The organism is Aurantimonas sp. E1-2-R+4 (assembly GCF_036549515.1).
Classification (GTDB): domain Bacteria; phylum Pseudomonadota; class Alphaproteobacteria; order Rhizobiales; family Rhizobiaceae; genus Aurantimonas; species Aurantimonas coralicida_A.
In genome coordinates this window covers 57,672-115,342 of record NZ_JAZHLK010000002.1, presented here as the reverse complement: position 1 = coordinate 115,342, position 57,671 = coordinate 57,672, and the positions used below count along the sequence as shown (strand labels likewise).

Genomic DNA, 57,671 nt, shown 5'->3' with positions numbered 1-57,671 from the left:
CACCGCGGCATGCGCGGCCTTGACCAAGGACGACTTGCCCATGCCGCGCGCCCCCCACAAAAGCGCGTTGTTGGCCGGAAGTCCGCGGGCGAAGCGCTCGGTGTTTTCCAGGAGAATGTCGCGCGAGCGGTCGATGCCCCTGAGCAGTTCAATGGGAACGCGATTCACTATCCGCACCGGCGCGAGGGCGGCTGGCGGTTCGAAGACGAAGCAATCGGCGGCAGTGAAATCCGGCGTAGGAGCCGGCGGCGGCGCAAGCCGTTCGAGACCTTGCGCGATCCGATCCATGGTCTGCATCAAGCGGGTGAACTCAGCGGAATCCATCAGGAAAACTCGTCTCTTTCGTGGCTGTCGGCTCGGTCTGGTGCCGGCTTGTTGCATTCGAGGCGACCGATCGTATATTCCGCGCTGATCGTAAAGGCCCTGTGCCCCCCATTTCCTGAGAGGTTCCTGATGTTTGTGTCCGAGGCTTTCGCCCAGACGGCTTTGCCCACTGGTGGCGGAAGCGATATCCTGATCAGTGTGCTGCCGTTCGTCGCGGTTTTCGCGATCATGTATTTCCTGATCATTCGGCCGCAGCGCACGACGATGAAAAAGCGTCAGGAAATGCTCAGCAACATCCGCCGCGGCGATACGGTCGTGACCGGCGGCGGCATCGTCGCCAAGGTGACCAAGGTGCTGGATAACGGCGAACTCGAGGTACAGATTTCCGAGCAGGTGCGCGTGCGGGTGGTACAGGCGATGGTCGCCGAAGTGCGCGTCAAGGGCGAACCGGCTGCGGCGAACACCAAATAGCCGCTTTGCTTGAGCAAACGAGGCCACTGCCTTAAAATCGTCCGCGACACGAAACTCCCGTGTCGCCGGCTGCGTCGATCGAACGCTTAATACGGATTGCGCCCCCTTTGGAGCGACCGTCGACCCTTTCGGGACCCATATGCTCTATTTTTCGCGCTGGAAAACGATCCTAATCTGGCTGACGGTCGCTCTCGGGGTCGTCTACGCTGCCCCGAACCTGTTCTCGACCCAGACGCTCGACGAAATGCCATCCTTCGTGCCTGACAACAAGATCACGCTCGGGCTCGATCTGCAGGGCGGGTCCTACATTCTGCTCGAGATCGACGGTCCGTCGCTGACCGGGGAGCGCCTACAGACGTTGCGCGACGACGCGCGCCAGATATTGCGCACCGAGCGCGTCGGCTATTCGGGTCTCAGTGATTCCGGCACGACGGTGACGGTGCGGCTACGCGATCCAGCGCAGGCCGATGCCGCGCGCGAAGCTTTGCAGCCGCTGGTCCAGCCGCTTTCAAGCGGATTGCTGAGCGGCGGTGCGGTCACGGAAGTGGCGATCGCCGAACCCCAACCCGGCGTCCTGACGCTGTCGCTGACCGACGAGGGAATTGCCTACCGGATATCGACCGCCGTCGCTCAGTCGATCGAGGTCGTGCGCCGCCGGGTCGACGAACTCGGCACGACCGAACCGCTGATTCAACGCCAGGGCGATGACCGGATCATGGTGCAGGTTCCCGGCTTGCAGGATCCGCAGCGGCTGAAAGCGTTGCTCAACCAGACCGCCAAGCTCACCTTCCGTTTGGTCGACGAGACGGCCTCGGCTGACGAGGTCGCCAGGGGGGCCCGCCCGCCCGCCGGATCCGAACTGCGTTACACCAACGACCAGCCGCCCCAACCGATCCTGGTCCAGCGCCAGGTGATGGTCTCCGGCGAGAACCTCACCGACGCGCAAGCCGGCTTCGACAGCCAGACCAATGAAGCCGTGGTCAACATTCGCTTCGATACGCAGGGTGCGCAGCGCTTTGGCGCGGTGACCCAGCAGAATGTCGGGCGGCCCTTCGCTATCGTGCTCGACGACGAAGTGCTGTCGGCGCCGAATATCCGCGAGCCGATCCTTGGCGGTCAGGCGCAGATCAGCGGCAATTTCACCGTCGACAGCGCCAACGACCTCGCGGTTCTGCTGCGCGCCGGTGCGCTGCCGGCGACGCTCAATATCATCGAGGAGCGGACGGTCGGACCGGGCCTCGGAGCCGATTCGATCGCCGCGGGCGAGATCGCCGGTATCATCGGATCGATCCTCGTCGTCGTCTTCATGTTGGCGGCCTACGGGTTCCTGGGCATCATCGCCAACATCGCGCTCGTCGCCAACATCGTCATGATCGTCGCGCTTTTGTCGGTCTTCGGTTCGACCCTGACCCTGCCAGGCATTGCGGGCATCGTGCTCACCGTCGGCATGGCGGTCGATTCGAACGTGCTGATCTACGAACGCATCCGTGAGGAACGACGCGGCGGACGATCCGTGGTGCAGGCGATCGACGTCGGCTTCAAGAAGGCGCTGGCGACGATCATCGATGCCAACATCACCACGTTGATCGCCGCGGTCGTGCTGTTCTCGCTCGGCTCCGGCCCGGTCCGCGGCTTCGCCGTGACGCTTGCCTTCGGTATCGTTACGACCGTGTTCACGGCCTTTACCCTGACCCGCTGGCTGATGGCCGAATGGGTTCGCCGCAAGCGGCCGAAGGAGCTTCCGAAGGGCTTCCTCCATCTGGTTCCGGATGTGACGAAAATCCCGTTCATGGCGATCCGCAAATGGACCTTCGCGGCCAGCCTCGCGGCTTCGATCGCCGCGCTGGTCGGCTTTGCGACCCTCAGCATGAATTACGGCATCGATTTCACCGGCGGAACCCTGATCGAGGTGCAGGCAAAAGGCGAAGCGGCCGATATCGGCGGTATCCGCTCGGCCTTGACCGCCAGACCGATCGGCGACGTCTCGGTTCAGGAGTTCGGCTCGCCCAAAGAGGCGCTGATCCGGATCGGCTCGCTCAGTGTCGAGGGACAAAGCGGCGACGCCGCTCAGCAGACGACGGTCAACGAGGTGCGCGACGCGCTCTCGGCCGATTATGACTTCCGGCGAGTGGAGGTGGTCGGGCCGACGGTCTCGGGCGAGCTCGCCCTGGCCGGCACGATCGCGGTGCTTTTCGCGATGTTGGCTATCCTGGTTTATGTCTGGATTCGGTTCGAGTGGCAGTTCGCGATCGGCGCGATCGTCGCGACCCTGCACGACGTCATCATGACCATCGGCTTTTTGGTCGTCACCCAGATCGAGTTCAACCTGTCGAGTATCGCGGCGATCCTGACCATCGTCGGCTATTCGCTGAACGACACCGTGGTGGTCTACGATCGCGTGCGCGAGAATTTGCGTCGCTACAAGAAGCTGTCGCTGATCGAGCTTTTCGACAAATCGATCAACGATACATTGTCGCGCACCACTCTCACGGCATTGACCACCTTGCTGGCGCTCGCCGCGCTGGCGATCTTCGGTGGGGAGGTCATCCGCTCCTTCGTTCTGGCGATGCTGTTCGGCGTGATTATCGGCACCTATTCGTCGATCTTCGTGGCGGGTCCGATTCTCATCCTGTTCAAGCTGCGTCCTGCGGACTTCCAGGCCGATCGCGAAGAGAACGCAGCCGCGCGGACGGGTATCCCGGCACCGCGCGAAAGCTGACCGGGGGATGGCGAAGGGCATCGAAATCCGCGCAGCGCACTTTCCTGGGCGGGCGCCGATCGAGGCCTACGGCAACGGTGGGTTTCGGTTTGCCGACATGTCGCATCGCGGCTCGATCCTGTGCCTACCGTCCGGAATTTACGGTTGGGATGCGACGGTCGACGCGCCATTCGCCGGGGATCGGCTGGCCAAGGTCTTCGAAGAAGCGGACGATATCCGCTTTCTCCTATTCGGAACCGGCAGTGAGATCCGTCGGCTGCCGCCAGCGCTGGCCGACCGGATGAGGAAGGCCGGGATTTCCTGCGATCCGATGTCGACCGGCGCTGCAGTGCGGACCTTCAATGTCATGCTGGCCGAGAGCCGCCCGGTAGCCGCGGCGCTTGTCGCGGTCGACTGACGCCATGAACGAAAACGCAAAGGAATGCGTCCGTCTGGTCGAGGCGGAGGATCGCGACCGGGCGATCTCGCTGGCCTTTGCTCCGGCGGACAGGCGACCGGACCTCGCGGCGCTCTATGCTTTCGATGTCGAGACCGCAGGGATTCGCAATAAGGTCAGCCAGCCAATGCCGGGCGAGATTCGGCTGCAATGGTGGCGAGATGTTTTGTCGGGAGTCGGCGAGGGTGCAGCCGCACACCCGGTCGCGGCGGCCCTGTCGGAGACGATCGAACGCTACCAATTGCCCCGGTCCGCCTTCGATCGCCTGCTCGAGGCCCGGATTTTCGATCTCTATGACGATCCGATGCCATCGCGCGAGGCGTTCGAGGCCTATGCGGGGGAAACCGCGTCGACGCTGATCATGCTGGCGGCGATGATCCTGTCACGGGATCAGGCAGAGAATTTCACCGAGGCCGCTGGCCATGCCGGCGTCGCTCAGATGGTTGTGGGCGTCCTGCGGTCGCTGCCAATGCATCGTGCGCGGGGACAGGTTTATTTTCCGGCCGATCTGCTGGCGGCGGCCGGATGTACGGTCGACGATCTCGTCAGGGGCGAGGACGAGCCATCGTGCCGCGCCCTGGCCGCAATGGTCGCCTTCGGCCGTGAACACGATCGCGCCTGGCGGCGAGACCTGACGCACATCCCGCGGGCGCTTCGTCCCTCGTTCCTGCCGGCGGCACTGGCGGCCTCATACCTCGACCGGATCGAGCAGACAGGGATTGCGACGCTCGATAAACCCGTCGAGATCGGGCCGCTGAGAAAGACCTTCCTCTGCTGGCGGACCATGCGTATTTGATCGGGTGAGACGGCTGTCCGCTCCGTGAGAGTGGGGAAACGGCCGACCGGACGCAACGGGGATCGTCATGATCGGCAGATTGAAACGCGTCCCAAGCCGGTTCGGCCGATTGACACAATCGCTTGCGGAAGGGGCCGGCTCGGCAGCCATCCGCTTTCCTGTTGCAACGCTGCTGGTTGTCGCGATCGCAATCATCTCCAACCTCGCCGTTCGGAATGTCTATCTGCCGAACGAGGCCGATTTCGTCTGGCTCGTCGTCGCGCTTTACGGGGCTGCGGCGAGTTCTGTCGTCGCGGCGATCTTCGCCGAGGCACGGCGCTCACCCGTATCGATTCGGCTGGTCTCCCCGATCGCGACCGCATCGTTCGTCGGACTTGTGATCTGGTTTGGGCCGGAGCTTGGTGTCACCGCGCCGCCCTTGATCCTGGCGGCGACCCTTGCCGTTCCGCTGGCGCCTTATCTCGGACGCCACGACACGCGCCACTTCTGGGTCTTTACCCTGTGGACCGTCGCCGGAGTCACGCTGGCGTTTCTGTCGGTGCTGCTTTTTGTGCTCGGCCTGTCCGCAATTCTGGAAATGATCCGGTTCCTGCTCGATGTCGGACTGCCGGATGACGCCTACGAGCACATCTATGTCACTGCCTTTGCCCTGGTTGGACCGCTGTTTTCTCTTGGGCGCATCCCGCGGGATTTCGATGACGCAATGCCGGTCACGGGCGACGACCGGTTGATTTCTGGTGTGCGCATCCTGATCGACTGGGTGGCGGCGCCGCTGGTATTAGCCACGGCGATCGTGTTGCATCTCTATGCCGCCAAGATCCTCGTTACGATCGAGGTGCCGAAAAACGAGATCGGCTGGATCGTGAGCTTGTTTGCGTTCCTGCTGCTGTCGTTGCGGGTCGCCAGCGATCCCTTCATCGCAGGCGGGGCGTGGCCCACGCGGCTTCTGGCGCGAATCTGGGCGTTCGTCTTGCTCGTCCCACTCGCGCTCCTCTTTTACGCAGTCTCGCTGCGGGTCGCGGCCGAGGGCGTGACGCTGGAGCGCTACTATCTGGCCCTGGCCGCGGTCGCAGCAGTGATCGTGATCGTGCTGGAGGCCGTGCCACGCGCTCGCGGCGATATCCGTTGGATGGCCGCGGTTCCGATCGTGCTACTGGCACTGTCGTCGTTCGGGCCCTGGGGCGCGGCGAGCACGGTAGGGCGAAGCCAGACCAGCCTGATCGTGACCGAATTCGGCTGGAGCGACGAAATGGTCGGGTCCGGAATCCCCGCAGCCGATCGCCCGGCGAATGCACAGGCCCGGCTGCGCTCGCGTCTTTATGCTCTGGAAGAGGCCGGAGAACTCGACCGAATCCTGCCTTATCTCGATCCCGAGGCAGCGGCGCACTACGCCGAGGCAAAGCGCGGCAGCCCCGGCACGGAGATTGATATGGTCTTCGCGGAGTTGGGCTTGGCTGCTCCGTCGCAACTGAGCGAGTTTCGCAGCTTTACCGCCAACGCCGGGACCGCCGTCGATCTCGCCGGATTCGATCGTGCGTTGTCGGAAAGAGCTGTTGCCGCAGCCGAGGACGACGGCGGAGGAGGACGCGTGATACCGGCGCGACCTGGCGACATAGCGCTCGCAGTCTCGGGCACGGCTCTCACGATCCGGATCGGTGCCGTCGCGGATCGCGTCGATCTGGCGGATGCAATCGCCGCTCTGCCCGAAACCGTCTTTGCTACCGACCCCGATCGGTTGGCGCCGGTGGTCGTCGATGTCACGAGCGCAAGAGGGCGTCGGATCCGGATGGCGCTGCGCCAATTGTCGCTGTCCGGAGACACCGGGGCGATCCTCTCGGCGACCCTGGCGCTCTACTACCGCTCCGCCGACTGGCCGGCGGAAGCGGCAGAAGCGCCTGATGGCGCCGCGCCGGAAACCTCACTCGGCGGCGGTGGCGACCGCATCGAGCCCAAGCCACGCGGCATAGTCGGCGAGGGCGCGCGCTGACATCGCCTTCTTCTTGGCGATTGTCTTTTCCTTGCCGCGAAATCGCTTCTGCCCTTCCGGCTTCTGGATCGTGCCGGGGTCGAGCGGCGGGAACAGGCCGAAATTGACGTTCATCGGCTGGAACGAGCGCTTGCCGCCGTCTTCCTCATGGGCGAGATGTCCGCCGGTGATGTGAGCGATGAGCGCGCCCATCGCCGTGGTCTGAGGCGGTGGGCTCAATGTCTCGCCGAGACGTTCGGCGGCTGCGAAACGCCCGGTCATCAGGCCGACGGCCGCGGACTCGACGTAACCCTCGCAGCCGGTGATCTGGCCGGCAAAGCGCACATGCGGCAATGCCTTGAGGCGCAGCGTCGCGTCGAGCAGTACCGGCGAGTTGAGATAGGTATTGCGGTGCAGGCCCCCCAGTCGGGCAAACTCGGCGTTTTCGAGCCCCGGAATCATCCGGAAGATGTCGGCCTGGGCGCCGTATTTCAATTTCGTCTGGAAACCGACGATGTTGTAGAGCGTGCCGAGGGCGTTGTCCTGGCGCAATTGAACGACGGCGTACGCTTTGATGTCAGGCTGATGGGCGTTGGTCAGACCCATCGGCTTCATCGGTCCGTGCCGAAGTGTCTCGGGACCGCGCTCCGCCATCACCTCGATCGGCAGACAGCCGTCGAAATAGGGCGTGCCCTCCCACTCCTTGAACTCGGTGCGGTCGCCCTCGACCAGCGCCGCGACGAAGCGCTCGTAGGTTTCCTTGTCGAGCGGGCAGTTGATGTAATCCTTGCCGGTGCCGCCGGGGCCGACCTTGTCGTAGCGCGATTGAAACCACGCTTTGTCCATGTCGATCGAATCGAAATGGACGATCGGTGCGATCGCATCGAAGAAGGCCAGCGCATCGGATCCCGTGGCGGCACGAATGGACTCCGCCAGGGCGGGCGCCGTCAACGGACCGGTGGCGACGATGCTCGGACCCCATTCTTCGGGCGGCAAGCCTTCGACCTCGCCGCGTTCGATCCGGATCAGCGGATGATCGTCGATCGTTGCGGTGACGGCTTCCGCGAACCCTTCGCGGTCAACGGCGAGCGCGCTTCCGGCCGGCACCTGATGCGCGTCAGCCGCGCGCATGATCAGCGAGTTCGCCAGCCGCATTTCCGCGTGCAGGACGCCGACGGCGTTGGTCTCGCTATCGTCCGAGCGAAACGAGTTCGAGCACACCAGTTCCGCCAGCGAATCGGTCTGGTGCGCGTCGGTCCCGCGCAGGGGTCGCATTTCGTGCAGCACAACCGGGATACCGCGCTCGGCGATCTGCCACGCGGCCTCGGAGCCGGCGAGCCCGCCGCCGACGACATGAATAGGTTTGTTCGACATGGAGAAGATTTAGCAGCCGGTGCGCCGTCCCGAAAGGGCCGGATGAAGCGCCATGCGCAGAAACGACGAAACCCGCCGGGGGGAGGACCCGACGGGTTTCAAACGTACCTGCGCTGGGAGGAGGATGCGCAGGCTACAATCCGCATTCGGCCCGGGAGGAGGTGGGCCGTCAGCGAAACTCTTGCTTCTCTCATCGGCCGCCGGGGGGAGGACCCGACGGCCGACCGAGAGATGCCCGCGCTGGGAGGAGGATGCGCGGGCACTTTTCCGCCTTGGGGGTCTGGGAGGAACAACCCACGGCGAAGCTCTGATCTCTTGGGCGCCCGCCGGGGGGAGGACCCGGCGGGCGTCTTGGGAAGGTCCACCCCATTCTGGGAGGAAGATAGGTGAACCTTGATCCGCTCGGGCCCTGGGAGGAGGATGGGCCGTCGCGAAATCGAATGGGTTGGGTGGCCGTTCAGCCGACCGCGCGGCGGGCGATGCTGCTGATGTCGCCGCGGGCGATGCCGAGGTCGGACAGTTCGCGCTGCGACAGGCGGCTCAGCTCGTTGACCGTCTCGCGGTAGCGGCGCCAGTTGTTGTAAGAGCGGACGATGTTCATGGTCTTCACCTGATTGTCTAACTTTAATCGATTGAAGCGGCCCGGCTGATCCGTCAGCGTCGCCTCGTTGACCAGGAAGTTAGGGGGCCGGATCGAAGGTTGCCAGACGTCTAAACGCATGGCAGCTTTGCAATTTGTGCAATGCAGCAAAAAATTGGTGAAAAATAAGAAAAATCAACATGTTAGTGAATAGGTTTATGCGTTCTGGATCTGAGGGGCATGCTGCAGGCGCGTCGCGTTAAGCTGCGGTTAAGCATCGTGTGAGGCCTGAGGCGCGGTCGGCCCGCGATCGGCGTCGACCAGCCCCGCCTTCGTCCCGCAAGTGCAGCGCGGCGAATTCAGGCCAAATTTGCCCTTTCGTGGCCGGAATGCCGGTGATATAGAGGCGCGCGCCTCGCGTCGCCCATTGTTCGGCGCACCATGCGGGTGTGGCGGAATTGGCAGACGCACTTGGTTTAGGTCCAAGCGCCGAGAGGCATGGGGGTTCAAGTCCCTCCACCCGCACCATTCGGGCGCTTTCACGGAATTCATAACGGGCTCGGTCGGCACAGGTCGGCCCTGGCAAGATCAAGAAGGTATCGAGAATGCAGGTAACGGAGACCAAGGCCGAGGGACTGAAGCGCGAGATCGAGATCGTCGTGCCCGCCTCGGATCTTGAAGCGCGCCTCCAGACACGGCTCTATGAGGCCAAGGACCAGGTGCGGCTGAAGGGTTTCCGGCCGGGCAAGGTTCCCGTCGCACATCTTCGCAAGATGTACGGCAAGTCGATGATGGCCGAGATCGTCAACCAGATCCTCACGGACACGCCTCGCACGGTCATTGCCGAGCGTAACGAGCGCTCCGCCATGCAGCCCGAGATCGGGATGACCGAGGACGAGGGCGAGGCTGAGAAGGTTCTTCGCGGCGAGTCGGACTTCAAGTTCACGCTCGCCTACGAGACGCTCCCGGCAATCGAGCTCAAGGAGACCACGGGCATCAAGATCGAGCGACCGATCGTCGAGGTTTCCGACGAGGAGATCGACGAGCAGGTCAAGCGGATCGCGGAGAATGCCCGAACCTACGAGCCCAAAAAGGGCAAGGCCAAGGACGGCGATCGCGTCACCATGGACTTCGTCGGCAAGATCGACGGCGAAGCGTTTGATGGCGGCGCGGCCACCGATTCCAATCTGGTGCTCGGCTCCAACCAGTTCATTCCCGGTTTCGAGGAGCAGCTTGTCGGCCTCAAGGCGGGCGACGCGAAGACCGTCGAGCTGACCTTCCCCGAGGATTACGGCGCGGCTCATCTCGCGGGCAAGGCTGCCACCTTCGACGTGACCGTCAAGGAAGTCTCGGCGCCGGTCGAGACGGCGATCGACGACGATATGGCCAAGAAGTTGGGGGTCGAATCGCTCGAGCGCCTGCGGACGGTCGTGCGCGAGCAGATCGAAAGCCAGTACGGCCTGGCCACACGCCAGAAGGTCAAGCGCCAGCTGCTCGATGCTCTCGACGAAACCTATGATTTCGCCCTGCCGGAGAAGCTCGTCGAAGCCGAGTTCACCAATATCTGGACCCAGGTCGAAAACGAGCTGAAGCAGAACGGCAAGAGCTTCGAGGACGAGGACACGACCGAGGAGGACGCCAAGGCCGAGTATCGTCGCTTGGCCGAACGTCGCGTCCGGCTTGGCCTGGTTCTCTCGGAGATCGGCGAAAAGGCCGGCGTGCAGATTACCGACGAGGAGCTGCAACGCGCGATGTTCGAGCAAGTCCGTCGCTATCCCGGGCAGGAGAAGGAGGTCTACGAGTACTTCCAGAAAACTCCGGACGCGGTGGCGAGCCTCAGGGCGCCGCTCTATGAGGAGAAGGTCGTCGATCACCTCCTCGCCGAGGTCGACGTCACCGACAAGACGGTCAGCAAGGAAGAGCTGATGGCCGAGGACGAGGACGACAAGGAAGCGGCTCTCGCCTCCTGATGCGCACCCTCTGGTGAGGCGAAATGTCACGGGGGCCGGCGAAAGTCGGCCCCTTTTTGCGTCGCGTTGCCGGTTTTGGTGGCCCCAGTCTCGTCAAAGCCACGGGTGATAGACCGGCGCCGAGATTGGAAGGCGGCGGCTCGCGCCAAAGGACTTAGGCTATATCCGGCATGCAGCGATTTACGACGACCGGCATCATCGCATTGTTCATCGGCATTCTCGTTTGGGGGGGAACGAGCGCGGCCCAGATTCCCGGCCTTCCGAGCACCTCGTCAGCCGCCAACGATACTGGCGGGCAGGGCGGCGATACCGCCAATCTCGATGATCTGATCAAGATCCTGGAGAATGACGAGACCCGTGCCAAACTCGTCGAATCGCTGAAAGCCGCCGCCTACAAGGCGCCGGGAGGCGAGGGCGAGGACGGTGGGGATGCCGCCATCGTCCCAACGGGCGCGGAGGTTGTGCGGACGCTGCCCGGCGAGATCGCCGACTCCACGCGCGCACTGATCGGCGGCCTGTCGGAAACTTGGGAAACGCTGCGAACGAATACCGCCTCCGCGCTCGATATGCTGGCCGGCGTCGGCAGCATCGACCTGCCGAACGTCCTTGCGACGATACTGCCGGTCGCGCTCGTCGCCATCGTGGTGTTCCTGGTGCTGGCCGCAAGTCGGCTTGTAAAGGCACCAATTTTCCGCCGAATGGCCGAGCGCGCCGAGCATTCAGGCCCGCTGCGCAAGCTGATGCTGCTGGTCGTTTCGGCCCTCGTCGACGCTGCGTCGATCATTGTCAGCTGGGCGGGCGGCTATGTGGCCGCGACGATTTTCTTCGGCGGTCGGCCCGGCATCAATCAGGCTTTGTTCCTCAACGGCTTCTTGCTGATCGAGATGATCAAGGTCACCCTCGGGACCTTCGTCGCGCCGACCTATCCCAGGCTTCGCCTGACCCCGTTCTCGGACCGTCAGGCAAGTTATTGGTATTTCTGGATTTCGCGGCTGATCTCGATCCTGGGCTACACCTTCCTCTTCGTAGCCCCGATCATGCAGCGGTCTTCCGGGGCTGCGGCGGCCGACGCGACGCGCCTTATCGGCGTGGTGCTGTCGCTGATTCTGGCAGTCTGGCTCATTCTGAAGAACCGCGGCGTCGTACGCGAGCGTCTGAAGCGCGCCAGGCAACACGGCGACAAGAGCCTTGGCGCCCGCTTCAATGCGTTTGTCGGCCAGATCTGGTGGGCGCTCGCAATCGGGTTCGTGCTGACGCTGTTCGCGGTGTGGCTGCAGAGTCCCGAGATCGGCTTGACCTTCGTCGTCGTCTCGATACTCGAGTCAATCGCGGCGATGGCCTTGGGTGGTCTCGTCGTCTCGATTCTGTCCCGGTGGATCGCCAAAGGCGTTCCGATCCCCGATGACTGGAAAGAGCGGATTCCGCTTCTGGAAAGACGGGTGAACTCATTCATTCCGAAAATGCTCACCGTCTTTCGAGTCCTGGTGATGCTCGTCGTGCTCGGCGCGATCCTGCAAGCGTGGAATCTGTTCAGCTTCTCCGATGAATTTGGTCGACTGGCAGGCCAACGCTTCGTCGGCAGCCTCATCGGCGCTGGTGTGATCCTTGCCGTTGGCGTGGCGATCTATATCGGCATCTCGTCCTGGATCGAATATCGGATGAACCCGAATTTCGGCACCGTTCCGACGGCACGCGAACGCACCCTCCTGTCGCTGTTTCGCAACGCCTTCACCATCACCATGGTGGTGATCGTGTCGATGCTGGTCCTGTCGCAGGTCGGCATTGATATCGCGCCGCTTCTCGCCGGTGCCGGCGTCGTCGGTTTGGCGATCGGTTTCGGTGCCCAGAAGTTCGTTCAGGACATCATCACCGGCGCCTTCATCCAGATCCAGAATGCCATGAACGAGGGCGATATCGTCGAACTCAACGGCGTCTCAGGCGTCGTCGAACAACTGACCGTGCGCTCGGTCGGACTGCGCTCGGTCGACGGAACATGGTATCTGATCCCGTTCTCGTCGGTCGATCAGGTCGCCAACTACTCCAAGGACTTCGCTTACTATGTTGCCGATATCGGGGTGGCTTATCGAGAGAATGTCGAGGACGTGAAACAGATGATGCACGACGCCTTCGAGGAGCTGAAGCAAAGTTCGGTCGGTCCCAACCTGATCAGTGATCTCGATATGTGGGGCGTGCAGGAATTGGGCGATTCAGCTGTCGTCGTGCGTGCCCGTGTCATGACCAAGCCCAGCACCCAATGGGGCGTCGGCCGCGCCTATCGCGAGATCGTGAAGCGCCTTGCCGACGAACGCGGCATTGAAATTCCGTTCCCGCACATGACGGTCTGGTTCGGCGAGGACCGGGGTGGCAAGGCTCCGCCCGTTCGTATTGCGGAGGAGGATTCTACGGTGCCGCAGGGCCGCGTGATCGACGAGGCCGCCACGCCGAGCGAGGCGACGCGGGCGACGCGCGAAACAAGCGGCTCGGACTACGGCTCCACCGACGCGACCGGGCGGCCAATTCCCCCCAGCGGCGGCGACATTGATAGCGCCGGCGGAGACCGCGGCTGACGCCGGCAAGGGCGGTGGCGAGGCGGAATTCGGTCATATCCGCGGCATCGACGGACCGAACTGCGATAATGCCGTTGGCGGATGGCTTGCATAGGCCCTTTGCCAAGCCCTATCTACGGCGTCAGAAACGAGCATCGATTCTCACAGGCGGGGCCGTCCGGTACCGCTCCACCCGAGCAAGCAGCGAGACGACGACTGATGAAGCACCCCTTGGAAACCGCGATGAATCTCGTCCCGATGGTCGTCGAGCAGACCAATCGCGGCGAGCGCGCCTATGACATCTTCTCGCGTCTCCTTAAGGAGCGGGTGATCTTCATCACCGGTCCGATCGAGGATTCGATGGCGACGCTGGTTTGCGCCCAGCTGCTGTTCCTCGAGGCCGAGAACCCGAAAAAGGAGATCGCGCTCTACATTAACTCGCCGGGCGGCGTCGTCACCAGCGGCATGGCGATCTACGACACCATGCAGTTCATCCGGCCGGCGGTCTCGACGCTGTGCATCGGCCAGGCGGCCTCGATGGGCTCGTTGCTGCTTTGCGCCGGTCAGAAAGATATGCGGTTCGCGACGCCGAACGCGCGCATCATGGTGCATCAGCCCTCAGGCGGCTTCTCCGGGCAGGCCTCCGACATCGAGCGTCATGCGCAGGACATCATCAAGCTGAAGCGCCGTCTCAACGAGGTCTACGTCGAGCATACCGGCCAGGATTACGAGACCATTGACCGCACCCTCGACCGTGACCATTTCATGACGGCAGAAGAAGCCAAGGAATTCGGCCTGATCGACACGGTGTATTCGTCGCGGGCCTCGCTTGAAGCCGATGTAACTAAGTAGCGCATAGCATTTGCCACGTCGCGGCCACAGTCGGCGGCCGATAGTGGGAGGCGCCGCGTTAAGCGCTGCTCAAGCAATCGACGTTATGTCGGATGATGTGCATAGGTGCGTAGGACGCCTCTTCCGCGACCCGTGAGGGCCGAAGTCGCTTTGCCGACAGGCCTTATTGGGTTTACGCTCGGCGGAGATATCAAGAAACGGATCCCTGGAGGGGACCGGATCGGAAGGAAAGACGAATGAGCAAAACGAGCGGCGGCGATTCCAAGAACACGCTCTATTGCTCTTTCTGCGGAAAGAGCCAGCACGAAGTCCGTAAGCTGATCGCCGGGCCGACGGTATTCATTTGCGACGAATGCGTCGAATTGTGCATGGACATCATCCGGGAGGAAAACAAATCCTCCATGGTGAAGTCCCGCGAGGGCGTGCCGACTCCTCAGGAGATCATCGCGGTCCTGGACGACTACGTCATCGGTCAGGCTTTCGCCAAGAAGGTCCTGTCGGTCGCGGTACACAACCACTACAAGCGCCTGGCCCACGCGGCCAAGAACAACGACGTCGAGTTGGCCAAGTCGAACATCCTGCTGATCGGTCCGACCGGCTGCGGCAAGACGTTGCTGGCCCAGACTCTGGCCCGCATCATCGACGTGCCGTTCACGATGGCCGACGCAACGACGCTGACCGAAGCCGGTTATGTCGGCGAGGATGTCGAGAACATCATCCTGAAGCTGCTGCAGTCGGCCGACTATAATGTCGAGCGGGCGCAGCGCGGCATCGTCTATATCGACGAGATCGACAAGATCAGCCGCAAGTCCGACAACCCCTCGATCACCCGCGATGTGTCGGGCGAGGGCGTGCAGCAGGCGCTGTTGAAGATCATGGAGGGCACGGTGGCTTCCGTGCCGCCGCAGGGCGGACGCAAGCATCCTCAGCAGGAATTCCTGCAGGTCGATACGGCGAACATTCTGTTCATCTGCGGTGGCGCCTTTGCCGGCCTCGACAAGATCATCTCCGATCGCGGCCGCAAGACCTCCATCGGCTTTGCCGCGAATGTCGCCGCGCCGGACGAGCGGCGCACCGGCGACGTGTTCCGCCAGGTGGAGCCCGAGGATCTGCTGAAATTCGGTCTGATCCCGGAATTCGTCGGCCGTCTGCCGGTTCTGGCCACGCTGGAGGACCTCGATGAGGTTGCCCTCGTCCAGATTCTGGAACAGCCGAAGAACGCTCTGGTCAAGCAGTACCAACGCTTGTTCGAGATGGAGAACGTCGAGCTGTCGTTCCATGAGGACGCGCTGAAGGCGATTGCCCGCAAGGCGATCGAGCGCAAGACCGGCGCGCGCGGACTGCGCTCGATCATGGAGGCAATGCTGCTCGACACGATGTTCGATCTGCCGACGCTGGAAGGCGTGCAGGAGGTCGTGATCTCCGAGGACGTGATCGATGGCAACGCGCGTCCGCTCTATATCTACGCCGAGCGTAACGGCGAGAAGGAAAACGTCAGCGCGTAACAGTCTCGATTTTCGGGGAATTGACGGACGGCATCAGAGCCCGTCCCGGCTTCCCGCCGGGGCGGGCTTTTTGTTATCGGGCGGGAATGTCGGGCAACCGCATTGCGGCTCGGTTGCAGTCCGAATCGCTTGAATTGCCGGACATTGACGCCCACATTGACGATCGATGAAGGCGTCGGCACCGAGTGCTTGAACAAGGCTCGAAGCGGACGGCCGTAGACGGCATATGCCGTGGAAAGGAATCTCATGACCCAGACGCCAGAACGCCAAGGAGCCGGAGAGGCTTTGTATCCGGTCCTGCCGTTGCGCGATATCGTCGTGTTCCCGCACATGATCGTTCCGCTGTTCGTCGGTCGGGAAAAATCGATCAAGGCGCTTGAAGAGGTGATGGGCGCCGACAAGCAGATCCTGCTTGCGACGCAGAAGAATGCCAGCGACGAAGATCCGGCGCCCGACGCAATCTATGACGTCGGCACCGTCGCCAACGTCCTGCAACTGCTGAAGCTGCCGGACGGGACGGTCAAGGTTCTCGTCGAGGGCATCGGCCGCGCGCACATCGACACCTTTACTCCCCGCACCGAGTGGCACGAGGCCTCCGCGCGCATCATCGAGGAGGCTGAGGAGGACCCCGTCGAGATCGAGGCGCTGGCGCGTTCGGTCGTGTCGGAGTTCGAGAACTACGTCAAACTGAACAAGAAAATCTCGCCCGAGGTCGTCGGAGCGGCCGGCCAGATCGAGGATTACTCGAAGCTCGCCGATACGGTGGCGTCGCATCTGGCGATCAAGATTTCCGAAAAGCAGGACATGCTGACCCTGGTCAGCGTGCGCGAGCGGCTGGAAAAAGCGCTCGGCTTCATGGAATCGGAAATTTCGGTGCTGCAGGTCGAAAAACGCATCCGCTCGCGCGTCAAGCGTCAGATGGAGAAGACCCAGCGCGAATATTACCTCAACGAGCAGATGAAGGCGATCCAGAAGGAGCTCGGCGACGGCGAGGAAGGCCGCGACGAGATGGCCGAACTGGAGGAGCGGATCAAGAAGACCAAGCTCTCCAAGGAGGCGCGCGAAAAAGCCAACGCCGAGATGAAGAAGCTCAAGCAGATGTCGCCGATGTCTGCCGAGTCGACCGTGGTGCGCAATTATCTCGACTGGCTGCTCGGTCTTCCGTGGGGCATCAAGTCGCGGGCCAAGATCGACCTGAAGAAGGCCGAGGAAATCCTCGACGGCGATCATTATGGACTCGAAAAGGTCAAGGAGCGGATCGTCGAGTATCTCGCTGTGCAAAGCCGGCAGTCGAAGCTGAAGGGCCCGATCCTCTGCCTGGTCGGCCCTCCGGGCGTCGGCAAGACCTCGCTCGCGAAGTCCATCGCCAAGGCGACCGGGCGCGAATATGTGCGCATGGCGCTCGGCGGCGTACGCGACGAGGCCGAGATTCGCGGTCATCGGCGCACCTATATCGGCTCGATGCCCGGCAAGGTCATCCAGTCGATGAAGAAGGCCAAGAAGACCAATCCGCTGTTCCTCTTCGACGAAATCGACAAGATGGGCACCGATTTCCGCGGCGATCCGTCGTCGGCGCTTCTGGAGGTGCTCGATCCGGAGCAGAACTCGACCTTCATGGATCACTATCTCGAGGTGGAATATGACCTGTCCTCGACGATGTTCGTGACCACGGCGAACACGATGAATATTCCCGGTCCCCTGCTGGATCGTATGGAGGTCATCCGGATCGCCGGCTACACCGAGGACGAGAAGGTCGAGATTGCCCGGCGGCACCTGTTGCCGAAGGCGATTCGCGATCACGCGTTGAAGGAGGAGGAATTCTCCGTCAGCGCCGACGCTCTGCACGAGATCGCCAGGCGCTACACCCGTGAGGCCGGCGTTCGTAATTTCGAGCGCGAGCTGATGACGCTTGCCCGCAAGGCCGTGACGCAGATTCTCAAGGGCGAAGCCACCAAGGTGGAGGTCACCGCGGCCAATATCGGCGACTTCCTCGGCGTGCCGAGGTATCGCTACGGCGAAGCCGAACTCGAGGATCAGGTCGGTGTGGTCACGGGGCTTGCCTGGACGGAGGCCGGTGGCGAATTGCTGACGATCGAGGGCGTGATGATGCCCGGCAAGGGCAAGATGACCGTGACCGGCAACCTCAAGGAGGTGATGAAGGAGTCGATCTCCGCCGCCGCTTCCTATGTCCGTTCGCGGGCGCTGGATTACGGCATCAAGCCGCCCTTGTTCGAAAAGCGCGACATCCACGTCCACGTGCCGGAAGGCGCTACGCCGAAGGATGGCCCGTCGGCTGGCACGGCGATGGCGACCGCCATCGTCTCAGTGATGACCGGCATACCGGTTCGCAGGGATATCGCCATGACCGGCGAAATCACCCTGCGCGGCAGGGTGTTGCCGATCGGCGGCCTGAAGGAGAAGCTGTTGGCGGCGCTGCGCGGCGGCATCAAGAAGGTCTTGATACCGGAGGAGAACGCCAAAGACCTCGCGGAGATCCCGGACAACGTCAAGAATCAGCTCGAGATCGTGCCGGTGGCGCGTATGGGCGAGGTGCTGAAGCACGCGCTCGTCAGGGAGTTGACGCCGGTCGAATGGTCGGAGGTCGACGAGCCCATGACGGGCCGCGCCGACGTCGAGGACGGCGCCACGGCTGTTGCCCACTAGGCGCACCGTTAAGATTTGTTGAAAATGCCGCCAATTTTGGCGGCATTTTTTTTGCAAAGCCCGCGAAATCGGGCATCTTGCCGTTGCCGAAGGCGTTTCGATCCGCGAAGGTCGCGCACCGTGCTCACGGAGTCGTTATTGCCAAAGAATCAGGAGGGTATCCTAATGAACAAAAATGAGCTCGTTTCTGCTGTCGCGGAAAAGTCTGAACTGTCTAAACAGCAGGCTAGCTCCGCAGTGGACGCTGTCTTCGAAGCTATTCAGGGGACGATGGCCAAAGGCGATGATATTCGTCTGGTCGGCTTCGGGACGTTTTCCGTGTCCCACCGCGCCGCATCGAAGGGGCGCAACCCGTCGACTGGCGCCGAGGTCGACATCCCGGCGCGCAACGTGCCGAAATTCGCGGCCGGCAAGGGTCTCAAGGACGCCGTCAACAACCGCTAACGATTACATCTCGAGATGTCTCAAATGTCGGCCGGGCGTCAGCGCCCGGCCGAAATGCGTTCGGGCCGTCGTGTGCGGTTGACGGACCAGTCCGATATTCAGGAATCGCGGGATGTGACTAAAGCGCTGCCGGCCGTGCGGCGAGTCCGTGATCGCGTGGCGGTCGGGCTTCGCCTCAATCCTCGATCCCCCCGGGCGGAGCAGGCAGGGGGCTCGCGACGGCGAAGCGCTGAGGGTGCCCACGCCCGAATCGGACGGCTGCGTCTTGACGCGTCGGGAACCATGGTGGGCGATGAGAGACTCGAACTCCCGACATCCTCGGTGTAAACGAGGCGCTCTACCAACTGAGCTAATCGCCCGCCGATGCTTCGTCTAAGCGTTCGAGGTCTCGCTGGCAAGCAGGTCAGTGTGCGCGAACAGGCAAACAAGCCCGATAAAAGGGGCGATTTTATCTGTTCGTGGCCTACGGCCGCAACAGCGGCAATGACCGGTATCGCGAGCGTCCCGAACTTCCTGCGAACTGCCCGAGAAACTTTGCCCGGTTCTGCTTGACAGCATAGGGGGATGCCCGTAAACGACCGCCTCACAAGCCGCATCGAGCGGCCGAGCGCGGGTGTAGCTCAGTCGGTTAGAGTGCCGGCCTGTCACGCCGGAGGTCGCGGGTTCGAGTCCCGTCACTCGCGCCATTTTTATTCAGAACAATCGAGATCGATGCCGAATCCCCTGATGGGAAATCGGCATTATGCTCGCCGCAGCGGTTCGCGCCGCCTCGGCGCTCAAATCCCCGATCCGGCCTCCTCCTGAAAATCGCTTTCGAGGGCCGGCTCCGGCCAGTCGACAGCGGGATCGCTTGCGGTTTTTCCAGACGGCGGCGCCGGCATCGGCATCCAGGCCAAGAGTTCGTCGTCCTGATAGGTGACCGGGAACTGGGGATCGCAATCCGTAGCGATCCAGCATTTTTCCGAGGCGTTGCGGGGCGTCGTCCAGCGCACCGTGTCGACTTCCGCCGGGCCTTGTTCGCTCGCCCGAAGCGTCACGAGAATGCGGTTGCCATCGCGTTGCGCGCTTCGCATCGACTGCCATTGCGGCGTCTCACCGGGGGTCATCGCTCTCTCCGTCGTTGCTGCGCCAGAAGTTTGCCGACGCACCTCGCATTCGGCCAGCCGCGCACCGCGACCGCCGGCCCGATCGCCAATCTAGCTTCTGCCTGGGCGTGAACACCAGAGGCCACACGCCCGCGCTTTCCACGCCTCAAGCGTTGATCGCCGGTTGCATCGCGATCGGTCCTCGACCATCGGGTCCAGAAGCCTTGCCTCGACAGAAGGAAGGCGATAATCCTCGCCGCAATGCGAAGAAGCGCCCGGTCTCTTCGCCGCATTGAACAGCGATCGGGAGGCATGATGCCGTGTGCCGCGGTGGCATCATGCGGTGGCGGTCGTCGTCAGGACCGTCGCGATTTTCAAGCTGTCCGTCAGGGATTGGAATATCGAGATGCCGGAGTTGCTTGCATCCTACCTGCCGATCGTCATCTTCGTCGGTGTCGCCCTCGTCATCGGTCTGGCGCTTCTGGTGTCGCCGTTTTTGCTCGCCTTCAAGGCGCCTGACGACGAAAAGCTCTCCGCCTACGAGTGCGGCTTCGACGCTTTCGATGATTCGCGAATGAAATTCGACGTGCGATTCTACCTCGTGTCGATCCTTTTCATCATCTTCGACCTGGAAGTCGCGTTCCTGTTTCCCTGGGCCGCGAGCTTCGGAACCCTTGGCTGGTTCGGCTTCTGGTCGATGATGGTCTTCCTCGGGGTGCTGACGGTTGGCTTCATTTACGAGTGGAAGAAGGGGGCCCTGGAATGGGATTGAGTGACGGTTTCCGGCCGCTCGTGGCGCACGCGCCGTCGACCGGGGTTGCGAGCGCGGGCGCCGTCGCCCCCACGCATGACCCGTTCGTCACCGACATCAACAATGAGTTGGCCGACAAGGGCTTTCTGGTCACCTCGACCGATGATCTCATCCAGTGGGCCCGGACCGGCTCGCTGATGTGGATGACCTTCGGGCTCGCCTGCTGCGCCGTCGAGATGATGCAGATGTCGATGCCGCGCTACGACGCCGAACGATTCGGCTTCGCGCCGCGCGCCTCGCCGCGTCAGTCCGATGTGATGATCGTCGCCGGCACGTTGACCAACAAGATGGCGCCCGCGCTGCGCAAGGTCTACGACCAGATGCCGGAGCCGCGTTATGTCATCTCGATGGGCTCCTGCGCCAATGGCGGGGGCTACTACCACTACTCCTATTCCGTGGTCCGCGGCTGCGACCGGATCGTGCCGGTGGACATTTACGTTCCCGGTTGTCCGCCGACCGCCGAGGCGCTGCTTTACGGAGTGCTTCTGCTGCAAAAGAAAATCCGCCGCACCGGCACCATCGAGCGCTGAGGTTGACGATTGTGATGCGCGAATTCGCGACCGAGGATTTGGCCGACTACGTGGCCGAAACGCTGGGCGACAGTCTCGTCGAGCACCAGATGGCGTATGGCGAACTGACGCTGGTCGTCGCGCCCGGGGATATCTTGAGCGTGCTGACATTCCTGCGCGACGATCCGCAGACCCAGTTCGTCAATCTGACGGACATTTGCGGGGTGGATTATCCGGAGCGGGAAAAGCGTTTCGATGTCGTCTACCATCTGCTGTCGCCGCGGCAGAATCAGCGCATCCGGGTAAAGGTGCGGGTCGGGGAGGACGATCCCGTCCCGTCTATCTGCGACGTTTTCGCCGGGTCCGACTGGTTCGAGCGCGAGGCCTATGATTTCTACGGCATTCTGTTCACCGGTCATCCCGACCTTCGCCGCATTCTCACGGATTACGGCTTCGAGGGGCATCCGCTGCGCAAGGACTTCCCGCTGACGGGCTTCGTCGAGGTGCGTTACGACGAGGAGAAGAAGCAGGTAGTCTACGAGCCGGTCGAACTCAGGCAGGAGTTTCGCAATTTCGACTTCCTCTCTCCGTGGGAGGGAACGGAATACGTCTTGCCGGGCGACGAGAAGGCTAAACCGAGCTGAGGCCGAAGATATGAGTGAGGCATTACTCGGCGGATGTCTGTGCGGCGCGGCGCGATTCTCGGCGGTTCTGCAAAAAATGGAAATGGATGTCTGTCATTGCCGCATGTGCCAGAAGTGGAGCGGTGGTGTTTTTATGGCCGTTCCTTGCACGGATGTGGCGATCGAGGACGAGACGCAATTCGGCGTCTATGTTTCGTCGGACTGGGCCGAGCGTCTGTTCTGCAAGAGCTGCGGATCGAGTCTCCTCTGGCGACTGCGGGACGGCGGTCACGTGGCCGTTTCCATGCAGAGCTTCGACGATGCATCGCGCTTTGCGTTCACCGAGGAAATCTTTATCGACGAGAAGCCTGAGACTTACCGCTTCGCCGACGCGACGCGTAAGATGACCGGGGCGGAAGTCGTGGCAGCCTTCGCTGCCGGGCAGGATAGCTAGACATGGCCGAGATCGACGTCCGCAACTTCAACATCAATTTCGGGCCGCAGCACCCGGCCGCCCACGGCGTTCTCCGGCTGGTGCTGGAACTCGACGGCGAGGTGGTGAAGCGGGTCGATCCGCATATCGGGCTTTTGCATCGCGGCACCGAGAAGCTGATCGAACACAAGACCTATCTCCAGGCGATTCCCTATTTCGACCGGCTCGACTACGTCGCGCCGATGAACCAGGAGCATGCCTTCTGTCTCGCCATCGAGCGGCTGGCGGAGGTCAGTGTGCCCCGGCGCGGTCAGCTGATTCGGGTGCTCTATAGCGAAATCGGCCGCATTCTCTCGCATCTTCTCAACGTGACGACCCAGGCCATGGACGTCGGCGCACTGACGCCGCCGCTCTGGGGTTTCGAGGAGCGCGAGAAGCTGATGGTGTTCTATGAACGCGCGTCCGGCTCGCGCATGCATGCGGCCTATTTCCGGCCGGGCGGCGTGCACCAGGACCTGCCGCAGCAGCTCGTCGACGACATTGGTGCCTGGTGCGATCCTTTCCTGAAGGTCTGCGACGACATCGAAGGCCTGCTGACCGACAACCGCATCTTCAAGCAGCGCAATGTCGACATCGGCGTCATCGGCCTCGACGATGCTTGGGCGCTCGGCTTTTCCGGCGTGATGGTACGCGGCTCGGGCGCGGCCTGGGATTTGCGCAAGTCGCAGCCTTACGAGTGCTACGACGAGATGGATTTCGACATCCCCATCGGCAAGAACGGCGACTGCTACGACCGCTATCTCATCCGTATGGTCGAGATGCGCGAATCGGTGAAGATCATGAAGCAGTGCATCGAGCTGCTGTCGGGCCCCGAGCGCGTCGGTCCGGTCTCGTCGGCCGAAGGCAAAGTCGTTCCGCCGTCGCGTGGCCAGATGAAGCGCTCGATGGAAGCGCTGATCCATCACTTCAAGCTCTACACCGAGGGCTTTCACGTGCCGGCGGGTGAGGTCTATGCCGCGGTCGAGGCGCCGAAGGGCGAGTTCGGCGTCTATCTGGTCGCGGACGGGAGCAACAAGCCGCATCGCTGCAAGATCAAGGCGCCGGGCTTCGCCCACCTCCAGGCGATGGACGTGATGTGCAGGGGACACATGCTCGCCGATGTCTCGGCTATTCTCGGCTCGCTTGATATCGTCTTTGGCGAGGTCGACCGCTGATCACAAGGCACCGCCGATTGTCAGCGGCGAGCCACTTCTGGACATCTGAATCGTCGCCGCCCGGACAATCGGGCGACAGCGGAATCATACGGGTTAAAGTCACTGGCCTTTTGCCGATCGTGTGATAGAACGCACCGCAATATCGCATGTAGAACCGCTTCTAGAGTCGAGGTCCGATGTCTGTCAGACGTCTCGCGGAAGATGCCATCCAGCCCAAGAGCTTCGCCTTCACCGACGAAAACACGGCTTGGGCACAGGCGACGATCCGTAAATATCCGGAGGGTCGTCAGCAGTCGGCAGTGATTCCTCTTCTGATGCGCGCACAGGAACAAGAAGGCTGGGTCACCAAGTCCGCGATCGTCCATATCGCCGACATGCTGGCGATGCCCTTGATCCGCGTGCTCGAGGTCGCGACCTTCTACACGCAGTTTCAATTGAAACCGGTCGGCACAAGGGCGCATGTCCAAGTCTGCGGTACGACCCCCTGCATGTTGCGCGGCGCGGAAGATTTGAAGGCCGTCTGCCGGTCGAAGATCCATCCCGAACCCTTCCATGCCAACGAGTCGGGAACGCTTTCGTGGGAAGAGGTCGAGTGCCTCGGCGCCTGCGTCAACGCGCCGATGGTGATGGTCTCCGAGGATACTTTCGAGGATCTGACACCGGAGCGACTTGAGGAGATCATCGATCTTTTCGAGGCGGGGCGCGGCGGGGAAGTCGAGCCGGGACCGCAGAACGGACGCCATCTGTCGGCTCCGATCGGCGGTCTGACGAGCCTGACTGGCGATTACGACGATCTGATCAAGGATTTGCCGGCTGATAAGCCTCGGGCGTCCGAGGCATCCGCGCCGGCGCGCGGTAAGGCGGGTGGGCAGGCTATCTCCACCGCCGCTTCCAATGCCGGCAGGCCGAACACGGACGCTGCGGAAACCGATCCGACCATCGCGGCCCCGGGCAAAGCCAGCGGCGACAAGACGCCGCCATCGGCCGAGAAGCATGTCAGTGACGATCTGGTCGCCAACGGCCATCGACCGGGCTCGGGCCGTACCGGCGGAGCCGTCGACGGCGCGACCGGAGAAGCCCAGCGAGACGCCGCCGAAGCCGATCAGGTTTCGGCTGACACGCCGGCAGCCACGGCGCCGACCGGCGGGACGCTCCGCCAGAAGGAAGCCGCTGCCCGCGCGGCGACGGTCCCGGACGTCGCGCTGACTCCGAGCGATAAGTCCAAAGAGCCGGGCGCCACAGACGCGACGATCGATCTCTCCGGAAAAGACGGCGGCGCAAAGCTGGAGGGCCAGCGCCGGACGACCTCCGATACCAGTTCCGGGCCCATGGATGGGGCCGCCGCAGGAATTGCCGCGCAGGCGAGCCAACCCGGCGAGAAGCCCGCAGGTCTCCTGAGCGCGCCGGAGGGCACGCCGGACGATCTGAAGCAGATCAAGGGCATCGGTCCGGTGATCGAGGCCAAGTTGAACGAACTCGGTGTCTTTCATCTCCGGCAGATCGCAAAATGGCGGGAGTCCGAGCTTGTCTGGGTCGACGATTATCTGAATTTCCGTGGCCGCGCCGTTCGTGACGGCTGGACCGCTCAGGCCAAGGCCTTACAGGCCGCGGCTGCGCGCGCTCCGGGCCGGGAATGATGCGGACGAGGAGACACTAGATGCTTCAGGACAAGGACCGCATTTTCACCAACATTTACGGCCTCAGGGACAAAAACCTGAAGGCCGCGATGAAGCGCGGGCATTTCGACGGCACGGCCGACATCATCGGCAAGGGTCGCGACTGGATCATCAACGAGATGAAGGAATCGGGCCTGCGCGGGCGTGGCGGCGCCGGCTTCCCGACCGGTCTCAAATGGTCGTTCATGCCGAAGGAGCCCGGCGAGCGCCCGCATTATCTCGTCATCAACGCCGACGAATCCGAGCCCGGGACCTGCAAGGACCGGGAGATCATGCGGAACGACCCGTTCACGCTGATCGAGGGGTGCGTCATCGCCGGTTTCGCGATGGGCGCGCACGCCTGTTACATCTACGTTCGCGGCGAGTATATCCGCGAGCGTCAAGCGCTCCAGCGGGCCATCGATGAGTGCTACGAGGCCGGTCTGCTCGGCAAGAACAACAAATGCGACTGGGACTACGACATCATCGTCCATCACGGCGCCGGCGCCTACATCTGCGGTGAGGAAACCGCGCTGCTGGAAAGCCTGGAAGGCAAGAAGGGCCAGCCGCGCCTCAAGCCGCCTTTCCCGGCCAATGTCGGGCTCTATGGCTGCCCGACCACGGTGAACAACGTCGAGTCGATCGCGGTCGCGCCGACCATCCTCAGGCGCGGCGGTGGCTGGTTCGCCGGTATCGGCCGGCAGAACAACACCGGCACCAAGCTCTTCTGCATCTCCGGCCATGTCGAACGGCCTTGCACGGTGGAGGAGGCGATGGGCATCTCCTTCCGCGAACTGATCGAGAAGCATTGCGGCGGCGTTCGCGGCGGCTGGGACAATCTCTTGGCGGTTATCCCCGGCGGATCATCCGTGCCGCTGGTTCCGGGCGAGGACATCATCGACGCCCCGATGGATTTCGACGGGCTACGCGACATCAAGACCTCGCTCGGCACCGCCGCGGTGATCGTCATGGATCGCTCCACCGACATCGTGAAGGCGATCGCCCGCATCTCGTATTTCTACAAGCATGAGAGCTGCGGCCAGTGTACGCCCTGCCGCGAGGGCACCGGCTGGATGTGGCGGGTGATGGAGCGCATGGTCACCGGCAATGCCCAGAAGCGCGAAATCGACATGCTGCTCGATGTGACCAAGCAGGTCGAGGGCCATACGATCTGCGCGCTTGGCGACGCGGCGGCCTGGCCGATCCAGGGGCTGGTGCGCCATTTCCGCGCCGAGATCGAGCGGCGGATCGACGAGTTCTCGCGCAATGCCGACGCCGATCGCCGGCCCGTGCTCGAAGCGGCGGAATAAGCAGGATAGGTCCATGACCAAACTCAAAGTCGACGGCAAAGAGATCGAGGTCCCAGACCACTACACGCTGCTGCAGGCGGCGGAGGAGGCGGGGGCCGAGATTCCGCGCTTCTGCTTCCATGAACGGCTGTCGATCGCCGGCAATTGCCGCATGTGCCTCGTCGAGGTGAAGGGCGGACCGCCGAAGCCCGCCGCCTCCTGCGCCATGGGTGTCCGCGATATGCGGCCGGGACCAAACGGCGAATTGCCGGAGGTCTTCACCAACACGCCGATGGTCAAGAAGGCCCGCGAAGGCGTGATGGAGTTCTTGCTGATCAACCATCCGCTGGACTGCCCGATCTGCGATCAGGGCGGCGAATGCGACCTGCAGGACCAGGCCATGGCCTTTGGTGTCGATTCGTCGCGCTATCGGGAGAACAAGCGCGCGGTCGAGGACAAATATATCGGCCCGCTGGTCAAGACGATCATGACGCGCTGCATCCACTGCACACGCTGCGTCCGCTTCACCACCGAGGTCGCCGGCATTTCCGAGCTAGGCCTCATCGGCCGCGGCGAGGATGCCGAGATCACCACCTTCCTCGAGCAGGCGATGACGTCGGAGCTGCAGGGCAACGTCATCGATCTGTGCCCGGTCGGCGCGCTGACCTCGCGGCCCTACGCATTCCAGGCGCGGCCGTGGGAGCTGACCAAGACCGAGACGATCGACGTGATGGATGCCGTCGGATCGGCGATCCGCGTCGATACGCGCGGTCGCGAGGTCATGCGGATTCTTCCGCGCATCAACGAGGAGATCAACGAGGAGTGGATCTCCGACAAGACCCGCTTCGTCTGGGACGGCCTGCGGACCCAGCGTCTCGACAAGCCCTATGTGCGCGAGAACGGCCGCCTGCGTCCGGCGAGCTGGCAGGAGGCCTTCGCCGCGATCAAGGCCAAGGTCGATGGCGTCGAGGGTGCGCGACTCGGCGCGATCGCGGGCGATCTCGCCGCCGTCGAGGAGATGTGGGCGCTGAAGCGCCTGATCGGCGAGCTCGGCTCGACCAATCTCGACTGCCGCCAGGACGGCGCCAAGCTTAATCCGGCCGACGGCCGCGCCTCCTATCTCTTCAACACGACGATCGCCGGCATCGAGAATGCCGATGCATTGCTGATCGTCGGCGCCAATCCTCGCTTCGAGGCATCGGTGCTTAACGCGCGCATTCGCAAGCGTTGGCGCATGGGCGGCTTCGCCATCGGCGTGATCGGCGAGAATGTCGATCTGCGCTACGAAACCACCTATCTCGGCGCCGGAACCGAAACGTTGTCCGATCTGGGCGCTGCCAATCGCGGCTTCTTCGACACCCTGAAGAATTCCGAGCGCCCGATGATCATCGTCGGTCAGGGCGCGCTCGCCGGCGAGAACGGTGCGGATGTGCTGGCCTCGATCGCCGCGCTGGCGCGCGAAATCGGAGCCATCACCGAGGGCTGGAACGGCTTCAACGTCCTGCATTCTGCGGCATCGCGGGTCGGCGGCCTCGATATCGGCTTCGTGCCGGGTGAGAGCGGCAAGACCACAGCCCAGATGGGCGATGGCGAGGTCGACGTGCTGTTCAATCTCGGTGCCGACGAGATCGAGATCGCAGCCGGGCCCTTCGTCGTCTACATCGGCACCCATGGGGATCGGGGCGCGCACCGCGCCGACGTGATCCTGCCGGGCGCGGCCTACACCGAGAAATCGGGGACCTGGGTCAATGTCGAGGGCAGGGCGCAGACTGGCAGCCGGGCATCCTTCCCGCCCGGCGACGCGCGCGAGGACTGGGCGATCATCCGGGCGCTGTCCGCCGTTCTCGGCAAAACGCTGCCGTTCGATTCGCTTGCGGCGCTGCGGCGCGAACTGTATCAGTCGCACGCCTTCATGCGGTCGGATCGGATCGAGTCGGCCGACCCGGCGGTCATCACCGGACTGGCCGATCGCGCGAAATCGCTGGGCACTGGAATGTTCGCGTCGAATATCGGCGACTTCTACCTGACCAACCCGATCGCCCGCGCGTCGAAGGTGATGGCCGAGTGCTCGCAGCTCGCAATCGCCGAGCACCTCGAAGCGGCAGAATAAAGGACGGCTGGCAGTGGCTGAATTCTTCTCCCTCTATGTCTGGCCGGGCCTGATCATTCTGGCGCAGAGCCTTCTGTTCCTCGTCGTTCTGCTCGTCCTGGTCGCCTATATCCTTTTGGCGGACCGCAAGATCTGGGCTGCGGTCCAGATGCGCCGCGGACCCAATGTCGTCGGTCCTTGGGGGCTGTTCCAGTCCTTCGCCGACCTGTTGAAATTCGTGCTGAAGGAACCGGTGATCCCGGCCAGCGCGGACAAGGTCGTGTTCCTGCTCGCGCCGCTGGTCGCCGTGACGCTGGCGCTTGCCACCTTCGCCGTGGTGCCGGTCGCCGAAGGCTGGGTGATCGCCGACATCAATATCGGCATCCTCTACGTCTTCGCGATCTCCTCGCTGGAGGTTTATGGCGTCATCATGGGCGGTTGGGCGTCGAACTCGAAATACGCCTTCCTCGGCGCGCTGCGGTCCGCCGCGCAGATGGTCTCCTATGAGGTCTCGATCGGCTTCGTCATTGTCACCGTGCTTTTGGCCGTCGGCTCGCTCAATCTCACCGACATCGTGTTGGCCCAGCAGACCGGTCTCGGCACCATGGCCGGCCTGCCGAACACCTTCCTCGACTGGCACTGGCTCGGCCTGTTCCCGATGTTCGTGGTGTTCTTCATCTCTGCGTTGGCCGAGACCAACCGGCCGCCCTTCGACCTGCCGGAGGCCGAATCGGAACTCGTCGCCGGCTTCATGGTCGAATACGGCTCGACCCCGTACATGATGTTCATGCTCGGCGAGTACGCGGCGATTACGCTGATGTGCGCGCTGACGACGATCCTCTTTCTCGGCGGGTGGCTACCGCCCTTCAACTTCGCGCCGTTCACCTGGGTGCCGGGCGTCATCTGGTTCCTGTCCAAGGTCGCGCTGGTCTTTTTCATGTTCGCGATGGTCAAGGCCTTCGTGCCCCGCTACCGCTACGACCAACTGATGCGGCTTGGCTGGAAGGTGTTCCTGCCGATCTCGCTCGCAATGGTGGTGATCGTCGCCTTCGTCGTGCAGTTCATGGGTTGGGGCGCCGCGGCCGCATGACCGATCCGGCGCTCATCGGTGCTCTGGTCGGCCTCGCCATCGGCCTCGCGGACTTCTTCGTGCTTGGCTATGTCATCGACGCTATGGCTCGGCGCCGGCCTTCCGAGCGCGTCGGAGCCGGGGCGGCGCTGAACATTGCCCGCGTTTCGCAGCTCGTTCTCTTCCCGGTTGTCGGCTGGTTCGCCGGCCCGGTCATCGCCTCGAACTTGGGAGGCTAGAGTCTCTTGAACGCCATCGCCCAGACCGTCAAATCCCTGTTCCTTATCGAGTTCATCAAGGCGTTCGGCCTGTCGATGCGCTATTTCTTCGCAGCGAAATCGACGGTGAACTACCCGTTCGAGAAGGGGCCGCAGAGTCCGCGTTTTCGTGGTGAGCACGCCTTGCGGCGCTATCCCAACGGCCAGGAGCGCTGCATTGCCTGCAAGCTTTGCGAGGCGATCTGCCCAGCCCAGGCGATCACCATCGAGGCCGGACCGCGACGCAATGACGGCACCCGCCGGACGGTGCGCTACGACATCGACATGGTGAAGTGCATTTATTGCGGCTTCTGCCAGGAGGCCTGCCCGGTCGACGCCATCGTCGAGGGCCCAAATTTCGAATTCGCGACCGAGACCCGCGAGGAGCTTTACTACGACAAGGAGCGGTTGCTCGCCAACGGCGATCGCTGGGAGCGGGAGATCGCGCGCAACATTGCGCTCGACGCGCCTTACCGCTAAGCGGGCAGGGATTTTTTCGGCCGGAGGATCGCCAGACCGGGCGCGAATCTCCGCCTGATTTGACAAGATCGAGGTGGCAGGGCGACGACCGTCAGGCCGCATCCGATACCACTACAAGGAGCCCGAGGATGCTGGGCCTTCAGGCACTGTTTTTCTACATCTTCGCGCTGATCGCAGTCGGCGCGGCGCTGATGGTCGTTTTCTCCAAGAATCCGGTCCATTCGGTGCTGTTTCTGATTACGACCTTTGTGAGCGCCGCCGGGTTGTTCCTGCTGACCGGTGCCGAATTCCTGGCGTTGATTCTCGTCGTCGTCTATGTGGGTGCCGTTGCCGTGCTCTTCCTGTTCGTCGTCATGATGCTCGACGTCGACTTCGCCAAGTTGAAGCGTGGCGCGCTGCAGTACGCGCCGTTTGGCGCGATCGTCGGAATCGTGCTGCTCGCCGAGCTGATCATCGCGGTCACCGGCAATTATTACGAGCCGCAGCTGTCCGTCGCGACGGCCATGCCGACGCCGCCATTGACCGAAATGTCGAACATCGAGGCGCTCGGGGCGGTGCTCTACACCCGCTACATTCTGTTTTTCCAGCTTGCAGGGCTGATCCTGTTCGTCGCGATGATCGGTGCGATCGTTCTGACCCTTCGCCACAAGGAAGGCATCCGGCGTCAGTCGATTCCGGCGCAGGTCGCGCGGAACCCGGCGACGGCGATCGAAATCCGCAAGGTCGAGAGCGGCAAGGGCATCTGAGAACGAGGAAATGAGCGCAATGGAAGTCGGTCTCGGACACTACCTTACGGTCGCGGCGATCCTGTTCGTCACGGGCGTTTTCGGCATCTTCATGAACCGCAAGAACATCATCACGATCCTGATGTCGGTCGAGTTGATTCTCTTGGCGGTGAACCTGAATTTCGTGGCGTTCTCGGCGTTTCTGAACGATCTGGTCGGGCAGGTCTTCGCGCTCTTCGTGTTGACCGTCGCAGCCGCTGAAGCGGCGATCGGCCTCGCCATCCTCGTCGTCTTCTTCCGCAATCGCGGCTCCATCGCCGTCGATGACGTCAACACGATGAAAGGCTGATCGGGCGTGTATCAGACCATCGTTATCCTGCCGCTCGCCGGCTTCCTGATCGCCGGCCTCTTCGGCAACGCGATCGGCGCCAAGGCGTCCGAATATATCACCTCCGGCTTTTTGATCATCGCGGCGATCATGTCGTGGATCGCCTTCATTTCCTTCGGCTTCGGCGAAGGCGAGACGCTGCGGTTGACGCTGTTTCAATGGATGCAATCCGGCGGCCTCGAGGTCGCCTGGTCGTTGCGGATCGACCGCCTGACCCTGGTCATGCTGGTCGTCGTCAACACGGTCTCCTCGCTCGTGCATGTCTATTCGATCGGCTACATGCATCACGATCCGCATCGGCCGCGCTTCTTCGCCTATCTGTCTCTGTTCACCTTCGCCATGCTGATGCTGGTGACGTCGAACAATCTCGTGCAGATGTTCTTCGGCTGGGAGGGCGTCGGCCTGGCCTCGTATCTCCTGATCGGCTTCTGGTACAAAAAGCCGTCGGCCAACGCGGCCGCGATGAAGGCCTTCATCGTCAACCGGGTCGGCGATTTCGGCTTCGTGCTCGGCATCTTTGGCATCTTCGTGCTGTTCGGCTCGCTCAATCTCGACACCATCTTCGCCGGCGCGGCCGATATCGCCGGCCAGATGGGCGGCGAGGCGGGCGAGGCTGCTCCCGCGCTCGGCGACACTGTCCTCAGCTTCGCCGGCTACTCGCTGTCGATGGGCGGCGCGCTCACCGTCATCTGCCTGCTCTTGTTCATGGGCGCCATGGGCAAATCGGCCCAGATCGGGCTCCACACCTGGCTGCCGGACGCGATGGAAGGCCCGACGCCGGTCTCCGCGCTGATCCATGCCGCCACGATGGTCACGGCTGGCGTCTTTCTGGTCGCCCGCATGTCGCCACTGTTCGAGCTGAGCCAGACCGCATTGACCTTCGTCACTTTCATCGGCGCGACGACGGCGATCTTCGCCGCCACGGTCGGGCTGGTCCAGAACGACATCAAGCGGGTCATCGCCTATTCGACGTGTTCGCAGCTCGGCTACATGTTCGTCGCCCTCGGCGTCGGCGCCTACAGCGTGGCGATCTTTCACCTGTTTACCCACGCCTTCTTCAAGGCGCTCTTGTTCCTCGGCGCTGGCTCCGTGATCCACGCTGTCTCCGACGAGCAGGACATGCGGCGCATGGGTGGGCTCAAGAAGCATATCCCGGTCACTTACTGGTTGATGGTGATCGGCACGCTGGCGCTGACCGGCTTTCCGTTCACGGCGGGTTATTTCTCCAAGGACGCCGTCATCGAAGCGGCTTTCGTTGGCGATAATGCCTTCGCGACCTATGGCTGGGGTCTGACGGTTCTGGCGGCACTGTTGACCAGCTTCTATTCTTGGCGCCTGATTTTCATGACGTTTCACGGCAAGCCGCGTGCCTCCGCGGACGTCATGCATCATATCCACGAATCGCCGATGGTGATGCTGGTGCCGCTATTCGTGCTGGCCGCCGGCGCGCTGTTCGCCGGTCTCCTGTTCGAGGGCGCTTTCATCGGAGAGGGCTACGAGGAGTTCTGGCTTGCTTCGCTGTTTACCGGCGCCGGGAACGAAATTCTCCACGACATCCACGACGTGCCCTTTGCCATCGCATTCCTGCCGGCGGTCATGATGGCGATCGGCTTCGCCATCGCTTGGCTGTTCTACATCCGCTCGCCCGAACTGCCGCATCGACTGGCCGAGCGCCATCGCGGCCTCTACACGTTCCTCTTGAACAAATGGTATTTCGACGAGCTCTACGACTTCCTGTTCGTACGCCCGGCGAAGGCGCTCGGACGCTTCCTGTGGAAGACCGGCGACGGCAAGGTGATCGATGGGCTCGGGCCTGATGGTGTCTCGGCACGTGTTCTTGACGTCACCAATCGCGTGGTCCGTCTGCAGACCGGCTACCTCTATCACTACGCCTTCGCGATGCTCATCGGCGTCGCGGCGCTGGTCACCTGGACGATGCTCGGGGGGGCGAACTGATGAGCGACTGGCCGATCCTTTCGACCGTCACCTTCCTGCCGCTGGTCGGCGCGCTGCTGATCCTGTTCATCAAGGACAAGAGCGAACTGGCGGGCCGCAATATCCGCACCGTGGCGCTGCTGACCACGGTCTTCACCTTCGTCGTGTCGCTCTGGATCTGGATCGAATTCGACACGTCGAATCCCGACTTCCAGATGGTCGAGCGGCTGGACTGGCTCGGCAGCGGGATTACCTATCACATGGGTGTCGACGGCATCTCGATGTTGTTCGTGATCCTGACGACCTTCCTCATGCCGATCTGCATCCTCGCGAGCTTCGAGGCGGTGCAGACCCGCGTGAAGGAATACATGATCGCCTTCCTGGTGCTGGAGACGCTGGTGATCGGCGTTTTCTGCGCGCTTGATCTCGTGCTCTTCTACGTCTTCTTCGAAGGCGGCCTCATCCCGATGTTCCTGATCATCGGCGTGTGGGGCGGCAAGCGGCGGATCTACGCGAGCTACAAGTTCTTCCTCTACACCTTCCTCGGCTCGGTGCTGATGCTGATCGCCATCATGGCGATGTATTGGGACGCCGGCACCAGCTCGATACCGGAACTCCTGCAGCACAGCTTCCCGGCCTCGATGCAGCCTTGGCTTTGGTTCGCCTTCTTCGCCAGCTTCGCCGTTAAGATGCCGATGTGGCCGGTCCACACCTGGCTGCCTGACGCCCATGTCGAGGCGCCGACGGCGGGATCGGTGATCCTGGCCGGCATCCTCTTGAAGCTTGGCGGCTACGGCTTCCTGCGCTTTTCGCTACCGATGTTCCCGCTGGCCTCGGCCGATTTTGCGCCGTTCGTCTTTACGCTGTCGGTTGTCGCGATCATCTACACCTCGCTGGTGGCGCTGATGCAGGAGGACATCAAGAAGCTGATTGCCTACTCGTCAGTCGCGCATATGGGCTTCGTGACGATGGGTATCTTCGCGGCCAACCAGCAGGGCGTCGAGGGGGCGATCTTCCAGATGCTCTCGCACGGGCTGGTGTCCGGGGCGCTGTTCCTTTGCGTGGGTGTCGTCTATGACCGCATGCACACCCGTGAGATCAGCGCCTATGGCGGTCTGGTCAACCGGATGCCGCATTACGCCACCGCGATGCTGATCTTCACCATGGCCAATGTCGGGCTGCCGGGGACGAGCGGCTTCGTCGGCGAGTTCCTGACTCTGGTCGGGGTGTTCCAGGTCAACAGCTGGGTGGCGATCTTTGCGGCCACCGGCGTCATCCTGTCGGCGGCCTATGCGTTGTGGCTCTATCGGCGGGTGATTTTCGGCGCGCTGGAGAAGGAGAGCCTGCGCGCGATCCTCGACCTGTCGCGGCGCGAGAAAATCCTGCTCTATCCGCTCGTCGCTCTCGTGATTTTCTTCGGCATCTATCCGATGCCGGTCTTCAATGTGACGGCGGCATCGGTCGAATCGATGCTCAATACCTACACCGCAGCCCTGGAGGCGGCCCAATCGGTCGCCCTGGCGCAGTAAAAGCGGGGATCGGACGCATATGTATTCGCAAATGGTCGCCTCGAGTCTGCCGATCGTCGGTCCAGAACTGATCATGGCGGGAGGCGCGATGGTCCTTCTGATGATCGGCGTCTTCGCCGGTGAGCGCAGCGCCCAGACGGTGACCGGCCTGTCGGTCGCGCTGATCATCATCGCCGGGCTCTGGCTCGTCTTCGTCACGCCCTACGGCGAAGCCTTTGGCGGCTCCTTCGTGCTCGATCCCTTTGCCGGATTCATGAAGGTTCTGGTGCTCGTCGGCTCGGCCGCCGCGGTGATCATGTCGGTCGGCTTCGCCGAAAGCGAGCGGTTCAACCGGTTCGAGTTTCCGGTGCTGATCGTGCTGTCGACGACCGGAATGATGGTCATGGTGTCGGCCGGCGACCTGATCACGCTCTATCTCGGGCTCGAGCTGCAGTCGTTGGCGATCTACGTTCTCGCCGCGATCAACCGGGATTCGGCCCGTTCGACCGAGGCTGGCCTGAAATATTTCGTCCTTGGCGCGTTGTCCTCGGGCATGCTGCTGTACGGCGCTTCGATGGTCTACGGCTTTACCGGCCAGATCGAGTTCGGCGCGATCGCATCGGCGATCACCAGCGAAGGACGCTCCCTCGGCCTCGTCGTTGGCCTGGTGTTCGTGCTCGCGGGCCTAGCCTTCAAGATTTCGGCGGTACCGTTCCACATGTGGACGCCCGACGTCTACGAGGGTGCGCCGACCCCGATCACCGCCTTCCTTGCCGGTGCGCCGAAGGTTGCGGCCATGGCGCTCATTACCCGCTTCACGGTGCAGGGCTTCGAGCCGTTGCAGGTGGATTGGCAGCAGATCATCGTCTTCATCTCGATCGCGTCGATGGCGTTCGGCGCCTTCGCGGCGATCGGCCAGCGTAATTTCAAGCGTCTGATGGCCTATTCCTCGATCGGCCATATGGGATTTGCCCTCGTGGGGCTCGCGGCAGCCAATGTCGAAGGCGTCCGCGGCGTCCTGATCTACATGACGATCTATCTGGCGATGACGCTGGGCACTTTTGCCGTGATCCTCGCCATGCGGCGCAAGGACGGGGTGGTCGAGGAAATCGAGGATCTGGCGGGTCTGTCGAAGACCAACCCGGTGATGGCGCTGTTCCTGACGATCTTGATGCTGTCGCTCGCCGGCTTGCCGCCACTGGCCGGTTTCTTCGCCAAATATTTCGTGTTCATGGCGGCGGTCGAGGCGGAACTTTACGCCTTGGCGGTCATCGGCGTACTGGCAAGCGTCGTCGGGCTTTACTATTATCTGAGGATCGTGAAGTTGATGTGGTTCGATGAACCATCGGCGGAGTTCGTGCCGATGGCCATGGAGTTGCGGCTGGTTCTGTGGGCTGCGGCGCTGTTCATCTTCCCCGTCTACCTTTTCATCGGGGGGCCGATCTTCACCGCTGCCGAGGCCGCGGCGCGGACGTTTTTCTGACGGTGCCGACGGGCACGAAAGCACCACGACGGCGCCTCGCCCTCGGCGAAGTCGCCTCGACGAATTCAGTGGCGTTGGAGGCCGCGCGCGCCGGCGATCCGGGGCCTTTGTGGATCACGGCTGAACGGCAGATGGCGGGACGCGGCCGCAGAGGCCGGGCGTGGGTCTCGGAGCCGGGAAACCTCTATGCGAGTTGGCTGGTCATCGACCCGGCGCCATTGGAGCATCTGTCGAACCTGCCGCTGGTCGCCTCGCTTGGCGTGCGGAACGCTCTCGCCAAGCTCACGGGCGCCGACGAAGATCTGGTTGCGGTCAAATGGCCGAATGACGTCCTCGTCAGGGGCCGCAAGGCGGTCGGCATTCTCCTGGAAAGCGAGCGTTTGCCGGATAGAAGGATGGCGGTTGTCATCGGCTGCGGGGTCAACGTCGCCCATGTGCCGGATGGCACGCCGTACGAGGTGACCAGCCTGGCGCGGGAGGGCGTGCGCTGCGACCTTGATGCCATCTTCGCGGCCGTCGCTGACGAGGTGGAACGCGCCCTTGCGATCTTCCTGCGCGGCGAGGGATTTGCCGCGATCAGGCGCGAATGGCTTGCCCATGCCGTGGGGCTCGGCCAGGCATGCCGGGTCAATCTTGCCGATAGCGCGCTGACGGGACGCTTCGAGGCGCTCGACGAGCGCGGTCGGCTGATATTGCGCGGTGATGACGGCGAGACCACCGCGGTTTCGGCCGGCGATCTGTTTTTTCTGGAGAGCGACGAGCGCATGGCGCCACCGGTCTCCGCCGTTTAGGGCGGCAATCGAACGACGACGAATGTAACTGAAACAAACTCGAATGAGCTGCGTGGGTCGATCATGACCGGGCGGGGCAAAGACACGAAAGAAGATAGAAGTTTGAACAAGCTAATGTTTGTGCCGCTCGGCGGCATCGGTGAGATCGGCATGAATCTCGCCATGTACGGCTATGGGCCGGATGATGATCGACAGTGGATCGTGGTCGACTGCGGCGTCTCTTTTGCCGGTCCCGACTTTCCTGGGGTCGATCTCGTTCTTCCCGACATCCGGTTTCTGGAAAAGCAGAAGAATGCGCTGAAGGGGATCGTCATCACCCATGCGCATGAGGACCACTACGGTGCTCTGCTCGATCTTTGGCCGAAGCTGAAGGTTCCGGTCTACGCAACCGCTTTCACCGCGGCGTTGCTGGCGGCCAAGCGGGAAGGGGAGCCGGGCGCTCCGAAGATTCCGGTGGAGCTGTTCGCGGCAGGTGATCGCTTCAACGTCGGTCCCTTCGAGATCGAGGCGATCAACGTCACGCACTCGATCCCCGAACCGGTGGCGCTGGCGATCCGTTCGCCGGCCGGCACGGTCGTCCACACTGGCGACTGGAAGATCGATCCGACGCCGGCGCTCGGTGCGCCGACCGACGAGAAGCGGCTGCGCGAGATCGGCGACGAAGGCGTCCTCGCCATCGTCGCCGATTCGACCAACGCGCTTCGGGAGGGCGACAGCCCCAGCGAGACAGCGGTCTCGGCGTCACTTGCCGAGATCATCCGGGGCGCCAAGGGCCGGGTTGCCGTCACCACCTTCTCCTCCAATGTCGGGCGCATCCGCTCGATTGCGGCGGCGGCTCGCGATGCCGGGCGGCAAGTGCTGCTGATGGGGCGCTCGATGCGCCGGATGATCGATGTCGCGACCGAGCTCGGCTATATGGACGGCATTCCGCCGTTCCTGGGCGAGCAGGACTTCGGCTACATCCCGCCTGAAAAGGCGGTGATCATCCTGACCGGTAGCCAGGGCGAGGCCCGCGCCGCGCTGGCGCGTATCGCGCGGGACGAGCATCCGAGCGTCGCGCTGTCGCGGGGCGACCTTGTGATCTTCTCCTCGCGCGCGATTCCCGGCAACGAAAAGCTCATCATCGATATCAAGAACGCGCTGATCGAACGCGGCGTCAAGGTGCTCGAGGATGGCGAGCAACTCGTCCACGTCTCTGGCCATCCGCGTCGCAGCGAGATGCGTCAGATGTATGATTGGGTGCGTCCGACGATCGCCATTCCGGCCCATGGCGAGGCCGCGCATCTGACCGCCCACGCGGCCCTCGCGCGGGAATTGGGGATCAAACAGGTGGTCGAGGCGCGCAACGGACGCGCCGTCCAACTGGCGCCCGGCGCCGCCCAGGTCGTCCATGAGGTTCCGGTCGGACGTCTCTACAAGGACGGCCGCCTGATCGGCACAGCCGAAGCCATGGGCATCAACGAGCGCCGCAGGCTGTCCTTCGTCGGCCACGTGGCGGTGCTGGTGGAATTGGATGGCAAGCTGGAATTGCGCGAGGATCCCGACCTCGTGGCGCTCGGCCTGCCGCAGGACGACGCGACCGGTGAGGAGATTGAGGATGTCCTGATCGACGCCGCCGCCGGTGCTGTCGAGAGCACGCCGCGCAACCGCCGCAAGGACCTCGACAAACTCGGCGAGTCGGTCCGCCGCGCGGTGCGCGGGGCCGCTTTCGAGGCGTGGGGTAAGAAGCCGATCGTCACGGTGTTCGTCACGCGGTCCTGAAACCCGTCGAGGGAAATGCCATGCTCGGTCGACTGAATCATGTGGCTCTGGCCGTTCCCGATCTTTCGGGAGCGGTGCGGCGCTATCGCGAGACGCTGGGGGCAACAGTGTCGGAGCCACAGGCATTGCTCGAGCACGGTGTCACGGTCGTCTTCGTGGAGCTCGACAACACCAAAGTCGAGCTCCTGGAGCCGCTGGGCGAAGCGTCGCCCATCGCCGCGTTTCTCGCCAAGAATCCGAAGGGCGGCATGCACCATATCTGCTATGAAGTGTCCGACCTGAAGGCGGCGCGGGATCGGATGATCGCCGGTGGGGCGAGGGTGCTCGGCGATGGCGAGCCGAAGATCGGAGCGCATGGGCGTCCGGTGTTGTTCATCCATCCCGGTGACATGTTCGGCACGCTGACCGAACTGGAGGAGGTCTGACATTGGGCTGGGTATCGGCGCTCGCGATTTATTTCATCATCTGGTGGGTGTCGCTGTTTGTCATCTTGCCGCTGGGAGTACGCTCGCAGATCGAAGACGACGACGTGATCCTCGGGACGGCGCATAGCGCGCCGACCCACGCCCGGATGGGGCGTAAGCTCGCGCAGACGACGCTGCTCGCGACGGTGATTTTCGCGGTCTTCTACGTCGTGACGCAGGTCTACGGCTTCGGGCCGGACGATCTTCCGCACATTATTCCCGGCACCTGATACCCACAGACGCAGGAGCGCAGGCACAAAAAAAATGCAAGGCTTTCACCTTGCATTCTAGGTCGCGTGCCTGGATTTCCCGCCGGTAACTTTGACCGGGGCTGCGACGACTGCCGCGCCGGAAACCACGTCCTCCCAAGACTAGACCGCAAATATGGCGCCTTGCCAGCGCCTTTTTTGTGCAAGCGAAGGTTAGCCAGCACAGCGGCGATTGTCACGTGAATTTTGCGACTGTGTCATTTTTTGATCGCGCCGCCGTCACGGCGATGCCGTCGTCAGCCCGATTTGTCGCCGATGCGCGGATGGCGTGTTGCCGTCTTTCCAATCACGGATCAAGCGTTTAAGACGCGACCGTGCGGCCATGGCGCCGCGACACACCGATTTCACCGGAAACCTCATGCGCCTGTCGCGATATTTTCTGCCCATTCTCAAGGAAACCCCGAAGGAAGCGGAGATCGTTTCCCATCGGTTGATGCTGCGCGCCGGCATGATCCGTCAGCAGGCGGCTGGCCTCTACACCTTCCTGCCGCTCGGCAAGAAGGTGCTCGACAAGGTCTGCAGGATCATCCGCGAGGAGCAGGATCGCTCCGGGGCTATCGAGCTGTTGATGCCGACGATCCAGCCGGCCGATCTGTGGCGCGAGAGCGGCCGCTATGACGACTACGGCAAGGAGATGTTGCGGATTGAGGATCGCCACGAGCGCGATCTTTTGTTCGGGCCGACCAATGAGGAGATGGTGACCGACATTTTCCGGTCCTACGTCCGCTCCTACAAGGACCTGCCGCTTAATCTGTACCATATCCAGTGGAAGTTCAGGGACGAGGTGCGGCCCCGCTTCGGCGTCATGCGTTCCCGGGAATTCCTGATGAAGGACGCCTATTCCTTCGACATCGACTTCGAACGCGCCAAGACCGCCTACGACCGGATGTTCGTCTCCTATCTGCGGACCTTCCAGCGCTGCGGGCTGAAGGCGATCCCGATGCGGGCCGATACCGGACCGATCGGCGGCGATCTCAGCCACGAGTTTATCATTTTGGCTTCGACCGGCGAGAGCGAGGTGTTCTGTCACCGCGACTATCTCGATCTCGACGTGCCGGACGAAGGCGTCGATTTCGACGACGCGGCTGGTCTTGCCGAGATCGTCAAGTCCTGGACCACGCCATACGCGGCGACGGACGAGATGCATGACACCGCCGCCTGGGACACGCTGCCGGAGGACCAGAAGATCGCCGCGCGCGGTATCGAGGTCGGCCACATCTTCCATTTCGGGACGAAATATTCCGAGCCGATGAAGGCGGTCGTCACCGGCCCCGACGGCAAAGACGTGCCGGTCCACATGGGCTCCTACGGCATCGGGCCGAGCCGTCTCTTGGCGGCGATCATCGAGGCCTCGCACGACGAGAACGGCATCATTTGGCCGAAATCCGTCGCGCCTTTCGATGTCGGTCTCATCAACATGAAGCCGGGCGATGCCGCCTGCGACGCTGCCTGCGACGACCTCTATCGCCAGCTCCAGACCGCTGGCCTCGACGTCCTTTATGACGATCAGGACACGCGCGCCGGAGCCAAATTCGCCACCATGGACCTGATCGGCCTCCCGCTGCAGGTGATTGTCGGTCCGCGCGGCGCCAAGGCGGGGGAGGCGGAAGTCAAGGTGAGGGCGACCGGCGCGCGCGATACGATGCCGCTCACCGCCGTGGTCGAGCGGGTACTGGCGTGAGCGATACCCCTTTCGCAGCCCGTGCGGCGCCTGAGGGCCGCACCTCGACCCGGCCGTTCTCGCGCTTCGAATGGATGCTGGCTGGCCGCTATCTGAGGTCGCGGCGCCGCGATGCCGGGGTGTCGGTGATCGCCGGTTTCTCATTCGTCGGGATCATGCTGGGCGTGGCAGCGCTGATCATCGTGATGTCGGTGATGAACGGGTTTCGCGGCGAGCTGTTGACCCGCATTCTCGGCGTCAACGGTCATGTCATCATGTTTCCGATCGACCAGCCGCTCCGCGACTACGACGAGGTCACCAAGCGTATCGCGGCGGTGCCGGGTGTCGATTTTGCCATGCCTTTGGTGCAGGGGCAGGTCTTGGCCTCGGGCGCCGGAACATCGAACACCGGCGCGCTGGTCAAGGGCGTTCGCGGCGCCGATCTCGCCGAACTCGCGCCCGTCTCGGAGAACATCCGGCAAGGCACGCTTTCTGAGTTCGACACCGGCGGCGGAGTGGCGATCGGCATCCGGTTGGCCGAGGCGCTCGGGCTGCGGCTGAACGACAACATCACCTTGATCTCGCCTGATGGCGACGTGACGCCGCTCGGCACGACGCCGCGCGTCAAGGCCTATCCGGTCACCGCGATCTTCGAGATCGGGCTGTCGGAGTATGACGCGGCCTATGTCTATATGCCTTTGTCGGAGGCGCAGCTGTTCTTCAATCAGGAGGACCAGGTGCAGTCGATCGAGATGTTCGTCGACGACCCGGACGCCGTTCGCGCGCTACAGCCGAAAGTGGAGGCGGCGGCCGACCGCCCGAACTACACCGTCACCTGGCAGGATCAGAACGCCTCGTTCTTCTCGGCGCTGGAAGTCGAGCGGAACGTCATGTTCATCATCCTCACGCTGATCATCCTGGTTGCTGCTCTCAACATCATCTCCGGCCTGTTCATGCTGGTGAAGGACAAGGGGCGGGATATCGCGATCCTGAGGACCATGGGGGCGACCAGGGGCGCCGTGATGCGCGTGTTCCTGATCACCGGCGCCTCGATCGGTCTCGCCGGCACGTTCGCCGGGCTGGTCTTGGGCGTACTGTTCGGTCTCAATATCGAGAACATCAGGCAGTTCTTTTCGTGGCTGTCCGGGACGGTGTTGTTCAATCCCGAATTCTATTTCCTTAGCCGGCTTCCCGCCGAGATCGACGCGACCGAGGTGGTGCTGGTCGTCGCGATGGCGGTCGGCCTGTCGTTTCTGGCAACGATCCTGCCGTCCTGGCAGGCGTCGCGGCTCGATCCGGTCGAAGCGTTGCGGTACGAATGATGGCTGAGACCTTTGCGCTGCGGCTCGATCAGGTCGAGCGGCACTACAAACAGGGCGATGACCGCCTGACCATTCTCGACGCGGCCGATGTCGGCATCAGCGCCGGCGAGATGGTGGCGCTGGTGGCGCCGTCCGGGGCGGGAAAGTCGACGCTTCTTCACATCGCCGGCCTGCTGGAACGGCCGGACGGCGGCGAAGTATTCATCGACGGGCAGGCTTGCGGCAATCTCGGCGACGACCGGCGAACCGAGATGCGCCGTCGCTCGATCGGTTTCGTCTACCAGTTCCACCATCTGTTGCCGGAGTTCTCGGCGCTCGAGAACGTCATGCTGCCCCAGATGATTCTCGGTCAGCGTCGTCCGGACGCTGTCGCGCGAGCACGGGAGCTACTCGACTACATGCGCATCGGCAAGCGGGCCGACCATCGCCCGGCCGAACTGTCGGGTGGTGAACAGCAGCGCGTCGCGATCGCCCGGGCGGTGGCCAACGCGCCGCATGTCCTGCTCGCCGACGAGCCGACGGGAAATCTCGATCCGACGACGGCGGGCTACGTGTTCGACGCGCTGACGGCGCTGGTGCGCCAGTCCGGCGTGGCGGCCCTGATCGCGACCCACAATCATGAGCTTGCCGCACGTATGGATCGTGCGGTCACCATCGAGGCCGGGAAGGTCGTTCCGCTGCAGATGGGTTGATGCCGCTCGCGCGGCTGCTGCCATCGTCTGCGGCGCCCTTGCTCCCATCGACCCCGGTGAGGAGGTGTTCGGCGAGCGGGCCGAACTGTTCGATGGAAGAGGCCAGCGCTTCCTTCCGCGAACGGGTAACAACCCGGCCGTCCGAGGCTTGGGATATGATCTAGTCTCGATTTCTCGGCCTCGCGATCGAAGGCGCAAACTTGGCGCAAGGTTGGAGCCGGTTTCAGTCACGGTCGCCCGAGTTTGGACACGATGCGATGCGATCGAACGTCCTCATTGAGGATGCGCACTGCTCCGCGAGTCGATGAATTTGCAGTGCAACATTTTCAAGCCGATGACGTCGACGTGAACATTTCAGTATGGACTGATTCCAGCGAATCCAGTACCCGGATGCCGATGACAAACCTGAAACACCCCTTGCAAGCGATAGGCCGGCTGTTGGCCGCAGCGCTTTTCTGCGTGGCGGTGCTTTCGTCTCAATTGGCGCACGCGTCGCCCCACACGGGTGACCGCGCATTTGCAGCTTCGATCGTCGATCCATCAGTTACTGAAGTTGCCGAGGATCATGTCGCTTCGGCCGCGAACGATGCTGCCCGCGACGCCAAGCCCTTGCCCAAGGCGACGGGCGACAAACACAACGATCACTGCCCGCCGGCTTCAATGCCGGACCTGTTGGCGGAATATCATCTGGACTGGCCCTCCAAGTGGGGTCTCGGTTGGCACGTGGTCGAATTGGTGGGAAGCCAGGTTCCGACTGGCAAAAGACCCCCGCGAGCCTGACCTGACGGCGCCGCCGCGCGCCCTATGATGTTCGCATGCCGTCTCCGATGGACCGGACATCGTCACAGATGAGTCCTCCTCACGCCTAGAGCGTCAGGTGTTCTCGCTTCTCCACGTTTGGGAACTTCATCGTATCGACCGGCCCGTGAACGGCCGGCGAGCGGGAAAGTTCGCCCGTTAGGTCCTTTCAATGATCCGCTTCATGATTGTCGGCTTGCCCGGCCTGCTTCTGGCTGGCTGCGCGACAAGCGAACCCATGGGTTTGCCGCAAGTTCTTACCTCTCCGTCCGCGGACGACCCGTCCGCTGCGTCCGGCGGCACCAATTACCGGTCGGTCATTGGTGGATATTCAAGGCGTAGTCCCGCCGAGCCAACCGGATGGCGGCGGACCGGCGTCGCGATGGCCCCGGTCGGCGCTGAAACTGCCACCGAAGATGAGGCGCCGAAATGATGCGTGTGTTTCGCAAGGCCGCGATGGCGGTTGTCCCCCTTTTCGTCTCCGGCTGCGTCGCGATCACCGAAGACTTTGATCCGAAGCTCGGCTTTGCGATCGTGCAGGATCAGACCGCGGCAACCCTCGGCAAGGAAACTGCCTGGGTTCAGAATCGGGCCGAGGCGGCCGCCGTCAACAAGCGTGTCAGCCAGCTTTTGGCGAACAAGACCGTCGGGGTCGAAACGGCGGTGCAAGTTGCGTTGCTGAACAACAAGAGCCTGCAGGCCGCCTATGCCGACATCGGCATGTCGGTTGCCGATCTCTGGCAGGAGAGCCTGCCGGTCAATCCCAATCTGGCGGTGAGCTATGCCGGCATCGGCGCGCTGCGAACCGTCGAGGGGCTGATCGCGGCCAACGTCATCCGGCTGATGACGCGCGAGCGGCGACTGGACGTCTCCGAGGTGCGTGTGCTTCAGGCGCGGTTGCGGGCTGTCGAGGCGACGCTCGCGCTGGCCGCGCAGACGCGGGCCGCATGGATCGAGGCGGTCGGCGCCTGGGAGACCGTGGCCTACATGAACCGGGCGAAGGTCGCGGCCGATGCGGCTGCCGAGCTTGCTACCGAACTCGGGAAGACGGGGGCCTTTCCGAAGATCGATCAGGCTCGTGAGCAGGTGTTCTACGCGGAATTGACTGGCCAGACCGCAGAGGCGCGACTGGCCGCGCAGCTCGCCAAGGAGCGGCTGATCCGGCTGATGGGGGTCTGGGGAGGGAACCTGTCCTTTGAGGTGCCGAACGCGCTGCCGAGCCTGCCACGCAATATCCAGACCCGCAACGCCATCGAGGCGGAGGCGTTGCGCGATCGCGTGGACCTGCAGGTGGCGCGGCTCGAACTGGATGCGCTGGCGCGTTCCTACGGCCTGACGAAGGCCACGCGCTACGTCTCCGATCTCGAATTGGCCGCCGGGCTCGAGCTTGAAGAGGAAGCCGAAGAGGGCGAGGACGGCAGCAAGAAAAGCACCAACCAGCTCTCGGGTATCCTTGAGGTCGGCCTGGAAATTCCGATCTTCGATAGCGGTCAGGCGCGGCTTCGCAAGGCTGAGTTCGCGTATTTGCGGGCTGCGAACGTCTTGGCGGCAAAGGCCGTCGACATCCGCTCGGAAGCGCGCTCCGCCTACAAAGCGTACCGCTCCCGATACGATATCGCCAGGCACTATCGCTCGAACGTCGTACCGCTGCGCACGACGATCGAGAAGGAAGCGATCCTCACCTATAGCGGCATGATCTCGAACACGTTCGACCTTCTGGCCGACACCCGGGCCAAGCTCACCTCGATCATCCTCTCCGTCAACGCCAAGCGCGCCTTCTATCTCGCCGATGCCGGGCTGGCCTCCGCCGTCTATGGCGGCGGCGAGATCGAATCGGGTGGTGGTCTCGAGATGGCGGCCGGCGACGGCGATGGCGACGGCGATTGAACGGAAGGAACCAGACAGATGTTTTCCAGAAGACAATTCATTGGTGCGGGCGCCGCGCTCGCCGGGACTGCGATGTGGTCGAAGACTTCGGCCATGGGCTTGCCGGAAGCTCCGATCATGGAAGAGGCGGCAACGCAGCCGCCGCTGATGCCAACGGCGGGGCCGGACTACAATCCTGTGGTGACCCTAAACGGCTGGTCGCTTCCGTTCCGCATGAACAATGGGATCAAGGAGTTCCATCTTGTGGCCGAGCCCGTCGAGCGGGAGATGGCCGATGGCATGACCGCCTATCTGTGGGGCTACAACGGTCAGTCGCCCGGCCCGACGATCGAATGCGTCGAGGGTGATCGAATCCGCATCTTCGTCTCGAACAAGCTTCCCGAGCATACGACCGTCCACTGGCACGGGTTGATCCTTCCCAACGGCATGGATGGCGTGGCCGGGTTGACGCAGCCGCCGATCCCGTCGGGCAAGACGTTCGTCTACGAGTTCGACGCTTTGAAGAGCGGCACCTTCATGTATCACCCGCATGGCGACGAGATGGTGCAGATGGCGATGGGGATGATGGGCTCCTTCGTCATCCACCCGAAGGACCCGTCCTTCATGCCGGTGGACCGCGACTTCGTCTTCCTGCTGTCATCCTACGACATCGATCCGGGCTCCTATCTTCCGAAGGTCATGGAAATGACCGACTTCAACATGTGGACGATCAACAGCCGAATTTTTCCGGACGTGGCTCCGCTCATCGTGGCCAAGGACGACCGGGTGCGCGTGCGGGTCGGCAATCTGACCATGACCAACCATCCGATCCACATGCACGGGTATGATTTCGAGGTCACCTGCACGGATGGCGGTTGGGTGCGTCCGGAGGCACGCTGGCCGGAGGTCACCATTGATATCCCGGTGGGGGCGATGCGGGCCTACGAATTCGACGCGGTCCATCCGGGCGATTGGGCCCTGCACTGCCACAAGTCGCATCACACGATGAACGCGATGGGGCACGATGTCCCGACCTTCATCGGAGCCAACAAGACCAACGTCGCCCGCAAGATCCGCACGGTCCAGCCGGACTACATGCCGATGGGAACGAAGGGCATGGCGGATATGGCGGAAATGTCGATGCCGATCCCGGACAACACCATTCCGATGATGGCCGGCTGGGGACAGTTCGGCTCACTCGAAATGGGTGGCATGTTCACCGTGGTGAAGGTGCGGGAGGGGATCGAGGCCGGCGACTACGAAGATCCCGGCGACTACGAAAATCCTCCAGGCACGGTGGCCTACGAATGGACCGGATCGCTGCCCGACGCGACATCGGCTCCCGTTTCCAGCGCCCAGGGCAGCGCGCTGCCATCGAAGCCCACGCGGCAGACGATGCCCGGTGGGGGAACGCATTCCGGCATGTAGCAAGGCCGGGAAAGCAAGGGACGCAAATACAAAACGAAACGAGGATAATTTATGCAGAAACGACTGTTCATCGCGACGGCATTCGCAGCCGCGCTCGTCGCCACATCGGCGTCGGCCGGCGGTAAGCATGGCGGCGGTCATGAGGACGAAGTGGCGATCGGCAAAGCCGGCAAGGCGGCGACCGCCGATCGGACCATCGAGATCACGATGCTGGAGACCGAGGACGGCGACATGCTGTTCGAACCTTCCAAGATCGAGGTCAAGAAGGGCGAAACCATCCGCTTCGTCATCGCCAATGACGGCGTGCTGGAGCACGAGTTCGTCATGGATACTTCGGAAGGGGTCCAGGAGCACAAGCTGCTCATGGAGAAGTTCCCGGAGATGGAACATGCCGATCCCAACGCTATCCGTCTGCCCGCGGAGGAAGCCGGCGAAATCGTCTGGACTTTCACCAAGGCCGGCAACTTCCAATTCGCGTGTCTGATCCCCGGACACTACGACATGGGCATGCATGGCCCATTGACCGTCGCGTCGCGTTGAACGCGACACATCTCTCACCCTCACAATCAGGAAAAATCACATGACCAAGCTCATCAAAATCGCCGCGCTCTCGTTCCTTTCGCTCGCTCTGGCCAGTCCGGCCGTCGCGGTCGAATACACCAAGGGCCAGATCACCAAGATCGACGCCAAGCAGCAGAAGCTGACGATCAAGCACGGCGCGCTGAAGAACCTCGACATGCCGGCAATGACCATGGTTTTCAAGGTTTCTGACGAAAAGATGCTGGCCAAGGCGAAGGAAGGCAAGAACATTGAGTTCGTCGCCGACCGCGTTAAAGGCAAGCTTACCGTCGTTGAGATGAAGTAGGGCTCGACACTCACGGCTCTGGGCGAATGGAGTTCGCCCCGAGCCGGTTCGCGACGACTATGCTGGTTGCGAATCGACCGAGAGAGCCATCGATAAAGAAGTATAATAATATTTATTTTTCTTTTTTAATATAATATCGTATTATGATTGTCATCATAATGACAAAATTCAGTACACTATACATATTGGCAGGAAGAATAAAATATTGCTACAGTATTTAATTAGATAAATCCCGCCATCGCATTCTTCCGACGAGAAGCGCTCGGGGACAACGTCCGCTGATTGGATCGATTGCGATCTTCGATCGGTGGACAGATCTCCCTCTACTGCAAACCGAGACGCGAGGCAGGCGTGAGAGCGCGTGTTCTTGCCGTCGTGCGCGCCGTCAACGTTGACGGCGACATCAAGGAATCAAAATGCCGAGGCAATCACCCCAATGGTAGCAATCGACTCGGGCCGCAGCGACATCGACGGAATGATCTTGGAGGTCGAGCGGCGTAACGAGCTGAGGACCGTCATCTGGCGCTTCCTCGCCCTTCTCGTCTTCGCCATCTCGGTGGCTCTCGAGCCGGACGTTATCAACCATCAGGCGCATATCGCGCTGTTGATCGCGTACGCCGCGACGTCGGTTCTGGCCGTGGCTCTCGTGGTGTCCGGGTTGTTCCGCTCGTGGCTGAATTGGCCCTACATCTGCATCGACGCCGCCTTGGTCGTTTATCTCGCGGCCGAGCACATGTTTATTCCCGGCTCGTCCTTCGTGGACGCGCTGGCCACGCCCAGTCTGGCGATCGCATTTGTCCTTCTTTCCCATGCCAGCATGCGGATGCGCGCCGGTCCGGTGGCGGTTTTCGCTGCCCTCGTGACTCTGGGATCCGCCGCCGTCGCGGCGCTGTCCCTGTTCGACGACCCGTTCCAGATCGGGATGTCATCAGAGGAACTACAAGCGGCGAGCGTGCGCCTTCTCGCCTTCGCGGCTGTCGCGGCCATCCAGGTCATGTTGGTGGTCGACATCAGGCGGCTCGTGCGCTTCGCTGTGTCGACGTCAAGTGAGCGCGCCAATCTTTCCCGGTTTTTCTCTCCGACAACGGCAGTGTTGCTGGCATCGGGTGGGGCACATGTCGGGCTTCAGCGAAACGAGGCGGCCGTCGTCTTTATCGACATCCGCGGCTTCACGGGGTTGTCTGAGCAAATGGCGCTGGAAGATGTCGCGTCGCTGCTGTCGGAATACCGCCAACGGGTGGTGGAAACGGTTTCGGAATGGGACGGGCGGGTGGACAAGTTCATGGGCGACGGCGTCATGGCGGTGTTCGGCTTTCCCCACCCCGATGCCACGGACGCCGTGCGTGCGTTCGACTGCGCCTGCGACCTGATCCATCGCCTCGAGACATGGAGCGACATGAGGACTAATGACGGCAAGATCCCGCTCCAGTTCGGCGTCGGGATCCACCACGGCCATGTCATTGGTGGGGTTGTCCTCGGCGGCCGGCACAGCGAGTACACGGTACTCGGGGATGCGGTGAACCTTGCGCATCGCCTGCAGGAAATGTCGAAGACGCTTGGGGCCAAGATCGTCATTTCGCGGGAGATCCTGCGGCGATTGCCGTCAGGACGGCTCGGATTGAGCTGGCGATGGAGTCAAAACGTTCAGGTGCCTGGCCGAATGGAAGCCGCAGACGTTTTTTATCTTCCGATTGAACAGATGCTGAGCTGATCGCCGCAAGGTGATCTCCGCCGTAGCGGACCCTCTGGCGTAATGACGCAGCCCAAAATCATCAGGGCAGCAGCTCGCTCCCGATGAGCGGCGCCAAGATTACGTTCACCAACAGACCGAGCAAGACGATGGCAATGGGCCCGGTGACCATCGCGACACCGGACCATGAGCCGAGCGTTGCCGGCTCGCTCGATGATTTGGCGAAGATCATCGGCGCGATGAAGCGCAGGTAGTAGAACAGCGAGGCGACCGTATTGGCGACGGCGACCACTGCCAGCCACGCGTATCCACCCTCGATCGTCGCGAGGAACAGTTCGAGCTTGCCGAGGAAGCCGATCAGCGGCGGGATGCCGACCAGGGATAAGAGCCCAATAATGATGGCGGTCGCTTCCAGTGGCCTGCTGCTGGCGAGGCCGGAGAAATCGGCGCGGTCGGTGCGGCCACGCAGATGCGTGATCGCGGCGAAGGTCGCGAGGTTGGCGGTGCTGTAGCCGAGAAGGAATATGATCAGGGCCGGCATCGCGGCGGGACTGAGCCCGACCACGGTGATCGCCATCAGCGCGTAGCCCGATTGCGAGACCGATGACCAGCCGAGCATCCGGCGCAGATCGTCCTGCCAGAGGGCAGCCAGGTTTCCGAGCGTCATGGTGATCAGCGCCAAGGCCGCTACCAAAGGCCGGACGGCGGCCGCGTCGATGGGAAACAGTGAGACAAGGCGGGCCAGCACGATCGCGGCTCCAATCTTCGGCACAACTGTCAGGAAAGCGGCGGCTGGGGCCGGGGCGCCTTCCGCGACATCGGGCATCCAGGCGTGAGCAGGCGCGGCGCCGAGCTTGTAGCTCAGGCCGACGAGGACGAGGACAGTTCCCAGCAGCAGGACTGGCGACGATTCACCGGAGGCCAGCGTGGCTCTCATCCCCGTGAACCCCGTATCACCCAGCATACCGACCATCATGATGGCGCCGAGCATCAAGCTGGTATTGGCCAGCGCGCCGATCAGAAAGAACTTCATGCCGGCCTCGACCGACAAGGCCCAATCGCGATGATAGGCGGCGAGAACATAGCCGGTCGCCGAGGAGAGCAGGGCGCCGATGACGAGTTGGAGGATATCGGCGGCGCCGGCCATCGCCATCGCGCCGAGCGCCGAGAACAGGAGGATGGCGTAGTATTCGCCGTGCCGCCGGTCCCGGTCGAACCAATCGGGCGACATGACGACGACGAAGGCCGTCGCGCCGAGGATGAGCAGCCGCCCCCAGATGCTGGCCACGTCGAGCGCCCAGCTTCCCGAGAAAGTCAGCCGCTCCGAGCCTATTTGAAGTCCGCAAAGGAAGGCGGCGACGCCCAGCCCACACAGGGCGAGAGGCGCGCCGATCCACTGGCGCCGCTGCGAAGCGAAAGACGCGAACAGAAGAATGGCAACCGCCGTCACGATGACGGTGATCTCCGGGAGAATATCTCCAAGCGGCATCATGTCAGCCTTCGGTCCCCTGGAGAGGCAGGAAAGCCGAACCGGTTTCGATCATGGCAAGGAGCCAGCCGGGATAGATGCCGATCAGCACGACCAGGGCGAGAAGGAGCGCGAGAAATCCGACCTCGGTCCTGTTGAGATCGGTGAAGCCCTGACGCTGATCCGCAAGCTCGCCGAAGAAGATCTGCTGCAGCATCGACAGGAACAACGCGGCGGTGATGAGGATGCCGATCAGGCCGATCGCGGCGAGCCAAGGGTAGACGGCGAAGGTGCCGGCGAAAATCTGAAACTCCGCCACGAAGCCGGCCAGCGCGGGCAAGCCGAAACTGGCGAAGGCGGCGAGGAAAAATCCGATCATCAGTTTCGGCGCAACGCGGGCAAGCCCGCCATAGGCCGAAAGCTCGTAGGTTCCGGTTCGCTGCCAGAAGGAGCCGGCCATGAGAAACAGCGCGCCGGTGATGAGGCCGTGCGCGACCATCTCGGTTATCGCGCCGTTGAGCGCCAGGCTTCGCGCCGCGTCGCCGCCAATCGCCGCGCCGGCCGCGGCGATGCCGAGGACCGTGTAGCCCATGTGATTGACCGAGGTGTAGGCGATCCGCCGCTTCAGATTGGTTTGGCCAAGCGCGACGATCGCACCCCACAGGATCGAGACGACGGCGACGATCGCCAAGGGAAAAGCATAAGCGGCAAAGGTTTCGCGCATCATCGAGAACGGAATCCGCACGATCCCGTAGGTGCCCATCTTGAGCAGAACGCCAGCCAGGATCGCCGAGGCCGGCCCCGGCGCTTCGACATGGGCGAGCGGTAGCCATGTGTGAAACGGCACGAGCGGCGTCTTGATCGCGAAGCCGACAAGAAATCCCAGGAGCACGAGGCTCGATCGAATATCCACTCCTTGCAGGGGCTGAGCGGCGATCAATTCGCGCATGTCGAAGGTCAGCGTATCGTTCGCCAGCACGAGACCGAGGATCGCCAGCAGGATCGCCAGCGATCCGGCGAGCGTATAGATGAAGAATTTGAGCGCCGCGTATTCCGCGTCCCCATGGCCCCAGCGACCGATCAGAAAGTACATGCCGACCAGGCTGAGATCGAAGAAGACGTAGAAGACGAGCAGATCGAGGGTCAGGAACAGACCGAGCGAGACCCCCTGCAGGAACAGGAACCAGGCATAGTACTGCCGCGCACGCCCTTTGTAATCGGCCGGCCACGCAAGGGCGCAGAGAAACAGCAGCCCGCTCATCAGGGAGATGGCGAGCGCCATGCCGTCGACGCCCACCCGCCAGGCGACGCCGAGCGTCGGAATCCATTGCAACTCGCCGACGGCCTGAAACGCTGGCGCGTCCGCGCCCGTGTCGAAGCCCATCCAGACGATGACCAGCATCAGCAGCGACAGACCCGACGCCGCCATCGCTATCAGGCGCGCCATCGTTTCGTTCCAGGCCGGTCGCACGGCCAGGGCAAGGGATGCGAAAAGCGGGAGCAGGATAGCGAGTGTCAGCATGGGTCAGGAGACAATCAGGAGGAACAGAAAGGCGAGGATCGAGCCGCCGGTGGCCAAGGCATAGTAATGGTGGGACATGCCTGTCTGGAGGCGCCGGGCATCGCGGCCGCTTTGCCCGACGATCAGGGCGGTGCCCTCGGCGAGACCGTCGATCAGCCATTCGCCCGTGCGGTCGCTCGCCGAGGCGAGCCAGTGGACGGCGCTGGCGCTGGTGATGACACCGCGGTCCAGAACGCGATCGTCCTTCCTGCTACCAAGCCGCGCGGCGCGAGCGCCACTACTGGCGATTAGACGAACGCCGGCATCGATCACCCGGTCGTCCACCGCCGCGGCTGCCACTGCCAAGCGTGTTACGGGTCGGGTGACGGTCCGCTCGATCAGGTCCGGCAGACCGAGCCAGTCCGCCGTCTCCGCGGATCGTCCCTCAAGCCCAATCTCCGGAAATCGACGGACCAGAAACACACCGACGAGGAGCCCAGCCGCGACGGCCGCAGTCGACAGGGTAAAGGTCGCGAGGCTTGCCTCAAGGAGCTGGATTTCGAGCACGCGGCCGATTGCTTCGCGCACCGACGGCACCCAGACGAGAGACGTCGCCAACGTCAGCAGGGCGAGCGTCACGACGGCGCCGGTTTCGACCCGGCTAGGCTTGGCTTCGGGAGAATCCTGCTCCTCGCGTTCGACGAGCCCGAACGCCGAAAGTTGAAACCGGGTCGCGTAGGCCGCACTGAGCCCGCCTGCCAGGATCACGCCCGCCGCGATCCAGACACTGCCATGTTCCGCAGCCGTGACGATGGCTTCCTTGGTCCAGGCCCCGCCAAGCGGGGGGATGCCGGCCAGAGAGAGGGCGCCGATGGCGGTCATGACCCCGATGAGGGGCAGTGCCCGGGCAAATCCCATGAGATGCTGGCCATAGCTTCCCGCGCGTTCCCCCGCGATGCCAGCGGCCAGGAACAAGACCGCCTTGAAGGCGGCGTGAGCGACGAGATGCAGGAAGGCGATGCCGGGATATCCGGACCCGACCGCGACGAACATCAAGCCATAGTGAGCCGAGGTCGACGCGGCGAGTAGCTTCTTGGCGTGGTTTTGGAGGGTGGCGACGACTCCGCCCAACAGGGCCGTCGCCAGCCCGATCGCCACAATCATTTCAGGGATGCCCGGAACCGTCGCCAGGAATGGTTCAAGGCGGATGATGATATAGGCGCCCGCCGCGACCATGGTCGCTGCGTGGAGAAGCGCGGAGACGGAGGTCGGTCCCGCCATGGCGCGGAACAGCCAGGGCGAAAACGGAATCTGGCCGGACTTCGAAGCCGCCGACAGCAGGAGACCGAACGCGACGACGGCGGCGAGCGGGCCTGAGACGTTGCTCAGACCGTCGTAGGAGAACGAGCCCGTCGCGGCGTAGGCCGCCATCGCCGCCGCGAACAATCCGAGATCGCCAAAACGCGTCATCAGGAAGGCGTAGAGGCCGGACGCGGCATTGTCGGCATGACGCCAATCATGGGCAATAAGAAGATAGGAGCAGGCACCGACCAGCTCCCAGCCAATCAGAAGAGTCAGCAGATCGTCGGCGATCACCAGAAGCTCCATGCCGGCAACGAACAAGAGCAGGATCGCGACGAGCCGCCCGAGACCGGTCTCGTCTTCGTGGAAGGCGGCATAGGCCAGGATCGGCAGCGCGATCACGGGCACAAGCATCGCCATGGCGCCGGCGATTGGTGTCAGCACCGCGGTCAGGCGGAGGGGTCCCGACCAGACGATCGTTCCGGTCCAACCGCCCGCGGCGGCCAGCAACGCCAGAAGAAGAGTGAGCCCGAGACCGACCATCGCAACGACCATCAGCAGGCGACGGCTGGGGGCACCGGCGAGCTGGGATGTCAGCGGCACGGCGGCCGCGGCGACAATGGGCAGGAGGGCGACCAGGAACAGCATCAGTGCTTCATCGTCCCCAGGCTTTCGGTCGTGTCGGCCTGTCGTTTTCGATAGACGGCGGTGACGAGCGCGAAGCCAACGGCCATGTCGACGGCCATCACGGCCATGACGATGATCGCCAGAAGTTGCCCCTCCGGTGCTCCGCCGAGGCTGAACGACCAGAAGCCGATCACCGCGAGGAGGCCACCATTGAGCATCAGTTCCAGTCCCATCATCAGCATGACAAAGGACTGTTGGGACAGAGCGCCATATAGGCCGATGCCGATCAGGGCGCTGGCGACGATCAGGACGCTCACGAGACTCACGAGGGTGCCTTCGTTTTCGAGGTCATCGATCGGTCCCCGGCCGACCAATCACTGCGCAGCGACGGCCGCCGCCCGCTTTCGCCGCCATCGGCGTCGTGACCGTCAGCCTCCGGATGTCCCTCCGCGTGTTCCGCGTCCTCATGTCCATCATGGGAACCGTGCATGTGATGATGGCCGTGACCGCTTGCCTTTTCGACCCGACGGCCGGCCGGCTCGCCGCCCACCTCTAGCCCTGGGGGGCGGGAGCCCTCGTCCGAGCGACCGAAACGCCCGGTTCGCGCCGACAGAACGACGGCGCCCACCATTGCGGCGAGAAGTGTGACGCCCGCTGTCTCGAAGATGAGCATCGACGGGCCGAGCATCTCCAGGCCAAGGTCGCGGATGACCTGCCGGCCCGGATCGACAGGGTCGGTCGGGAAATCCGTCGCGAGGATGGCTGCGCTCAGCCCCACAAAGGCGACGACGCCGGCGCCGATCGCAAAGCGGTTCTGGTGAACCATCATCATGGGATTGAGTCCGGCCGGGTTCATCATGAACATCACCATGAAGAGGGCCATCACCATCATCTCCACCGCCATCATGAAGATGGTCGCGATGCCGATATAGGGTGCCGCCAGCATCAGGATGATCAGGCCAACGGCCGTGAAGGACAACAGCAGAAGAAACGAGGCGCGCACCATGGAATCGGTCGCGAACACGCGCCAGCCGGAGACGATCGCGACCGCGGAGAGCGCCAGGAAGGCAAGATCGATCAGCCCCATAGCAGCAGCTCCACACCGACGGCGACGAGCATGAGAAACGACAGCGGCAACAGCGCCAGCCAGATCAGGTTCATCATCCGGTCCGGCGGTAGCCGGGCGAAGAGTTCGCCGGCGCCGACGAGGACGACGAGGACGAGACCTGTCTTCAGGACCAGCCATACGAAGCCGGGCAGGATAGGGCCGAGATACCCGCCGAGGAAGACCGTCGCCGCCATCGCGGAAACCGAGACGAGCATGGCGAGCCGCGCCAGCCACCATGTCAAACGGGTCGTCCCGGAGATCTCGGCCGTCGTTCCACCGGCCAGATCGTAGGGATCGGCATAGTCGAAGGGGCCGCGAAGACTGAGCGAAAGACCGAGCATCAGAAAAAGGACGAACCCGGCGGGCTGGCGCACGATGTTCCAGACACTCCGTTGCGCTTCGACGATTTCCGTGACGGCGAGAGACTGGGCCGGAAGCGCGGCCGCGATCAGCACGAACATGGACAGGAGCATGGCCGGAAGCCCGATCGCGACGTAGCGATAGGCGCCGATCAGGGGAAGCGGCGAGTTGGCCGACCAGCCGTGCAGGAACACCGCGACGACCGTCAGCGACTCGCACGTGCCCCACAGGACGATGCCGGCATCGAGATCCGCGGCGACGACGCCCGGCGCGAATGGCACGACGCTCAGACCGATGGCGGCCAGCGTGAAATACAGGATGGGAGCGAGAATCCAGTTGACCTTGTCGGGATGTTCCGTCCCACCGGTCTGCGCCATTGCCCAAGACGACGCCGCCGTAATCGGGTTAACGAAGCTTGCTTTCAAGGAGCGGCCGGCGACGAGGGCAGGGACTGTCCGGTCGAGCACGGCGGCCAGGGCGATCCCGCCCAGAAGAACCAGAGGAAGAACGAGGGTCGCGAGCACTTGAGTCATGCGCCCGGCGCTCTGTGAGCGTGTGCGCCATGCGGGTTTCCAGCCCCATGCCCCTCATGATTCATCCGGTTTTCGTCCTTCCGGTCCTGATCGTCCGCCTCGGCTTCGACAGACGCCAGGGAGATCAGCGTTTCGGTATCGAAGCTGTTGGCGATGAGAATGGCCTCGCTCCACTCACGCCCGCGCAGCAGATCGACGAGACGAGCAGATTTGAGGGGAGAGGTTGTCGCGGAATCATCGAACGTCCCGGGCTGGCTTTCGTCCAGCGCGGCCAGCCATCGCTCGACCCGCATCCGTACGTCGGCACCCTCGACTACGCCGATACCGGGAGGGATCGCGGCAAGCGCACCGGACCAGCGAAGCAGTTGTCGGATTCTGTTCAGCTCTATGGCTTTGCCGACGCTCAAGGATCGAGCGGCCTCGAGACAGCGGATTGCGTGTGCCTCGAGGCCGAGGACCGGCAGGAAATGCGCAAGAGCCCGTAAGGCATGGACCGTCCCGTCGGCGGGTTTCGCCTGGGGAAAGGGCGGTCGCAAAAGCTTTGCGGTCTGAATGACGTCGCCCTGCAATGTCACCGACAGCTTCAGGCCCGGCGGGAGCATCGGCAGGAACGGGCCGAACGGCGCGGTATAGGCGTCGAGCGCCAATCCGTCGCGCAGATCATCGTCGGTCATCGCCATCGGCCGGCCATAAGGGGTTCCGCCCATCATCCCTTCGCCGCCCTGGCCGTAATCTCCCTTGCCGCGCCAGGGATTGGGCGGCTCGTCTGGCAGGATGTCCGGTTCGCTATCCCGTGTCCCGTCGATCAGCGCGCGGTGGATCGCCTCGAGAGCCGCGACGGGGTCGTCCTCGTCCGAAGTCGCCGGTTCAGCGAAGTCCGGCCCGGGATTCGACTTCCACCAGAGCGTCGCGCGAGGATGTAGCATCTGATCATGCAGGCGGCGGAGATCGTCCTGATCGGCCTCC

Annotated in this window: 51 protein-coding genes and 3 tRNA genes (2 of these 54 cut by a window edge); 42 read left to right on the top strand and 12 right to left on the bottom strand. The window is 63.0% G+C overall.

Translation table 11 applies throughout. The features are described from left to right. A protein-coding gene (locus VQ045_RS01940) for an ATP-binding protein (RefSeq protein WP_327622911.1) crosses the window boundary here: on the bottom strand, positions 1-324 show its 5' portion. Its footprint begins 564 nt before the window's first position; the window shows 324 of its 888 coding nt (coding positions 1-324); the start codon lies at positions 322-324; its stop codon lies beyond the left edge, outside the window. Positions 325-453: 129 nt separating this feature from the next. Between VQ045_RS01940 and yajC the strand changes: the two genes are divergently transcribed. The 5 genes from yajC (at position 454) to VQ045_RS01915 (ending at position 6,733) form a co-directional block, all read left to right on the top strand. Next, positions 454-795, top strand: coding sequence for a preprotein translocase subunit YajC (gene yajC, locus VQ045_RS01935; RefSeq protein ID WP_327622910.1), 342 nt, complete (start codon positions 454-456; stop codon positions 793-795). Positions 796-934: 139 nt separating this feature from the next. Continuing rightward, positions 935-3,514 (top strand): protein translocase subunit SecDF, encoded by a 2,580-nt coding sequence (gene secDF / locus VQ045_RS01930; RefSeq protein WP_331828971.1) that lies wholly within the window; start codon positions 935-937, stop codon positions 3,512-3,514. A 7-nt stretch (positions 3,515-3,521) separates the two neighbouring features. Further along, the gene (locus VQ045_RS01925) at positions 3,522-3,911 is read left to right on the top strand and encodes an Mth938-like domain-containing protein (RefSeq protein ID WP_327622908.1); all 390 of its coding nucleotides are present in this window, start codon (positions 3,522-3,524) and stop codon (positions 3,909-3,911) included. A 4-nt stretch (positions 3,912-3,915) separates the two neighbouring features. Continuing rightward, entirely contained in the window at positions 3,916-4,746 is an 831-nt protein-coding gene (locus VQ045_RS01920; protein ID WP_327622907.1) for a phytoene/squalene synthase family protein, read from the top strand. Positions 4,747-4,855: 109 nt separating this feature from the next. Next, positions 4,856-6,733, top strand: a complete 1,878-nt coding sequence (locus tag VQ045_RS01915) for a DUF4153 domain-containing protein (RefSeq protein WP_327622906.1) — start codon at positions 4,856-4,858, stop codon at positions 6,731-6,733. Here VQ045_RS01915 and trmFO read toward each other — a convergent pair. Beyond that, the gene (gene trmFO / locus VQ045_RS01910; RefSeq protein WP_327622905.1) at positions 6,665-8,086 is read right to left on the bottom strand and encodes a methylenetetrahydrofolate--tRNA-(uracil(54)-C(5))-methyltransferase (FADH(2)-oxidizing) TrmFO; all 1,422 of its coding nucleotides are present in this window, start codon (positions 8,084-8,086) and stop codon (positions 6,665-6,667) included. The genes VQ045_RS01915 and trmFO overlap by 69 nt on opposite strands. 457 nt (positions 8,087-8,543) lie before the next feature. Beyond that, positions 8,544-8,687, bottom strand: coding sequence for a DUF1127 domain-containing protein (locus VQ045_RS01905; protein WP_327622983.1), 144 nt, complete (start codon positions 8,685-8,687; stop codon positions 8,544-8,546). Between the two features lie 422 nt (positions 8,688-9,109). On the opposite strand from VQ045_RS01905, the gene VQ045_RS01900 reads away from it, so the two are divergent. The 7 genes from VQ045_RS01900 to VQ045_RS01870 all read left to right on the top strand — a co-directional run bounded on the left by VQ045_RS01900 (position 9,110) and on the right by VQ045_RS01870 (position 18,647). Then, positions 9,110-9,194 (top strand) — tRNA-Leu (locus VQ045_RS01900). Positions 9,195-9,271: 77 nt separating this feature from the next. Further along, complete coding sequence (gene tig / locus VQ045_RS01895; RefSeq protein WP_331828969.1) at positions 9,272-10,636, top strand: trigger factor; 1,365 nt, start codon at positions 9,272-9,274, stop codon at positions 10,634-10,636. A 170-nt stretch (positions 10,637-10,806) separates the two neighbouring features. After that, positions 10,807-13,203, top strand: coding sequence for a mechanosensitive ion channel domain-containing protein (locus VQ045_RS01890; protein WP_331828968.1), 2,397 nt, complete (start codon positions 10,807-10,809; stop codon positions 13,201-13,203). A 198-nt stretch (positions 13,204-13,401) separates the two neighbouring features. Beyond that, positions 13,402-14,034: an ATP-dependent Clp protease proteolytic subunit gene (locus VQ045_RS01885; RefSeq protein ID WP_327622902.1), complete on the top strand. Its 633-nt coding sequence runs from the start codon at positions 13,402-13,404 to the stop codon at positions 14,032-14,034. A 236-nt stretch (positions 14,035-14,270) separates the two neighbouring features. Next, positions 14,271-15,539, top strand: coding sequence for an ATP-dependent Clp protease ATP-binding subunit ClpX (gene clpX / locus VQ045_RS01880; RefSeq protein WP_327645782.1), 1,269 nt, complete (start codon positions 14,271-14,273; stop codon positions 15,537-15,539). Positions 15,540-15,785: 246 nt separating this feature from the next. Then, entirely contained in the window at positions 15,786-18,203 is a 2,418-nt protein-coding gene (gene lon / locus VQ045_RS01875) for an endopeptidase La (RefSeq protein WP_331828967.1), read from the top strand. A gap of 24 nt (positions 18,204-18,227) precedes the next feature. Next, positions 18,228-18,647: an HU family DNA-binding protein gene (locus VQ045_RS01870; RefSeq protein WP_327622899.1), complete on the top strand. Its 420-nt coding sequence runs from the start codon at positions 18,228-18,230 to the stop codon at positions 18,645-18,647. Between the two features lie 283 nt (positions 18,648-18,930). On the opposite strand, the gene VQ045_RS01865 is transcribed toward VQ045_RS01870, so the two are convergent. Next, positions 18,931-19,006 (bottom strand) — tRNA-Val (locus VQ045_RS01865). 250 nt (positions 19,007-19,256) lie between these two features. Here VQ045_RS01865 and VQ045_RS01860 point away from each other — a divergent pair. Further along, positions 19,257-19,333 (top strand) — tRNA-Asp (locus VQ045_RS01860). Positions 19,334-19,423: 90 nt separating this feature from the next. Here VQ045_RS01860 and VQ045_RS01855 read toward each other — a convergent pair. After that, positions 19,424-19,753 carry a hypothetical protein gene (locus VQ045_RS01855; protein WP_327622898.1) on the bottom strand — a complete coding sequence of 110 codons (330 nt, stop codon included), beginning with the start codon at positions 19,751-19,753 and terminating at the stop codon, positions 19,424-19,426. Positions 19,754-20,138: 385 nt separating this feature from the next. Between VQ045_RS01855 and VQ045_RS01850 the strand changes: the two genes are divergently transcribed. The 29 genes from VQ045_RS01850 to VQ045_RS01710 all read left to right on the top strand — a co-directional run bounded on the left by VQ045_RS01850 (position 20,139) and on the right by VQ045_RS01710 (position 49,827). After that, a complete protein-coding gene (locus VQ045_RS01850; protein ID WP_206454294.1) occupies positions 20,139-20,504 on the top strand; it encodes an NADH-quinone oxidoreductase subunit A in 366 nt (121 codons plus the stop codon). Continuing rightward, positions 20,495-21,073 (top strand): NuoB/complex I 20 kDa subunit family protein, encoded by a 579-nt coding sequence (locus tag VQ045_RS01845; RefSeq protein ID WP_327622897.1) that lies wholly within the window; start codon positions 20,495-20,497, stop codon positions 21,071-21,073. Before VQ045_RS01850 ends, VQ045_RS01845 begins: the two co-directional genes overlap by 10 nt. Before the next feature lie 14 nt (positions 21,074-21,087). After that, on the top strand, positions 21,088-21,696 hold the full coding sequence (locus VQ045_RS01840) for an NADH-quinone oxidoreductase subunit C (RefSeq protein ID WP_331828966.1): 609 nt from the start codon (positions 21,088-21,090) through the stop codon (positions 21,694-21,696). Positions 21,697-21,706: 10 nt separating this feature from the next. Further along, positions 21,707-22,129 carry a GFA family protein gene (locus tag VQ045_RS01835; protein WP_331828965.1) on the top strand — a complete coding sequence of 141 codons (423 nt, stop codon included), beginning with the start codon at positions 21,707-21,709 and terminating at the stop codon, positions 22,127-22,129. 2 nt (positions 22,130-22,131) lie between these two features. Then, positions 22,132-23,322, top strand: a complete 1,191-nt coding sequence (locus VQ045_RS01830; RefSeq protein ID WP_327645778.1) for an NADH-quinone oxidoreductase subunit D — start codon at positions 22,132-22,134, stop codon at positions 23,320-23,322. Positions 23,323-23,498: 176 nt separating this feature from the next. Continuing rightward, positions 23,499-24,959 (top strand): NADH-quinone oxidoreductase subunit NuoE, encoded by a 1,461-nt coding sequence (gene nuoE, locus VQ045_RS01825; RefSeq protein ID WP_331828964.1) that lies wholly within the window; start codon positions 23,499-23,501, stop codon positions 24,957-24,959. 20 nt (positions 24,960-24,979) lie between these two features. Further along, positions 24,980-26,287 (top strand): NADH-quinone oxidoreductase subunit NuoF, encoded by a 1,308-nt coding sequence (nuoF, locus tag VQ045_RS01820; RefSeq protein ID WP_331828963.1) that lies wholly within the window; start codon positions 24,980-24,982, stop codon positions 26,285-26,287. A 13-nt stretch (positions 26,288-26,300) separates the two neighbouring features. Beyond that, positions 26,301-28,376: an NADH-quinone oxidoreductase subunit NuoG gene (gene nuoG, locus VQ045_RS01815; protein ID WP_331828962.1), complete on the top strand. Its 2,076-nt coding sequence runs from the start codon at positions 26,301-26,303 to the stop codon at positions 28,374-28,376. Between the two features lie 13 nt (positions 28,377-28,389). Further along, on the top strand, positions 28,390-29,445 hold the full coding sequence (nuoH, locus tag VQ045_RS01810) for an NADH-quinone oxidoreductase subunit NuoH (RefSeq protein WP_327645772.1): 1,056 nt from the start codon (positions 28,390-28,392) through the stop codon (positions 29,443-29,445). Then, positions 29,442-29,663, top strand: coding sequence for a hypothetical protein (locus VQ045_RS01805; RefSeq protein ID WP_327622890.1), 222 nt, complete (start codon positions 29,442-29,444; stop codon positions 29,661-29,663). Before nuoH ends, VQ045_RS01805 begins: the two co-directional genes overlap by 4 nt. Before the next feature lie 6 nt (positions 29,664-29,669). Then, a complete protein-coding gene (nuoI, locus tag VQ045_RS01800) occupies positions 29,670-30,161 on the top strand; it encodes an NADH-quinone oxidoreductase subunit NuoI (RefSeq protein ID WP_327645769.1) in 492 nt (163 codons plus the stop codon). A 128-nt stretch (positions 30,162-30,289) separates the two neighbouring features. Further along, on the top strand, positions 30,290-30,907 hold the full coding sequence (locus tag VQ045_RS01795) for an NADH-quinone oxidoreductase subunit J (RefSeq protein ID WP_327645768.1): 618 nt from the start codon (positions 30,290-30,292) through the stop codon (positions 30,905-30,907). 19 nt (positions 30,908-30,926) lie between these two features. Then, positions 30,927-31,235 (top strand): NADH-quinone oxidoreductase subunit NuoK, encoded by a 309-nt coding sequence (gene nuoK / locus VQ045_RS01790; RefSeq protein WP_206454386.1) that lies wholly within the window; start codon positions 30,927-30,929, stop codon positions 31,233-31,235. A 6-nt stretch (positions 31,236-31,241) separates the two neighbouring features. Then, the gene (gene nuoL, locus VQ045_RS01785) at positions 31,242-33,230 is read left to right on the top strand and encodes an NADH-quinone oxidoreductase subunit L (protein WP_331828961.1); all 1,989 of its coding nucleotides are present in this window, start codon (positions 31,242-31,244) and stop codon (positions 33,228-33,230) included. Further along, positions 33,230-34,738 carry an NADH-quinone oxidoreductase subunit M gene (locus VQ045_RS01780; protein ID WP_331828960.1) on the top strand — a complete coding sequence of 503 codons (1,509 nt, stop codon included), beginning with the start codon at positions 33,230-33,232 and terminating at the stop codon, positions 34,736-34,738. Before nuoL ends, VQ045_RS01780 begins: the two co-directional genes overlap by 1 nt. 19 nt (positions 34,739-34,757) lie before the next feature. Further along, the gene (nuoN, locus tag VQ045_RS01775) at positions 34,758-36,200 is read left to right on the top strand and encodes an NADH-quinone oxidoreductase subunit NuoN (RefSeq protein ID WP_327622885.1); all 1,443 of its coding nucleotides are present in this window, start codon (positions 34,758-34,760) and stop codon (positions 36,198-36,200) included. A gap of 2 nt (positions 36,201-36,202) precedes the next feature. Beyond that, positions 36,203-36,991 carry a biotin--[acetyl-CoA-carboxylase] ligase gene (locus tag VQ045_RS01770; RefSeq protein WP_331828959.1) on the top strand — a complete coding sequence of 263 codons (789 nt, stop codon included), beginning with the start codon at positions 36,203-36,205 and terminating at the stop codon, positions 36,989-36,991. 114 nt (positions 36,992-37,105) lie between these two features. Then, positions 37,106-38,752, top strand: a complete 1,647-nt coding sequence (locus tag VQ045_RS01765) for a ribonuclease J (RefSeq protein ID WP_331829000.1) — start codon at positions 37,106-37,108, stop codon at positions 38,750-38,752. Between the two features lie 20 nt (positions 38,753-38,772). Beyond that, complete coding sequence (gene mce / locus VQ045_RS01760) at positions 38,773-39,177, top strand: methylmalonyl-CoA epimerase (RefSeq protein WP_331828958.1); 405 nt, start codon at positions 38,773-38,775, stop codon at positions 39,175-39,177. A 2-nt stretch (positions 39,178-39,179) separates the two neighbouring features. Next, on the top strand, positions 39,180-39,446 hold the full coding sequence (locus tag VQ045_RS01755) for a DUF1467 family protein (protein WP_327622882.1): 267 nt from the start codon (positions 39,180-39,182) through the stop codon (positions 39,444-39,446). A gap of 397 nt (positions 39,447-39,843) precedes the next feature. Then, positions 39,844-41,166 carry a proline--tRNA ligase gene (gene proS / locus VQ045_RS01750; protein WP_331828957.1) on the top strand — a complete coding sequence of 441 codons (1,323 nt, stop codon included), beginning with the start codon at positions 39,844-39,846 and terminating at the stop codon, positions 41,164-41,166. A 74-nt stretch (positions 41,167-41,240) separates the two neighbouring features. Continuing rightward, the gene (locus VQ045_RS01745) at positions 41,241-42,467 is read left to right on the top strand and encodes a lipoprotein-releasing ABC transporter permease subunit (RefSeq protein ID WP_331828999.1); all 1,227 of its coding nucleotides are present in this window, start codon (positions 41,241-41,243) and stop codon (positions 42,465-42,467) included. Continuing rightward, a complete protein-coding gene (locus tag VQ045_RS01740; RefSeq protein ID WP_327622880.1) occupies positions 42,467-43,159 on the top strand; it encodes an ABC transporter ATP-binding protein in 693 nt (230 codons plus the stop codon). The genes VQ045_RS01745 and VQ045_RS01740 overlap by 1 nt, the downstream gene beginning before the upstream one ends. A 315-nt stretch (positions 43,160-43,474) precedes the next feature. Next, complete coding sequence (locus VQ045_RS01735; protein WP_327622879.1) at positions 43,475-43,939, top strand: hypothetical protein; 465 nt, start codon at positions 43,475-43,477, stop codon at positions 43,937-43,939. Positions 43,940-44,386: 447 nt separating this feature from the next. Continuing rightward, positions 44,387-45,844, top strand: coding sequence for a TolC family protein (locus VQ045_RS01730; protein ID WP_327622878.1), 1,458 nt, complete (start codon positions 44,387-44,389; stop codon positions 45,842-45,844). An 18-nt stretch (positions 45,845-45,862) separates the two neighbouring features. After that, positions 45,863-47,251: a multicopper oxidase family protein gene (locus VQ045_RS01725; RefSeq protein ID WP_331828956.1), complete on the top strand. Its 1,389-nt coding sequence runs from the start codon at positions 45,863-45,865 to the stop codon at positions 47,249-47,251. Positions 47,252-47,302: 51 nt separating this feature from the next. Beyond that, a complete protein-coding gene (locus tag VQ045_RS01720) occupies positions 47,303-47,791 on the top strand; it encodes a cupredoxin domain-containing protein (RefSeq protein ID WP_331828955.1) in 489 nt (162 codons plus the stop codon). 40 nt (positions 47,792-47,831) lie between these two features. Further along, positions 47,832-48,116, top strand: coding sequence for a copper-binding protein (locus VQ045_RS01715; RefSeq protein WP_331828954.1), 285 nt, complete (start codon positions 47,832-47,834; stop codon positions 48,114-48,116). Between the two features lie 391 nt (positions 48,117-48,507). Further along, a complete protein-coding gene (locus VQ045_RS01710; RefSeq protein WP_331828953.1) occupies positions 48,508-49,827 on the top strand; it encodes an adenylate/guanylate cyclase domain-containing protein in 1,320 nt (439 codons plus the stop codon). A 61-nt stretch (positions 49,828-49,888) separates the two neighbouring features. Here the strand turns inward: VQ045_RS01710 and VQ045_RS01705 are convergent, their stop codons facing one another. The 7 genes in view from VQ045_RS01705 to VQ045_RS01675 are tightly spaced (at most 3 nt apart) and all read right to left on the bottom strand, a layout consistent with a single transcriptional unit that may run on beyond the window. Further along, positions 49,889-51,298 (bottom strand): NADH-quinone oxidoreductase subunit N, encoded by a 1,410-nt coding sequence (locus tag VQ045_RS01705; RefSeq protein WP_331828952.1) that lies wholly within the window; start codon positions 51,296-51,298, stop codon positions 49,889-49,891. Between the two features lies 1 nt (position 51,299). Then, the gene (locus VQ045_RS01700) at positions 51,300-52,796 is read right to left on the bottom strand and encodes a complex I subunit 4 family protein (RefSeq protein ID WP_331828951.1); all 1,497 of its coding nucleotides are present in this window, start codon (positions 52,794-52,796) and stop codon (positions 51,300-51,302) included. A gap of 3 nt (positions 52,797-52,799) precedes the next feature. Further along, positions 52,800-54,725, bottom strand: a complete 1,926-nt coding sequence (locus VQ045_RS01695; protein WP_331828950.1) for an NADH-quinone oxidoreductase subunit 5 family protein — start codon at positions 54,723-54,725, stop codon at positions 52,800-52,802. Further along, positions 54,725-55,030, bottom strand: coding sequence for an NADH-quinone oxidoreductase subunit NuoK (gene nuoK / locus VQ045_RS01690; RefSeq protein WP_187389396.1), 306 nt, complete (start codon positions 55,028-55,030; stop codon positions 54,725-54,727). The genes VQ045_RS01695 and nuoK (VQ045_RS01690) overlap by 1 nt, the downstream gene beginning before the upstream one ends. Continuing rightward, positions 55,027-55,791: an NADH-quinone oxidoreductase subunit J family protein gene (locus VQ045_RS01685; protein ID WP_331828949.1), complete on the bottom strand. Its 765-nt coding sequence runs from the start codon at positions 55,789-55,791 to the stop codon at positions 55,027-55,029. The genes nuoK (VQ045_RS01690) and VQ045_RS01685 overlap by 4 nt, the downstream gene beginning before the upstream one ends. Beyond that, on the bottom strand, positions 55,782-56,705 hold the full coding sequence (locus VQ045_RS01680; protein WP_331828948.1) for an NADH-quinone oxidoreductase subunit H: 924 nt from the start codon (positions 56,703-56,705) through the stop codon (positions 55,782-55,784). Before VQ045_RS01680 ends, VQ045_RS01685 begins: the two co-directional genes overlap by 10 nt. Then, positions 56,702-57,671 carry the 3' portion of a hypothetical protein gene (locus VQ045_RS01675; protein WP_331828947.1) on the bottom strand. 170 nt of this gene lie beyond the right edge of the window, so only the last 970 of its 1,140 coding nucleotides appear in the window; its start codon lies beyond the right edge, outside the window; its stop codon occupies positions 56,702-56,704. The genes VQ045_RS01680 and VQ045_RS01675 overlap by 4 nt, the downstream gene beginning before the upstream one ends.

Bases quoted from the DNA above. Each gene is read 5' to 3' on its own strand.
- yajC (WP_327622910.1), top strand. From the start codon at position 454: ATGTTTGTGTCCGAGGCTTTCGCCCAGACGGCTTTGCCCACTGGTGGC.
- secDF (WP_331828971.1), top strand. From the start codon at position 935: ATGCTCTATTTTTCGCGCTGGAAAACGATCCTAATCTGGCTGACGGTC.
- VQ045_RS01925 (WP_327622908.1), top strand. From the start codon at position 3,522: ATGGCGAAGGGCATCGAAATCCGCGCAGCGCACTTTCCTGGGCGGGCG.
- VQ045_RS01920 (WP_327622907.1), top strand. From the start codon at position 3,916: ATGAACGAAAACGCAAAGGAATGCGTCCGTCTGGTCGAGGCGGAGGAT.
- trmFO (WP_327622905.1), bottom strand. From the start codon at position 8,086: ATGTCGAACAAACCTATTCATGTCGTCGGCGGCGGGCTCGCCGGCTCC.
- VQ045_RS01905 (WP_327622983.1), bottom strand. From the start codon at position 8,687: ATGAACATCGTCCGCTCTTACAACAACTGGCGCCGCTACCGCGAGACG.
- tig (WP_331828969.1), top strand. From the start codon at position 9,272: ATGCAGGTAACGGAGACCAAGGCCGAGGGACTGAAGCGCGAGATCGAG.
- VQ045_RS01890 (WP_331828968.1), top strand. From the start codon at position 10,807: ATGCAGCGATTTACGACGACCGGCATCATCGCATTGTTCATCGGCATT.
- VQ045_RS01885 (WP_327622902.1), top strand. From the start codon at position 13,402: ATGAAGCACCCCTTGGAAACCGCGATGAATCTCGTCCCGATGGTCGTC.
- clpX (WP_327645782.1), top strand. From the start codon at position 14,271: ATGAGCAAAACGAGCGGCGGCGATTCCAAGAACACGCTCTATTGCTCT.
- lon (WP_331828967.1), top strand. From the start codon at position 15,786: ATGACCCAGACGCCAGAACGCCAAGGAGCCGGAGAGGCTTTGTATCCG.
- VQ045_RS01870 (WP_327622899.1), top strand. From the start codon at position 18,228: ATGCCGCCAATTTTGGCGGCATTTTTTTTGCAAAGCCCGCGAAATCGG.
- VQ045_RS01855 (WP_327622898.1), bottom strand. From the start codon at position 19,753: ATGACCCCCGGTGAGACGCCGCAATGGCAGTCGATGCGAAGCGCGCAA.
- VQ045_RS01850 (WP_206454294.1), top strand. From the start codon at position 20,139: ATGCCGGAGTTGCTTGCATCCTACCTGCCGATCGTCATCTTCGTCGGT.
- VQ045_RS01845 (WP_327622897.1), top strand. From the start codon at position 20,495: ATGGGATTGAGTGACGGTTTCCGGCCGCTCGTGGCGCACGCGCCGTCG.
- VQ045_RS01840 (WP_331828966.1), top strand. From the start codon at position 21,088: ATGCGCGAATTCGCGACCGAGGATTTGGCCGACTACGTGGCCGAAACG.
- VQ045_RS01835 (WP_331828965.1), top strand. From the start codon at position 21,707: ATGAGTGAGGCATTACTCGGCGGATGTCTGTGCGGCGCGGCGCGATTC.
- VQ045_RS01830 (WP_327645778.1), top strand. From the start codon at position 22,132: ATGGCCGAGATCGACGTCCGCAACTTCAACATCAATTTCGGGCCGCAG.
- nuoE (WP_331828964.1), top strand. From the start codon at position 23,499: ATGTCTGTCAGACGTCTCGCGGAAGATGCCATCCAGCCCAAGAGCTTC.
- nuoF (WP_331828963.1), top strand. From the start codon at position 24,980: ATGCTTCAGGACAAGGACCGCATTTTCACCAACATTTACGGCCTCAGG.
- nuoG (WP_331828962.1), top strand. From the start codon at position 26,301: ATGACCAAACTCAAAGTCGACGGCAAAGAGATCGAGGTCCCAGACCAC.
- VQ045_RS01805 (WP_327622890.1), top strand. From the start codon at position 29,442: ATGACCGATCCGGCGCTCATCGGTGCTCTGGTCGGCCTCGCCATCGGC.
- VQ045_RS01795 (WP_327645768.1), top strand. From the start codon at position 30,290: ATGCTGGGCCTTCAGGCACTGTTTTTCTACATCTTCGCGCTGATCGCA.
- nuoK (WP_206454386.1), top strand. From the start codon at position 30,927: ATGGAAGTCGGTCTCGGACACTACCTTACGGTCGCGGCGATCCTGTTC.
- VQ045_RS01780 (WP_331828960.1), top strand. From the start codon at position 33,230: ATGAGCGACTGGCCGATCCTTTCGACCGTCACCTTCCTGCCGCTGGTC.
- nuoN (WP_327622885.1), top strand. From the start codon at position 34,758: ATGTATTCGCAAATGGTCGCCTCGAGTCTGCCGATCGTCGGTCCAGAA.
- VQ045_RS01765 (WP_331829000.1), top strand. From the start codon at position 37,106: ATGTTTGTGCCGCTCGGCGGCATCGGTGAGATCGGCATGAATCTCGCC.
- mce (WP_331828958.1), top strand. From the start codon at position 38,773: ATGCTCGGTCGACTGAATCATGTGGCTCTGGCCGTTCCCGATCTTTCG.
- proS (WP_331828957.1), top strand. From the start codon at position 39,844: ATGCGCCTGTCGCGATATTTTCTGCCCATTCTCAAGGAAACCCCGAAG.
- VQ045_RS01745 (WP_331828999.1), top strand. From the start codon at position 41,241: ATGCTGGCTGGCCGCTATCTGAGGTCGCGGCGCCGCGATGCCGGGGTG.
- VQ045_RS01740 (WP_327622880.1), top strand. From the start codon at position 42,467: ATGGCTGAGACCTTTGCGCTGCGGCTCGATCAGGTCGAGCGGCACTAC.
- VQ045_RS01730 (WP_327622878.1), top strand. From the start codon at position 44,387: ATGATGCGTGTGTTTCGCAAGGCCGCGATGGCGGTTGTCCCCCTTTTC.
- VQ045_RS01725 (WP_331828956.1), top strand. From the start codon at position 45,863: ATGTTTTCCAGAAGACAATTCATTGGTGCGGGCGCCGCGCTCGCCGGG.
- VQ045_RS01720 (WP_331828955.1), top strand. From the start codon at position 47,303: ATGCAGAAACGACTGTTCATCGCGACGGCATTCGCAGCCGCGCTCGTC.
- VQ045_RS01715 (WP_331828954.1), top strand. From the start codon at position 47,832: ATGACCAAGCTCATCAAAATCGCCGCGCTCTCGTTCCTTTCGCTCGCT.
- VQ045_RS01705 (WP_331828952.1), bottom strand. From the start codon at position 51,298: ATGATGCCGCTTGGAGATATTCTCCCGGAGATCACCGTCATCGTGACG.
- VQ045_RS01700 (WP_331828951.1), bottom strand. From the start codon at position 52,796: ATGCTGACACTCGCTATCCTGCTCCCGCTTTTCGCATCCCTTGCCCTG.
- VQ045_RS01695 (WP_331828950.1), bottom strand. From the start codon at position 54,725: ATGCTGTTCCTGGTCGCCCTCCTGCCCATTGTCGCCGCGGCCGCCGTG.
- VQ045_RS01685 (WP_331828949.1), bottom strand. From the start codon at position 55,791: ATGGGGCTGATCGATCTTGCCTTCCTGGCGCTCTCCGCGGTCGCGATC.
- VQ045_RS01680 (WP_331828948.1), bottom strand. From the start codon at position 56,705: ATGACTCAAGTGCTCGCGACCCTCGTTCTTCCTCTGGTTCTTCTGGGC.